73 protein-coding genes and 1 riboswitch (2 of these 74 running past the window's edge) are annotated in these 52,050 nt (G+C 71.6%); of the genes, 38 read left to right on the top strand and 35 right to left on the bottom strand.

What is annotated here, in order from left to right:
• Positions 1-261: the start of a peptide deformylase gene (gene def / locus G6W55_RS13540; RefSeq protein ID WP_175521067.1), read on the bottom strand. The gene continues 285 nt to the left of window position 1, outside the view; only the first 261 of its 546 coding nucleotides appear in the window; it begins with the start codon at positions 259-261; the stop codon falls past the left edge of the window.
• Positions 262-417: 156 nt separating this feature from the next.
• On the opposite strand from def, the gene G6W55_RS13535 reads away from it, so the two are divergent.
• The 5 genes from G6W55_RS13535 (at position 418) to G6W55_RS13515 (ending at position 4,926) form a co-directional block, all read left to right on the top strand.
• Complete coding sequence (locus G6W55_RS13535; protein WP_030786247.1) at positions 418-1,656, top strand: MurT ligase domain-containing protein; 1,239 nt, start codon at positions 418-420, stop codon at positions 1,654-1,656.
• Positions 1,657-1,676: 20 nt separating this feature from the next.
• The gene (locus G6W55_RS13530) at positions 1,677-2,405 is read left to right on the top strand and encodes a type 1 glutamine amidotransferase (protein WP_030786243.1); all 729 of its coding nucleotides are present in this window, start codon (positions 1,677-1,679) and stop codon (positions 2,403-2,405) included.
• Positions 2,406-2,609: 204 nt separating this feature from the next.
• Complete coding sequence (locus tag G6W55_RS13525; RefSeq protein ID WP_175521066.1) at positions 2,610-3,635, top strand: 6-phosphofructokinase; 1,026 nt, start codon at positions 2,610-2,612, stop codon at positions 3,633-3,635.
• Positions 3,636-3,742: 107 nt separating this feature from the next.
• The gene (locus tag G6W55_RS13520; protein WP_175521065.1) at positions 3,743-4,693 is read left to right on the top strand and encodes a cytochrome c oxidase assembly protein; all 951 of its coding nucleotides are present in this window, start codon (positions 3,743-3,745) and stop codon (positions 4,691-4,693) included.
• Between the two features lie 62 nt (positions 4,694-4,755).
• Positions 4,756-4,926, top strand: a complete 171-nt coding sequence (locus G6W55_RS13515; protein ID WP_175521064.1) for a hypothetical protein — start codon at positions 4,756-4,758, stop codon at positions 4,924-4,926.
• A gap of 13 nt (positions 4,927-4,939) precedes the next feature.
• Here the strand turns inward: G6W55_RS13515 and G6W55_RS13510 are convergent, their stop codons facing one another.
• From G6W55_RS13510 to G6W55_RS13490, 5 genes are all read right to left on the bottom strand, one after another.
• Positions 4,940-6,145, bottom strand: coding sequence for a sensor histidine kinase (locus G6W55_RS13510; RefSeq protein ID WP_078632722.1), 1,206 nt, complete (start codon positions 6,143-6,145; stop codon positions 4,940-4,942).
• The gene (locus G6W55_RS13505; protein ID WP_244367796.1) at positions 6,142-7,932 is read right to left on the bottom strand and encodes a cation acetate symporter; all 1,791 of its coding nucleotides are present in this window, start codon (positions 7,930-7,932) and stop codon (positions 6,142-6,144) included. Before G6W55_RS13505 ends, G6W55_RS13510 begins: the two co-directional genes overlap by 4 nt.
• Before the next feature lie 13 nt (positions 7,933-7,945).
• Positions 7,946-8,317, bottom strand: a complete 372-nt coding sequence (locus tag G6W55_RS13500) for a hypothetical protein (protein ID WP_030786225.1) — start codon at positions 8,315-8,317, stop codon at positions 7,946-7,948.
• A 2-nt stretch (positions 8,318-8,319) separates the two neighbouring features.
• Positions 8,320-9,069, bottom strand: coding sequence for a LytTR family DNA-binding domain-containing protein (locus G6W55_RS13495; RefSeq protein WP_030786223.1), 750 nt, complete (start codon positions 9,067-9,069; stop codon positions 8,320-8,322).
• 111 nt (positions 9,070-9,180) lie between these two features.
• Positions 9,181-10,377: an RNA-guided endonuclease TnpB family protein gene (locus G6W55_RS13490; protein ID WP_175521063.1), complete on the bottom strand. Its 1,197-nt coding sequence runs from the start codon at positions 10,375-10,377 to the stop codon at positions 9,181-9,183.
• A 44-nt stretch (positions 10,378-10,421) separates the two neighbouring features.
• Here G6W55_RS13490 and G6W55_RS13485 point away from each other — a divergent pair, with 44 nt between their 5' ends.
• From G6W55_RS13485 to G6W55_RS13460, 6 genes are all read left to right on the top strand, one after another.
• Entirely contained in the window at positions 10,422-10,913 is a 492-nt protein-coding gene (locus G6W55_RS13485) for an Lrp/AsnC family transcriptional regulator (RefSeq protein ID WP_175521062.1), read from the top strand.
• A 124-nt stretch (positions 10,914-11,037) separates the two neighbouring features.
• Entirely contained in the window at positions 11,038-11,850 is an 813-nt protein-coding gene (gene ddaH, locus G6W55_RS13480; protein ID WP_175521061.1) for a dimethylargininase, read from the top strand.
• Complete coding sequence (gene rocD / locus G6W55_RS13475; protein ID WP_175521060.1) at positions 11,847-13,064, top strand: ornithine--oxo-acid transaminase; 1,218 nt, start codon at positions 11,847-11,849, stop codon at positions 13,062-13,064. Before ddaH ends, rocD begins: the two co-directional genes overlap by 4 nt.
• 141 nt (positions 13,065-13,205) lie before the next feature.
• Complete coding sequence (locus G6W55_RS13470; RefSeq protein WP_309243704.1) at positions 13,206-16,328, top strand: SpoIIE family protein phosphatase; 3,123 nt, start codon at positions 13,206-13,208, stop codon at positions 16,326-16,328.
• A gap of 64 nt (positions 16,329-16,392) precedes the next feature.
• Positions 16,393-17,664, top strand: a complete 1,272-nt coding sequence (locus G6W55_RS13465) for a PP2C family protein-serine/threonine phosphatase (protein WP_175521059.1) — start codon at positions 16,393-16,395, stop codon at positions 17,662-17,664.
• A gap of 154 nt (positions 17,665-17,818) precedes the next feature.
• Positions 17,819-18,544 carry a 1-acyl-sn-glycerol-3-phosphate acyltransferase gene (locus G6W55_RS13460; protein ID WP_175521058.1) on the top strand — a complete coding sequence of 242 codons (726 nt, stop codon included), beginning with the start codon at positions 17,819-17,821 and terminating at the stop codon, positions 18,542-18,544.
• 70 nt (positions 18,545-18,614) lie between these two features.
• Here the strand turns inward: G6W55_RS13460 and G6W55_RS13455 are convergent, their stop codons facing one another.
• The 9 genes from G6W55_RS13455 to G6W55_RS13415 form a co-directional block, all read right to left on the bottom strand.
• A complete protein-coding gene (locus G6W55_RS13455) occupies positions 18,615-20,141 on the bottom strand; it encodes an alpha/beta hydrolase (protein WP_175521123.1) in 1,527 nt (508 codons plus the stop codon).
• 210 nt (positions 20,142-20,351) lie between these two features.
• Positions 20,352-21,104, bottom strand: a complete 753-nt coding sequence (locus G6W55_RS13450; protein WP_175521057.1) for an urease accessory protein UreD — start codon at positions 21,102-21,104, stop codon at positions 20,352-20,354.
• A gap of 1 nt (position 21,105) precedes the next feature.
• On the bottom strand, positions 21,106-21,789 hold the full coding sequence (ureG, locus tag G6W55_RS13445; protein ID WP_078632729.1) for an urease accessory protein UreG: 684 nt from the start codon (positions 21,787-21,789) through the stop codon (positions 21,106-21,108).
• A gap of 43 nt (positions 21,790-21,832) precedes the next feature.
• Positions 21,833-22,507: an urease accessory protein UreF gene (locus G6W55_RS13440; protein ID WP_175521056.1), complete on the bottom strand. Its 675-nt coding sequence runs from the start codon at positions 22,505-22,507 to the stop codon at positions 21,833-21,835.
• 36 nt (positions 22,508-22,543) lie between these two features.
• Complete coding sequence (locus G6W55_RS13435) at positions 22,544-24,265, bottom strand: urease subunit alpha (protein ID WP_175521055.1); 1,722 nt, start codon at positions 24,263-24,265, stop codon at positions 22,544-22,546.
• Positions 24,258-24,569 (bottom strand): urease subunit beta, encoded by a 312-nt coding sequence (locus G6W55_RS13430; RefSeq protein ID WP_078632732.1) that lies wholly within the window; start codon positions 24,567-24,569, stop codon positions 24,258-24,260. Before G6W55_RS13430 ends, G6W55_RS13435 begins: the two co-directional genes overlap by 8 nt.
• Positions 24,570-24,583: 14 nt before the next feature.
• Entirely contained in the window at positions 24,584-24,886 is a 303-nt protein-coding gene (locus G6W55_RS13425) for an urease subunit gamma (RefSeq protein WP_028808600.1), read from the bottom strand.
• 708 nt (positions 24,887-25,594) lie between these two features.
• Positions 25,595-25,873, bottom strand: a complete 279-nt coding sequence (locus tag G6W55_RS13420; RefSeq protein WP_175521054.1) for a type II toxin-antitoxin system Phd/YefM family antitoxin — start codon at positions 25,871-25,873, stop codon at positions 25,595-25,597.
• Positions 25,874-26,006: 133 nt separating this feature from the next.
• Positions 26,007-26,246, bottom strand: a complete 240-nt coding sequence (locus tag G6W55_RS13415) for a hypothetical protein (RefSeq protein ID WP_175521053.1) — start codon at positions 26,244-26,246, stop codon at positions 26,007-26,009.
• Positions 26,247-26,430: 184 nt separating this feature from the next.
• On the opposite strand from G6W55_RS13415, the gene G6W55_RS13410 reads away from it, so the two are divergent.
• The 13 genes from G6W55_RS13410 (at position 26,431) to G6W55_RS13350 (ending at position 32,654) form a co-directional block, all read left to right on the top strand.
• Positions 26,431-26,826 (top strand): hypothetical protein, encoded by a 396-nt coding sequence (locus G6W55_RS13410; protein WP_175521052.1) that lies wholly within the window; start codon positions 26,431-26,433, stop codon positions 26,824-26,826.
• Positions 26,823-27,419, top strand: coding sequence for a hypothetical protein (locus tag G6W55_RS13405; RefSeq protein WP_175521051.1), 597 nt, complete (start codon positions 26,823-26,825; stop codon positions 27,417-27,419). The genes G6W55_RS13410 and G6W55_RS13405 overlap by 4 nt, the downstream gene beginning before the upstream one ends.
• Positions 27,416-27,598 carry a hypothetical protein gene (locus G6W55_RS13400; RefSeq protein ID WP_175521050.1) on the top strand — a complete coding sequence of 61 codons (183 nt, stop codon included), beginning with the start codon at positions 27,416-27,418 and terminating at the stop codon, positions 27,596-27,598. The genes G6W55_RS13405 and G6W55_RS13400 overlap by 4 nt, the downstream gene beginning before the upstream one ends.
• Complete coding sequence (locus G6W55_RS13395) at positions 27,595-27,825, top strand: hypothetical protein (protein ID WP_175521049.1); 231 nt, start codon at positions 27,595-27,597, stop codon at positions 27,823-27,825. The genes G6W55_RS13400 and G6W55_RS13395 overlap by 4 nt, the downstream gene beginning before the upstream one ends.
• On the top strand, positions 27,822-27,980 hold the full coding sequence (locus G6W55_RS13390; protein WP_175520920.1) for a hypothetical protein: 159 nt from the start codon (positions 27,822-27,824) through the stop codon (positions 27,978-27,980). The genes G6W55_RS13395 and G6W55_RS13390 overlap by 4 nt, the downstream gene beginning before the upstream one ends.
• Positions 27,977-28,318, top strand: coding sequence for a hypothetical protein (locus G6W55_RS13385; RefSeq protein WP_175521048.1), 342 nt, complete (start codon positions 27,977-27,979; stop codon positions 28,316-28,318). The genes G6W55_RS13390 and G6W55_RS13385 overlap by 4 nt, the downstream gene beginning before the upstream one ends.
• Positions 28,315-28,695, top strand: a complete 381-nt coding sequence (locus tag G6W55_RS13380; protein WP_175521047.1) for a DUF6907 domain-containing protein — start codon at positions 28,315-28,317, stop codon at positions 28,693-28,695. Before G6W55_RS13385 ends, G6W55_RS13380 begins: the two co-directional genes overlap by 4 nt.
• Positions 28,692-28,883 carry a hypothetical protein gene (locus G6W55_RS13375; protein WP_175521046.1) on the top strand — a complete coding sequence of 64 codons (192 nt, stop codon included), beginning with the start codon at positions 28,692-28,694 and terminating at the stop codon, positions 28,881-28,883. Before G6W55_RS13380 ends, G6W55_RS13375 begins: the two co-directional genes overlap by 4 nt.
• Entirely contained in the window at positions 28,880-29,830 is a 951-nt protein-coding gene (locus G6W55_RS13370) for a DUF2637 domain-containing protein (protein WP_309243703.1), read from the top strand. The genes G6W55_RS13375 and G6W55_RS13370 overlap by 4 nt, the downstream gene beginning before the upstream one ends.
• On the top strand, positions 29,827-29,997 hold the full coding sequence (locus G6W55_RS13365) for a hypothetical protein (RefSeq protein WP_175521045.1): 171 nt from the start codon (positions 29,827-29,829) through the stop codon (positions 29,995-29,997). The genes G6W55_RS13370 and G6W55_RS13365 overlap by 4 nt, the downstream gene beginning before the upstream one ends.
• Positions 29,994-30,302, top strand: coding sequence for a hypothetical protein (locus tag G6W55_RS13360; protein ID WP_175521044.1), 309 nt, complete (start codon positions 29,994-29,996; stop codon positions 30,300-30,302). The genes G6W55_RS13365 and G6W55_RS13360 overlap by 4 nt, the downstream gene beginning before the upstream one ends.
• 2 nt (positions 30,303-30,304) lie before the next feature.
• The gene (locus G6W55_RS13355; protein WP_175521043.1) at positions 30,305-30,484 is read left to right on the top strand and encodes a hypothetical protein; all 180 of its coding nucleotides are present in this window, start codon (positions 30,305-30,307) and stop codon (positions 30,482-30,484) included.
• A 61-nt stretch (positions 30,485-30,545) separates the two neighbouring features.
• Complete coding sequence (locus G6W55_RS13350; protein ID WP_175521042.1) at positions 30,546-32,654, top strand: FtsK/SpoIIIE domain-containing protein; 2,109 nt, start codon at positions 30,546-30,548, stop codon at positions 32,652-32,654.
• 263 nt (positions 32,655-32,917) lie between these two features.
• Here the strand turns inward: G6W55_RS13350 and G6W55_RS13345 are convergent, their stop codons facing one another.
• The gene (locus tag G6W55_RS13345; RefSeq protein ID WP_175521041.1) at positions 32,918-33,199 is read right to left on the bottom strand and encodes a hypothetical protein; all 282 of its coding nucleotides are present in this window, start codon (positions 33,197-33,199) and stop codon (positions 32,918-32,920) included.
• A 228-nt stretch (positions 33,200-33,427) separates the two neighbouring features.
• Between G6W55_RS13345 and G6W55_RS13340 the strand changes: the two genes are divergently transcribed.
• The 5 genes from G6W55_RS13340 (at position 33,428) to G6W55_RS13320 (ending at position 35,964) form a co-directional block, all read left to right on the top strand.
• Entirely contained in the window at positions 33,428-33,631 is a 204-nt protein-coding gene (locus G6W55_RS13340; protein ID WP_175521040.1) for a hypothetical protein, read from the top strand.
• Between the two features lie 2 nt (positions 33,632-33,633).
• Positions 33,634-34,167: a DUF6879 family protein gene (locus tag G6W55_RS13335; RefSeq protein ID WP_175521039.1), complete on the top strand. Its 534-nt coding sequence runs from the start codon at positions 33,634-33,636 to the stop codon at positions 34,165-34,167.
• Positions 34,164-35,006, top strand: a complete 843-nt coding sequence (locus G6W55_RS13330; RefSeq protein ID WP_175521038.1) for a helix-turn-helix transcriptional regulator — start codon at positions 34,164-34,166, stop codon at positions 35,004-35,006. Before G6W55_RS13335 ends, G6W55_RS13330 begins: the two co-directional genes overlap by 4 nt.
• 98 nt (positions 35,007-35,104) lie before the next feature.
• On the top strand, positions 35,105-35,557 hold the full coding sequence (locus G6W55_RS13325; protein WP_254876230.1) for a hypothetical protein: 453 nt from the start codon (positions 35,105-35,107) through the stop codon (positions 35,555-35,557).
• Positions 35,554-35,964: a hypothetical protein gene (locus G6W55_RS13320; RefSeq protein ID WP_175521036.1), complete on the top strand. Its 411-nt coding sequence runs from the start codon at positions 35,554-35,556 to the stop codon at positions 35,962-35,964. The genes G6W55_RS13325 and G6W55_RS13320 overlap by 4 nt, the downstream gene beginning before the upstream one ends.
• A 126-nt stretch (positions 35,965-36,090) precedes the next feature.
• Here the strand turns inward: G6W55_RS13320 and G6W55_RS13315 are convergent, their stop codons facing one another.
• Positions 36,091-36,324 (bottom strand): helix-turn-helix transcriptional regulator, encoded by a 234-nt coding sequence (locus G6W55_RS13315; protein ID WP_175521035.1) that lies wholly within the window; start codon positions 36,322-36,324, stop codon positions 36,091-36,093.
• 303 nt (positions 36,325-36,627) lie between these two features.
• Between G6W55_RS13315 and G6W55_RS13310 the strand changes: the two genes are divergently transcribed.
• Together G6W55_RS13310 and G6W55_RS13305 are read left to right on the top strand one after the other, a co-directional pair.
• Complete coding sequence (locus G6W55_RS13310) at positions 36,628-36,939, top strand: helix-turn-helix transcriptional regulator (RefSeq protein ID WP_175521034.1); 312 nt, start codon at positions 36,628-36,630, stop codon at positions 36,937-36,939.
• 153 nt (positions 36,940-37,092) lie between these two features.
• A complete protein-coding gene (locus G6W55_RS13305; protein ID WP_175521033.1) occupies positions 37,093-37,353 on the top strand; it encodes a hypothetical protein in 261 nt (86 codons plus the stop codon).
• Between the two features lie 97 nt (positions 37,354-37,450).
• Here the strand turns inward: G6W55_RS13305 and G6W55_RS13300 are convergent, their stop codons facing one another.
• The 16 genes from G6W55_RS13300 to G6W55_RS13225 form a co-directional block, all read right to left on the bottom strand.
• A complete protein-coding gene (locus tag G6W55_RS13300; protein WP_254876229.1) occupies positions 37,451-38,461 on the bottom strand; it encodes a site-specific integrase in 1,011 nt (336 codons plus the stop codon).
• A gap of 113 nt (positions 38,462-38,574) precedes the next feature.
• A complete protein-coding gene (locus tag G6W55_RS13295) occupies positions 38,575-38,883 on the bottom strand; it encodes a hypothetical protein (protein WP_175521031.1) in 309 nt (102 codons plus the stop codon).
• Positions 38,884-39,020: 137 nt separating this feature from the next.
• Positions 39,021-39,269, bottom strand: coding sequence for a hypothetical protein (locus tag G6W55_RS13290; RefSeq protein WP_175521030.1), 249 nt, complete (start codon positions 39,267-39,269; stop codon positions 39,021-39,023).
• 11 nt (positions 39,270-39,280) lie between these two features.
• On the bottom strand, positions 39,281-39,802 hold the full coding sequence (locus tag G6W55_RS13285; RefSeq protein WP_175521029.1) for a hypothetical protein: 522 nt from the start codon (positions 39,800-39,802) through the stop codon (positions 39,281-39,283).
• 17 nt (positions 39,803-39,819) lie between these two features.
• Entirely contained in the window at positions 39,820-40,032 is a 213-nt protein-coding gene (locus G6W55_RS13280; RefSeq protein ID WP_175521028.1) for a hypothetical protein, read from the bottom strand.
• Positions 40,029-40,406 (bottom strand): hypothetical protein, encoded by a 378-nt coding sequence (locus tag G6W55_RS13275; RefSeq protein WP_175521027.1) that lies wholly within the window; start codon positions 40,404-40,406, stop codon positions 40,029-40,031. Before G6W55_RS13275 ends, G6W55_RS13280 begins: the two co-directional genes overlap by 4 nt.
• Entirely contained in the window at positions 40,403-40,723 is a 321-nt protein-coding gene (locus tag G6W55_RS13270; protein ID WP_175521026.1) for a hypothetical protein, read from the bottom strand. Before G6W55_RS13270 ends, G6W55_RS13275 begins: the two co-directional genes overlap by 4 nt.
• 197 nt (positions 40,724-40,920) lie before the next feature.
• Complete coding sequence (locus tag G6W55_RS13265) at positions 40,921-41,301, bottom strand: hypothetical protein (RefSeq protein WP_175521025.1); 381 nt, start codon at positions 41,299-41,301, stop codon at positions 40,921-40,923.
• A gap of 68 nt (positions 41,302-41,369) precedes the next feature.
• Positions 41,370-41,870 (bottom strand): hypothetical protein, encoded by a 501-nt coding sequence (locus G6W55_RS13260; RefSeq protein ID WP_175521024.1) that lies wholly within the window; start codon positions 41,868-41,870, stop codon positions 41,370-41,372.
• A gap of 314 nt (positions 41,871-42,184) precedes the next feature.
• Positions 42,185-43,450 carry an AAA family ATPase gene (locus G6W55_RS13255; RefSeq protein WP_175521023.1) on the bottom strand — a complete coding sequence of 422 codons (1,266 nt, stop codon included), beginning with the start codon at positions 43,448-43,450 and terminating at the stop codon, positions 42,185-42,187.
• Entirely contained in the window at positions 43,447-43,863 is a 417-nt protein-coding gene (locus G6W55_RS13250; protein WP_175521022.1) for a hypothetical protein, read from the bottom strand. The genes G6W55_RS13255 and G6W55_RS13250 overlap by 4 nt, the downstream gene beginning before the upstream one ends.
• Positions 43,860-44,093, bottom strand: a complete 234-nt coding sequence (locus G6W55_RS13245; RefSeq protein WP_175521021.1) for a hypothetical protein — start codon at positions 44,091-44,093, stop codon at positions 43,860-43,862. Before G6W55_RS13245 ends, G6W55_RS13250 begins: the two co-directional genes overlap by 4 nt.
• Before the next feature lie 158 nt (positions 44,094-44,251).
• Positions 44,252-44,578 (bottom strand): hypothetical protein, encoded by a 327-nt coding sequence (locus tag G6W55_RS13240; RefSeq protein ID WP_175521020.1) that lies wholly within the window; start codon positions 44,576-44,578, stop codon positions 44,252-44,254.
• Positions 44,575-44,823 (bottom strand): hypothetical protein, encoded by a 249-nt coding sequence (locus G6W55_RS13235; protein WP_175521019.1) that lies wholly within the window; start codon positions 44,821-44,823, stop codon positions 44,575-44,577. The genes G6W55_RS13240 and G6W55_RS13235 overlap by 4 nt, the downstream gene beginning before the upstream one ends.
• Before the next feature lie 137 nt (positions 44,824-44,960).
• Positions 44,961-45,164 (bottom strand): AlpA family transcriptional regulator, encoded by a 204-nt coding sequence (locus tag G6W55_RS13230; protein WP_175521018.1) that lies wholly within the window; start codon positions 45,162-45,164, stop codon positions 44,961-44,963.
• Positions 45,164-45,364 carry an excisionase family DNA-binding protein gene (locus G6W55_RS13225; RefSeq protein WP_175521017.1) on the bottom strand — a complete coding sequence of 67 codons (201 nt, stop codon included), beginning with the start codon at positions 45,362-45,364 and terminating at the stop codon, positions 45,164-45,166. The genes G6W55_RS13230 and G6W55_RS13225 overlap by 1 nt, the downstream gene beginning before the upstream one ends.
• A 152-nt stretch (positions 45,365-45,516) precedes the next feature.
• Here G6W55_RS13225 and G6W55_RS13220 point away from each other — a divergent pair, with 152 nt between their 5' ends.
• From G6W55_RS13220 to G6W55_RS13205, 4 genes are all read left to right on the top strand, one after another.
• Entirely contained in the window at positions 45,517-46,092 is a 576-nt protein-coding gene (locus G6W55_RS13220; protein ID WP_175521016.1) for a hypothetical protein, read from the top strand.
• Positions 46,093-46,109: 17 nt separating this feature from the next.
• Complete coding sequence (locus G6W55_RS13215; RefSeq protein ID WP_175521015.1) at positions 46,110-47,297, top strand: tyrosine-type recombinase/integrase; 1,188 nt, start codon at positions 46,110-46,112, stop codon at positions 47,295-47,297.
• 165 nt (positions 47,298-47,462) lie between these two features.
• Complete coding sequence (locus tag G6W55_RS13210) at positions 47,463-47,768, top strand: hypothetical protein (RefSeq protein WP_030795619.1); 306 nt, start codon at positions 47,463-47,465, stop codon at positions 47,766-47,768.
• A 339-nt stretch (positions 47,769-48,107) separates the two neighbouring features.
• Positions 48,108-48,319, top strand: a riboswitch (cyclic di-AMP (ydaO/yuaA leader).
• A 3-nt stretch (positions 48,320-48,322) separates the two neighbouring features.
• The gene (locus G6W55_RS13205; RefSeq protein ID WP_175521014.1) at positions 48,323-48,796 is read left to right on the top strand and encodes a C40 family peptidase; all 474 of its coding nucleotides are present in this window, start codon (positions 48,323-48,325) and stop codon (positions 48,794-48,796) included.
• Between the two features lie 34 nt (positions 48,797-48,830).
• On the opposite strand, the gene G6W55_RS13200 is transcribed toward G6W55_RS13205, so the two are convergent.
• Positions 48,831-49,313, bottom strand: coding sequence for an ATP-binding protein (locus G6W55_RS13200; RefSeq protein WP_051780934.1), 483 nt, complete (start codon positions 49,311-49,313; stop codon positions 48,831-48,833).
• Between the two features lie 213 nt (positions 49,314-49,526).
• On the opposite strand from G6W55_RS13200, the gene G6W55_RS13195 reads away from it, so the two are divergent.
• Both G6W55_RS13195 and G6W55_RS13190 read left to right on the top strand, forming a co-directional pair.
• The gene (locus G6W55_RS13195) at positions 49,527-50,390 is read left to right on the top strand and encodes a helix-turn-helix transcriptional regulator (RefSeq protein WP_175521013.1); all 864 of its coding nucleotides are present in this window, start codon (positions 49,527-49,529) and stop codon (positions 50,388-50,390) included.
• Positions 50,391-50,399: 9 nt separating this feature from the next.
• Positions 50,400-50,633, top strand: coding sequence for a DUF397 domain-containing protein (locus G6W55_RS13190; RefSeq protein ID WP_175521012.1), 234 nt, complete (start codon positions 50,400-50,402; stop codon positions 50,631-50,633).
• Between the two features lie 80 nt (positions 50,634-50,713).
• Here the strand turns inward: G6W55_RS13190 and G6W55_RS13185 are convergent, their stop codons facing one another.
• Positions 50,714-51,841 (bottom strand): 8-amino-7-oxononanoate synthase, encoded by a 1,128-nt coding sequence (locus tag G6W55_RS13185; RefSeq protein WP_175521011.1) that lies wholly within the window; start codon positions 51,839-51,841, stop codon positions 50,714-50,716.
• A gap of 186 nt (positions 51,842-52,027) precedes the next feature.
• Here G6W55_RS13185 and bioB point away from each other — a divergent pair, with 186 nt between their 5' ends.
• On the top strand, positions 52,028-52,050 hold the beginning of the coding sequence (gene bioB, locus G6W55_RS13180; protein WP_175521010.1) for a biotin synthase BioB. It continues 1,240 nt past the right edge of the window; only the first 23 of its 1,263 coding nucleotides appear in the window; it begins with the start codon at positions 52,028-52,030; its stop codon lies off the right edge, out of view.

Raw genomic sequence — 52,050 nt, 5'->3', positions numbered from 1 at the left:
GTTCACCACATGGCCGACATGGCGGACGTCCTCGTCGTCGGGACAGTCGTAGACGAACACGCTGAGCGGTTCACCCACCTGATTGGCGGCGAGGCCCACGCCCTGGGCCGCGTACATCGTGGCGAACATGTCCTCGACGAGTCGGGCGAGTTCCGGGCCGAAGTCGGTGACCTGTCGGCAGGGTTCCCGAAGGACGGGGTCACCGAGCAGAGTGAGAGGCCGGACATGCCCGTGGGCGCCCGGGATGGAGCCGTGTCGCATGGCGGCAAGGGTACGGTCCTTTCTGACACGCGCATGCCGCACGGGCGTGGGACGATGCCGCGATTCGGGAGTGTGAATGGATCTCGATAGGCTGACCACCCACCACGGTGCCGTACGGCGAAGGCGCGGCGCGTACGCAAGGAGGATCGAGAACTGATGGCAGGCAACTCGGACCCGCTCACGCCGCGGGCGAAGATCGCCGTGACCGCGGGCAAGGCGGTCGCTGCGGCATCCCGCGCGGCCGGACGCGGCAGCGGCTCGGTGATCGGTGGCCGGGTGGCCCTCAAACTCGACCCCGACCTGCTCGCCCGCCTCGCCCAGAACCTGGACGTCGTCCTGGTCTCGGCGACCAACGGCAAGACCACCACCACCCGGCTCATCGCCGAGGCCCTGCGGGCCGCCGGGCCGGTCGTGTCCAACGCGCTCGGCGCCAACATGCCGGCCGGCATCACCTCGGCCCTCGCCGGCGGCTCCGAGGCCAGATACGGGGTCATCGAGGTCGACGAGAAGTACCTCGCGGGCGTCGCCCGGGACACCGACCCCAAGTGCATCGCCCTGCTGAACCTCTCCCGCGACCAGCTCGACCGGGCCGCCGAGACCCGGATGCTCGCGGAGAACTGGCGCGAGGGGCTGGCCGGTTCCAAGGCCGTCGTGGTCGCCAACGCCGACGACCCGCTGGTGGTGTGGGCCGCGTCCTCCTCCCCCAACGTGGTCTGGGTGGCCGCCGGGCAGATGTGGAAGGACGACGCCTGGTCGTGCCCGTCCTGCGGCGGTGTCATGCAGCGGCCCGGCGACGACTGGTTCTGCGGCGAGTGCGGATTCCGCCGGCCGCAGCCGAGCTGGGCGCTGTCCGGGGACCACGTCCTCGACCCGCACGGCTCGGCCTGGCCGATCCGGCTCCAGCTCCCGGGGCGCGCCAACAAGGCCAACGCCGCCTCCTCGGCCGCCGTCGCCGCCGTGTTCGGGGTGCCGCCGCAGGTCGCGCTGGAGCGCATGTACCAGGTGCAGGCCGTGGCCGGCCGCTACGACGTCGTCCAGTTCATGGACCGCGACCTGCGGCTGCTGCTCGCCAAGAACCCCGCGGGCTGGCTGGAGACGTTCAGCCTGATCGATCCCGCACCCGCCCCGGTCATCCTCTCGGTGAACGCGCGCGGCGCGGACGGCACCGACACCTCCTGGCTGTGGGACGTCGACTACACCCGGCTGACCGGCCACCCGATCTTCGTCGTCGGTGACCGCAAGCTGGACCTCGCCGTCCGCCTCGAGGTGGCCAACCAGCACTTCCAGGTGTGCGAGAACGTCGACCAGGCCGTGCAGCTCTGCCCGCCGGGCCGGATCGAGGTCATCGCGAACTACACCGCGTTCCAGGACCTGCGCCGCCGCGTCGGCAACTGACCACGAAGGACGACCACTTCATGAGCGACAACCAGCTTCGGATCGTCTGGGTCTACCCGGACCTGCTCAGCACCTACGGCGACCAGGGCAACGTCCTGGTCGTGGAGCGCCGGGCGCGGCAGCGCGGCCTGGACGTGGCCCGGCTCGACGTGCGCAGCGACCAGCCGATCCCGACCTCCGGCGACATCTATCTGATCGGCGGCGGCGAGGACCGGCCGCAGCGGCTCGCGGCGGAGCGGCTGCGCCGGGACGCGCATCTGTACCAGGCGGTGCAGAACGGCGCGATCGTGTTCGCGGTCTGCGCCGGCTACCAGATCCTCGGCCACGAGTTCGTCAACGACCTCGGCCAGCGCGAGCCCGGCCTCGGTCTGCTCGACGTCACCACGACCCGCGGCGAGGGCGAGCGGTGCGTCGGCGACGTGCTCGCGGACATCGACCCGCGGCTCGGGCTCCCGCAGCTCACCGGCTTCGAGAACCACCAGGGCATCACCCATCTCGGCCCGACCGCCCGGCCGTTCGCCCGCGTCCAGATCGGCAAGGGCAACGGCACCGGCGACGGCACCGAGGGGGCGTACAACGACACGGTGTTCGGCACCTACATGCACGGCCCGGTGCTGGCCCGCAATCCGCTCATCGCGGACCTGCTGCTGAAGCTGGCGCTCGACGTGAACGCGCTCCCGCCGACCGACGACCGCTGGTACGACGCGCTCCGCAACGAGCGGATCGCGGCCGCCCAGCAGCCCGCCTAGGACACCGTGCCCACCTGTGTGTTCACCCGATGTTCGGGGTGCCGTCGGCAGCCCGTCTGACCGGGCATCCGCACAGGTGAGCGGGCACGTCCAGCAGGCGGACGCGTGCTTCGGCCCCGCCCCCCGATGCCGCTAGGGTGGCGGGGTCTCGAACCGGACGGCGTGGTCCGGTTCCGGCCCACGTGGAGAAGGTTGTTTCGGGCTATGCGCATTGGTGTCCTCACGTCCGGCGGCGACTGCCCCGGCCTGAACGCCGTCATCCGGTCCGTCGTGCACCGTGCCGTCGCCGACCACGGCGACGAGGTCATCGGCTTCCGGGACGGCTGGAAGGGCCTCCTGGAGTGCGACTACCTCAAGCTCGACCTCGACGCGGTGGGCGGCATCCTCGCCCGCGGCGGCACGATCCTCGGCTCCTCCCGCGTCCAGCCCTCGCATCTGCGCGACGGTGTGGAGCGGGCCAAGGGCCACGTCCGGGAACTCGGCCTCGACGCGATCATCCCGATCGGCGGTGAGGGCACCCTCAAGGCCGCCCGGCTGATGTCCGACAGCGGTCTGCCGATCGTCGGCGTGCCGAAGACCATCGACAACGACATCGCCGTCACCGACGTCACCTTCGGCTTCGACACCGCCGTCGGGGTGGCGACCGACGCCCTCGACCGGCTGAAGACCACCGCCGAGTCCCACCAGCGGGTCCTGGTCGTCGAGGTCATGGGGCGGCACACCGGCTGGATAGCGCTCCAGTCCGGCATGGCGGCGGGCGCCCACGCGATCGTCGTACCGGAACGCCCCTTCGACATCGAGGAGCTGGCCCGGCGGGTCGGCGAGCGGTTCGAGGCGGGCAAGCGGTTCGCGATCGTCGTCGCGGCGGAGGGCGCCAAGCCGCGGCCCGGCACCATGGACTTCGACGAGGGCGGCAAGGACGTCTACGGCCACGAGCGGTTCGCCGGCATCGCCCGGCAGCTCTCCGTCGAGCTGGAGACCCGGCTCGGCAAGGAGGCCCGGCCGGTCATCCTCGGGCACGTCCAGCGCGGCGGCACCCCGACCGCCTACGACCGGGTGCTCGCCACCCGCTTCGGCTGGCACGCGGTGGAGGCGGCGCACCGCGGGGACTTCGGGAGGATGACGGCGCTGCGGGGCACCGACATCGTGATGGTGCCGCTGGCCGAGGCCGTGGAGACCCTGAAGACCGTGCCCGCCGACCGCTACGCCGAGGCGCAGACCGTCCTCTAGCACGACCCGCGCCACGACCGCCCCCGGTGACAGCAGTCGCCGGGGGCGGTTCTAGTCTGGGGGCCGCAGGAAACGCACATCCCCCCACGAATCAGGAGCCGACGGAGATGGATCACGGCGGGCACGGCATGACCATGGATCTGCCGCCGTTCACGCTGGCGCGGGGTCTTCAGTGGTCACCGGACCCGTTCTTCCTCGTCGCCTGTCTGCTGGGGCTCGGGCTCTACGCGTGGGGCGTGGTCCGGCTGCGGCGCCGGGGCGACACCTGGCCGGTGGGGCGGACGGTGTCGTACGCCGTCGGGGTGCTGACCATCGCGCTGGTGATGTGCACCGGGCTCAACGACTACGGCATGGTCATGTTCAGCGTGCACATGGTGCAGCACATGGTGATCAGCATGCTGTCGCCGATCCTCGTCCTGCTGGGCGCGCCGGTCACGCTCGCGCTGCGCGCGCTGCCGGCGGCGGGCCGCGGCCGGAAGGGGCCGCGCGAACTGCTGCTGGCGCTGCTGCACAGCCGGTACATGCGGATCGTCACGCACCCGGCGTTCACGATCCCGATGTTCATCGCCTCGCTGTACGCCCTGTACTTCACGCCGCTCTTCGACACCCTGATGGGCTCCCAGGTGGGGCACATCGCGATGATGGTGCACTTCCTCGCGGTCGGCGTGGTCTTCTTCTGGCCGATCATCGGCGTGGACCCGGGCCCGCACCGGCCCGGCTATCTGATGCGGATGCTGGAGCTGTTCGCGGGCATGCCGTTCCACGCGTTCTTCGGCATCGCGCTGATGATGGCGTCCGAGCCGATGGTCCGGACGTTCGAGCACCCGCCGGCCTCGCTGGGCATCGACGCGCTGTCCGACCAGACCTGGGCGGGCGGCATCGCCTGGGCGTTCAGCGAGGTCCCCTCGGTGCTGGTGCTGATCGCGCTGCTCTTCCAGTGGTACGGCTCCGAACAGCGGCAGGCCAAGCGCAAGGACCGGGCCGCGGACCGGGACGGGGACCGGGAGCTGGAGGCGTACAACGCCTATCTTGCGTCACTGGACGCACGCGGACGCTGATCCCGGGGCACCATGGAGGTGGACCCGTCCTGCGGAGGGCGGGCCTACAGGAGGGTGTCACGATGGCCGGTTCCACGGACAGCTCCACGAAGACCATGGGGGCGCTCACGCTCGGCGGACTCGTCGTCGTGACCGCCTACACGGTGGCGCTCGGCAGCAACGGCTGGCTGTGGTTCGGCTGGGTCGTGCTCGGGCTGATCACCCTCGCGCTGATCGTGACCAAGACCAACTGATCGCCCAGGGGGGTCACCCCGGGGTGAGGCGGGCCGCCGAGTGGACGCCCGGCTGGTACTTCGGCAGCCGGGCGGTGATCTTCATGCCCGCGCCCACGGCCGTCTCGATGACCAGGCCGTAGTCGTCGCCGTACACCTGGCGGAGCCGGTCGTCCACGTTGGACAGGCCGATGCCGCCGGAGGGGCTGGCCTCGCCGGCCAGCAGGCCGCGCAGCAGGACCGGGTCCATGCCCGCGCCGTCGTCCTCGATGACGACCAGGGCCTCGGCGCCCGCGTCCTGCGCGGTGATCTGGATGTGGCAGGTGCCCGCCTTGCCCTCCAGACCGTGTTTGACGGCGTTCTCCACCAGCGGCTGGAGGCAGAGGAAGGGCAGCGCGACCGGGAGGACCTCCGGGGCGATCTGGAGGGTGACGGCGAGCCGGTCGCCGAAGCGGGCCCGCACCAGCGCCAGATAGTGGTCGATGGCGTGCAGTTCGTCGGCGAGGGTGGTGAAGTCGCCGTGCCGGCGGAACGAGTAGCGGGTGAAGTCGGCGAACTCCAGCAGCAGCTCGCGGGCGCGCTCGGGGTCGGTGCGCACGAAGGACGCGATCACCGCGAGCGAGTTGAAGATGAAGTGCGGGGAGATCTGGGCGCGCAGGGCCTTGATCTCGGCCTCGATCAGCCGGGTGCGGGACCGGTCGAGGTCGGCCAGCTCCAACTGGACGCTCACCCAGCGGGCCACCTCGCCCGCGGCCCGGACCAGGACGGCGGACTCACGGGGCGCACAGGCGACAAGGGCGCCGTGCACCCGGTCGTCGACGGTGAGCGGCGCGACCACCGCCCAGCGGGCCGGGCAGTCGGCGTGGTCGCAGTCGAGCGGGAACGCCTCACCGCGGCCGCTGTCCAGGGGCCCTGCCAGCCGTTCCATGATCTCGGCGCGGTGATGGGCCCCCACACCGTCCCAGACCAGCACCCGGGTGCGGTCGGTGAGACAGAGCGCGTCCGTGCCGAGCAGGGTGCGCAGCCGGCGCGCGGACCGCCGGGCCGTCTCCTCGGTCAGCCCGGCCCGCAACGGCGGCGCGGCGAGCGAGGCCGTGTGCAGGGTCTGAAAAGTGGCGTGCTCGACGGGCGTGCCGAGACCGCCCAGGCTCTCGGGCCGCGCGGTCCTGCGCCCCAGCCAGAATCCGAGGGCGAGCACGGGCAGGATCGCGATGCAGACACCGGCGAGGAAGCCGCTCATGGGGTGGCCTCCCGGGGGTGGGGTGCGGTGGCCGGGGTCTTCGACGTCATGGCCTCCGTCGTCTTCGCGCCCGCCGCCCGCAGTTCCTCGGGGCCCAGTTCCTCGGGGAGGTGGAAGCGGGCCAGGATCGCCGCCGTGCCGGGCGGGACGCGGCCGGGGGTGGCCAGGGAGACCAGGATCATGGTGAGAAAGGCCAGCGGGACCGTCCACAGGGCCGGCCAGGCGAGGAGGGCGTGCAGGGTTCCGGTGACCGGCAGGCCCGCCATCGTGGCGGCGACGGCCAGGAAGGCGGAGCCGCCGCCCACCAGCATTCCGGCGGCCGCGGCGGGCGGGGTGAGGCGGCGCCACCAGATGCCGAGGACGAGCAGCGGGCAGAAGGAGGACGCCGACACCGCGAAGGCCAGCCCCACCGCGTCGGCCACCGGCAGTCCGCCCACCAGCAGCCCGGCGGCGAGCGGCACGGCCGTCGCGAGGCCGGTGCCGAGGCGGAAGTGCCGTACGCCCCGGGTCGGCAGCACGTCCTGGGCGAGGACGCCGGCCACGGCCATGGTCAGCCCGGACGCCGTCGACAGGAACGCGGCGAACGCCCCGCCGGCGACCAGCGCGCCCAGCAGATCCCCGCCGAGCCCGCCGATCACCCGGTCCGGCAGCAGCAGGACGGCGGCGTCGGCGTCGCCGGTCAGGGCCAGTTCGGGGGCGTAGAGGCGGCCGAGGGCGCCGTAGACGGGCGGCAGCAGATAGAAGCCGCCGATCAGGGCGAGGACGGCGACGGTGGTGCGGCGGGCGGCGACGCCGTGCGGGCTGGTGTAGAAGCGGACGACGACGTGCGGCAGGCCCATCGTGCCGAGGAAAGTGGCGAGGATCAGCCCGTACGTCGCGTACAGGGGGCGTTCCTCGCGGCCCGCGGCGAGCGAGGTGGACATGCCGCCGTTGCTGCCGCGTTCGGCGGCGGGGACGGCCGCGCCCGCCGGGAAGGTGAGCCGGGTGCCCCGGTCGACGCGGTGGGTGCCGGCGGACAGCCGCAGCACGGCGCCGTGGTGCGGGCGGCCGTCGACGGTGCCGTCCACGGTGACGGTGAGGGGGCTCGCCAGCCGCAGGTCGAGGGTGTCGTCGACGCGTACGGTCCGCTGCTCGCGGAAGGCGGGCGGTTCGTCGAAGGGGCGCCGGGGCGCGCCGTCGCCCTGCCAGGCCAGGACCAGGAAGAGGGCGGGCACGAGGAGCGCGGTGAGCTTGAGCCAGTACTGGAACGCCTGTACGAAGGTGATGGAGCGCATGCCGCCCGCGGCGACGGTCGCGGTGACGACGACGGCGACGATCAGCCCGCCGAGGTGGGAGGGCGCGCCGGTGAGGACGGTCAGGGTCAGTCCGGCGCCCTGGAGCTGCGGCAGCAGATAGAGCCAGCCGACGCCGACGACGAAGGTGCCGGCGAGCCGCCGTACCGCCTGGGAGGCGAGGCGGGCCTCGGCGAAGTCGGGGAGCGTGTAGGCGCCGGAGCGGCGCAGCGGGGCGGCGACGAACAGCAGCAGGACGAGATAGCCGGCGGTGTAGCCGACCGGGTACCAGAGCATGTCGGGGCCCTGGACGAGGACCAGGCCGGCGATGCCGAGGAAGGAGGCGGCGGAGAGGTACTCGCCGCTGATGGCGGCCGCGTTGAGGCGGGGGCCGACGGTGCGGGAGGCGACGTAGAAGTCGGAGGTGGTGCGGGATATGCGCAGTCCGAAGGCGCCGACGAGGACGGTGGCCACCACGACCAGGGCGACGGCGGTGACGGTGTAGCCGGAGTTCATCGCGGTGCGGCCCTCACTTGTCCTCGACCAGCCGCACGAAGTCCCGTTCGTTGCGCTCGGCGCGGCGCACGTACCAGCGGGCGAGCAGGACGAGCGGCAGATAGAGGCCGAAGCCGAGGACGGCCCACTCCAGGCGGCGGGCGTCGGGCAGCGCGGCGAACAGCAGCGGCAGCGGGCCGACGAGCAGGGCGAGGACGGCGAACACGGTGAGGGCGGCGCGCAGTTGGGAGCGCATCAGGGAGCGGACGTAGGTGTGGCCGAGGGTGGTCTGCTCGTCGATCTCGGTGCGCGGCCGGTAGTAGCCGGAGGCGCGCAGGGTGCGGCGGGTGCGGCGGGGCGGTCCGGTGACGACGACGCGGCGCTCGGCGGGGTCCTGGCCGGGCACGGTCACGGCCTCCGCATCAGCAGGTCCCGCAGTTCGCGGGCGTGCCGTCGGCTGACCTGGAGTTCCTCGCCGCCGACCAGGACACTGACCGTGCCGGCGTCCAGGCGCAGTTCCCCTATGTGGCGCAGGGCGACGAGATGACGGCGGTGGATGCGGACGAAGCCGCGGGCGCGCCAGCGCTCCTCCAGGGTGGAGAGCGGGATGCGGACGAGGTGGCTGCCGCGGTCGGTGTGCAGCCGGGCGTAGTCGCCCTGGGCCTCGACATGGGTGATGTCGTCGACGGTGACGAACCGGGTCACGCCGCCGAGTTCGACGGCGAGATGGTCCGGGTCGGGTTCGTGGACCGGGATCCGGGGGGCGGTGCCGCGCAGTTCGGCGGCGCGCCGGACGGCCTCGGCGAGGCGTTCCTTGCGGACGGGTTTGAGGACGTAGTCGACGGCCTTGAGGTCGAACGCCTGGACGGCGAAGTCCTCGTGGGCGGTGACGAACACGACCAGCGGCGGCCGGGCGAACCCGCCGAGCAGCCGGGCGAGGTCGAGCCCGTCGAGTCCGGGCATCTGGATGTCGAGGAAGACGACGTCCACGGCGTCGGGCCCGTCCGGCCCCCCGGCCAGCGCCCGGTTGATCCGCCGCAGCGCCTCGGTCGCGTCCCCCGCGCCCTGCACACTCCCGATCCGCGGATCGGCACGCAGAAGGTACAGCAACTCCTCCAGCGAGGGGCGTTCGTCGTCGACGGCGAGGGCGCGCAGCATGAAGGTGGAGTGTAGGGGCGATCCGCGCGCCTGGACATGTCCCGGGTGTGGACGTACGCGCGCTGGATACAGTGCCCGCTTGACGCTCTCCTCCCTGGAAGGAGGAGCTTCTTACGGCTCGCGCCGTGAGACTTCCTGTTTCATCGCCGACTGCCCGCCCGGAGTACTCCGTTGAGGTCTTACACCGGCTCCGCAGGCCGAAACCGCCCGTCCGGCGGCCAGCAGGTTCTTCGCCGCGTTCACGTCCCGGTCGTGGGTCGTGCCACAGCTCTCGCACGTCCAGGTGCGGACGTACAACGGCATCTTCTCCTGCAAGGTGCCGCAGGTGGAGCACAGCCTGGACGAAGGGAAGAAGCGGTCCACCGCGATCACTTCCCGCCCGTACCAGGCGGCCTTGTACTCCAGCAGGTTCCGGAACTCGGCCCACGCCGCGTCCGAGATGGCGCGGGCCAGGCTCCGGTTCCTGACCATGTTGCGTACGGTCAGGTCCTCGATCACGATCGTTTGGTTCTCACGAACGAGACGAGTGGTCAGCTTGTGCAGGACGTCACGCCTGCGGTCGGCGATCCCGGCGTGGATCCTGGCGACCCTCTGCCGGGCCCTGGCCCGGTTCGCCGATCCCCTGGTCTTCTTCGCCATGCGGCGCTGGGCGAGCGCGAGGCGGGCACGGTCCTTGCGCTCGTGCCTCGGATTGGCGATCTTCTCCCCGGTCGAGAGGGTCAGCAGGTGGTCCAGGCCGACATCCACCCCGACCGCCGTGTCCTCGGCGGGGAGATGCCTCACGGATGCGTCCTCGCACAGCAGGGAGACGAACCAGCGTCCGGCCGCGTCCTGCGACACGGTCACCGTGGACGGCTTCGCGTCATCCGGCAGTGGTCGCGACCACACGATCTCCAGCGGCTCATGCATCTTCGCCAGCGTCAGCCGGCCGTCACGGAAGCGGAAACCGCTGGTGGTGTACTCGGCGGACCTGCGGGACTTCTTCCTCGACTTGAAACGCGGATACTTCGCCCGCCTGCCGAAGAAGTGCGTGAACGCCGTCTGCAAGTGCCGAAGGCACTGCTGGAGCGGAACGGACGAGACCTCGTTGAGGAACGCCAGTTCGCTGGTCTTCTTCCACGCCGTCAGCATCGCCGACATGGCGTTGTAGTTCACCCGCTCCTGCCTCGCCCATGCCTCGGTGCGGGCGGCGAGTGCCATGTTGTAGACCTTGCGGACGCACCCGAACGTGCGCGACAGCTCTGCCGCCTGCTCGTCCGTGGGGTAGAAGCGGTACTTGAACGCCCGCTTCACATGCGTCGTGGTCACGCTCACAAACTAGCGGGACGGCGGAGTATCCACGGAGGAACCTGATGAGCAGCGCGCCCGCCCCCTTCGACGGCCTAGACCGGAAGATCATCACCGCTCTGATGGCGAACGCCAGGACGAGTTTCGCCGAGATCGGTACGGCGATCGGGCTGTCGGCGACGGCCGTCAAGCGCCGGGTGGACCGGTTGCGGGAGACCGGGGTGATCACCGGGTTCACGGCGACCGTGCGGCCCTCGGCGCTGGGGTGGCGCACGGAGGCGTACGTGGAGGTGTACTGCGAGGGCGCCGCGCCCCCCAGACGGCTGGCGGAGGTGGTGCGCAACCATCCGGAGATCACCGCGGCGATGACGGTGACGGGCGGCGCGGACGCGCTGTTGCACGTGCGGGCGCGGGACGTGGAGCACTTCGAGGAGGTGCTGGAGCGGATCCGGGTGGAGCCGTTCATCCGCAAGACGATCAGTGTGATGGTGCTGTCCCATCTGCTGCCGGAGAGTCCGGAGGCGGGCGCCACCCAGCACGCACCGGACGTGCGCTGAGCAGGCCGAAGACGCAGCATTCCTGCGCGGACACGCAACCGTTGTCGCTTGTCGGGCGTGGCCGTCGCTTCTTACCGTGGTGTCATCCCCCAGTCGACACCGTTGGAAGCGGAGGAACACCTCTGTGTCCCTGACCCGTGTGCGGCGCCCCCGGCGCTTTCTCGTCTGCGAACCCAGACACTTCGCCGTGCGGTACGCGATCAACCCGTGGATGCGTCCCGACACCCCCGTGGACGTCGATCTCGCCCAGGAGCAGTGGCGGTCGCTGATCGACGCCTACCGGGCCCACGGGCATACGGTGGAGAGCGTGGAACCGGCTCCCGACCTGCCCGACATGGTCTTCGCCGCGAACTCGGCGGTCGTCGTCGGCGGCCGGGTCTTCGGCTCGCTCTTCCACGCCCCCGAGCGCCGCCCGGAGTCCGTGCACTACGACACCTGGTTCAAGACCGCCGGGTACGAGGTGTACCGGCCCGAGTCGGTCTGCGAGGGCGAGGGCGACCTCGTGTGGACCGGCCGCTATCTGCTGGCCGGCACCGGGTTCCGCACCACCCGGGAGGCGCATCACGAGGTGCAGGAGTTCTTCGGCCGTCCGGTGATCAGCCTGACGCTGGTGGACCCGCACTTCTACCACCTGGACACCGCCCTGTTCGTGCTCGACGACGACAACGTGGCGTACTACCCGGAGGCGTTCTCGCCGGGCAGCCGCGAGGTGCTCGCCGGGCTGTTCCCGGACGCGGTGCTCGCCACCCGGGAGGACGCGCTGGCGTTCGGGCTGAACTCCGTCTCCGACGGCCGGCACGTCTTCATCGCGCCGCAGGCCGAGGCGCTCGCCGCCCGCCTCGGCGACCACGGCTACCTTCCCGTCCCCGTCGACCTGTCCGAGCTGCACAAGGCCGGCGGCGGCATCAAGTGCTGCACCCAGGAGATCCGCTCATGACCGCGCCCGCACGCACCCGTACCTCCGGCGATCTGATCCGTGCCGAGGAGCCGGTCCTCGCGCACAACTACCACCCGCTGCCCGTGGTCGTCGCGCGCGCCGAGGGCGCGTGGGTGGAGGACGTCGAGGGCCGCCGCTACCTGGACATGCTGGCCGGCTACTCGGCCCTCAACTTCGGGCACCGGCACCCGCTGCTGACCGAGGCGGCGCACCGCCAGCTCGACCGGCTCACGCTCACCTCGCGCGCCTTCCACAACGACCGCCTCGCGGAGTTCGCGGAGCGGCTCGCCGCGCTGACCGGCCTGGACATGGTCCTGCCGATGAACACCGGCGCCGAGGCGGTGGAGAGCGCCATCAAGGTGGCCCGCAAGTGGGCGTACGACGTGAAGGGCGTCCCCGCCGACCGGGCGACGATCGTGGTGGCGGCGGAGAACTTCCACGGCCGTACGACGACGATCGTGAGCTTCTCCACGGACGAGACGGCACGGGCCGGCTTCGGCCCGTTCACACCGGGCTTCCGGATCGTGCCGTACAACGACCTGGCCGCGCTGGAGGCGGCCGTCGACGAGACGACGGCGGCGGTGCTGATCGAGCCGATCCAGGGCGAGGCCGGGGTCGTCATCCCCGACGACGGCTATCTGACCGGGGTGCGGGAGCTGACCCGGCGCGCGAACTGTCTCTTCATCGCCGACGAGATCCAGTCGGGGCTGGGGCGGACCGGGCGGACGCTGGCCGTGGAGCACGAGGGCGTCGTCCCGGACATGGTGCTGCTCGGCAAGGCGCTGGGCGGCGGGATCGTGCCGGTGTCGGCGGTGGTGGCGCGCCGCGAGGTGCTGTCGGTGCTGCGGCCGGGCGAGCACGGCTCGACGTTCGGCGGGAACCCGCTGGCGGCGGCGGTCGGCACGGCGGTGGTGGAGCTGCTGGAGACCGGTGAGTTCCAGCGGCGGGCGGCCGAGCTGGGCACGGTCCTGCGGGACGGACTGGCCGAGCTGGTCGGCCACGGCGTGGCGGGCTTCCGGGCGCGCGGGCTGTGGGCGGGCGTCGACGTCGACCCGGCGCTGGGCACGGGCCGTGAGGTCAGCGAGCGGCTGATGCGCGAGGGCGTCCTGGTCAAGGACACCCACGGCTCGACGATCCGGCTGGCGCCCCCGCTGACCATCACCGAGGAGGAACTGCGCTCGGCGCTGGGCTCGTTGCGGAAGGTCCTGGCCTAGGCCCTGTCGTCGCCTTCCCCTCGGGTCGCCCCCGGCCGGTGCGCGGTCGGGGGCTCCCGGGTGGCTCGGCCGCCGCCCTGCGGGCAGGGTGAGGAGTGGGTCAGGAGGTGGTGACCACTCTCATCGACAGAGAGGTCGGCCGTGGGCACACACGACGAGGGCGAGGTTTCCCGTCGGCGGTTCGACGTGGCGGACGCCGCGCCCCTGCTGCTGGACGCCCGGGGGGCGGTGACGAGCTGGACCCGGCGCGCCGAGGAACTGCTCGGCTACCGGGCCGCCGACGCGGTGGGCCGGGGCCTGGAGCGGCTGCTGACCGAGGCGGACGCGCTCAGGGCGCCGGAGGTCCTGGAGCGGGCCCGTCGGGAGGGCGGCTGGGCGGGACTGCTGTGGGCGCGCCGCGAGGACGGCGGGGCGCTGCCGGTGATGGCCCGGATCACGCCGGCCGCCGAGCCCGGCGGGGTGTCGCGCTGGCTGCTGCTGCTCAGCGAGGTGGGCGAGGACGCCCCCGGCTGGAACATGAGCCGTTCGATGCTGGAGCAGATGCTCGGCGGCTCCCCCATCGGTATCGCGATCGTGGACACGGATCTGCGGTTCGTGTGGTCGAACGCGGCGCTGGCCCGGTTCGGGGGCGGCCCGCCCCGCGACCGGCTGGGGCTGCGCCTCGCGGACGTCCAGCCGGGCCTGGACTCGGAGGCGATCGAGGCCCAGATGCGGCGGGTGCTGGCGACCGGTGAGACCGTCGTCGGGTACGAGCATCTGGGGCATCTGCGCAGCGCGCCGCACCGCGAGACGGCGCACATGATGTCGTTCACCCGGCTCGACGACGACCGGGGCCGTCCGACGGGGGTCTACTACACGGTCGTCGACATCACCGACCGGCACCGGGCCCGGCAGCGCCTCGCCCTGCTGGACCGGGCGGGGCGGCGGATCGGGCGCACCCTGGACATCGTGCGCACCGCCCAGGAGCTGGCCGATGTGACGGTGCCTGGCTTCGCGGACGCGGTGACGGTGGATCTGCTGGAGCCGGTGCTGCGGGGCGCGGAGCCGACGGCGGACGGCGGGCCCGCGGAGGGGGTGTCGTTGCGCCGGGCGGGGCTGCGGACGGCGCAGTGGTGGGGTGACGCGCCGGACGCCTCGCCGGTGGACGCGGGTGATCTGCTGGCCGTCTCGGCGGGCGGCGGGGGCCGGCTCACCGGGTCGCCCGCGGTGGCCTATCCGCTCGGCTCTCCCCCGGCGCGCTGTCTGGTCACCGGGCGGCCGTGGCGGGGCGAGCGGGCCGAGGGGGCCGGGGAGGCGTGGACGCGCGCGCTGCCGCCGGCGGGCGGGGCGGCGAGCGTGCTGATCGTGCCGGTGCGGGCGCGCGGGGCGGTGCTGGGGGTCACGACGTTTCTGCGGCGGCGCGGGCGGGAGCCGTTCGGCGAGGACGATCTGGCGCTGGCCGAGGATCTGGTGTCGCGGGCGGCGGTCTGTGTGGACAACGCCCGCCGCTACACGCGCGAGAGGGCGGCGGCACTCGTCCTCCAGCGCAATCTGCTGCCCCACCGGCTGCCCGAGCAGGACGCGGTGGAGGCGTCCGCCTGCTACCGGCCGGCCGACGAACTCACCGGACTGGGCGGCGACTGGTACGACCTCATCCCGCTGTCGGCGGCCCGGGTGGCGCTCGTCGTGGGCGAGGTGCCGGGGTTCGGCATCGACGCGGCGGCGGCGATGGGCCGGGTGCGGACCGCGGTGCGCACGCTGGCGGCGCTGGATCTGCCGCCGGAGGAGGTGCTGGCGCATCTGGACGACCTGGTGGCCCGCATGGCCGCCGAGGAGGACCCCGCGTCCGACGGTCCGGACGGCTCGCAGGCGGTGGGGGCCGGGTGCCTGTACGTCGTCTACGACCCGGTCGGCGGCCGCTGTGTGATGGCGGCCGCCGGTCACCCCGCCCCGGCCGTGGTCCTCCCGGACGGCAGCGTCACCTTCGTCGAACTCCCCCAGGGCCCCCCGCTGGGCGCGGGCGGCATGCCCTTCGAGGCAGCCGAGATGATCCTCCCGGAGGGCAGCGTCTTGGCCCTCCACACAGACGGCTTGCTGGCCAAGGGCGGGGAGGAGGCCGGGGGCACCTCGGTGGCCGGGGGCGTAGCTGGGGCCGCCTCGGTGGCCGGGACCGCCTCGGTGGCCGAGGGTGCCTGGGAGGCGGCGCACGCCGGGGAGGGCGGGGGCACCGGGAAGACCGGGAGGGTCGCGGACGCGGAGCAGGCCGGGGAGGCCACAGGGGCCGGGCGGGCTGCGGACGCCGGGGGCGCGGAGACGGCCACGGGCACCGGGGACGCCAGGGAGGCCGAGCACGCCGGGAAGGCCGGGGAAGCCGGGAAGGCCGAGATGCCCGGGGAAGCCAGGGAGGCCACAGAGGCCGAACAGACGGCGGACGCCGGGGGCGCAGAGACGGCCACGGACACCGGGAAGGCCGGAGTCGCCGGGGAGGCCAGCGAGGCCGGGCACGCCCGGGAGGCCACTGAGGTCGAGCAGGCTGCGGTCGTCGAGGGCGCAATGAACGCCACGGGCGCCGGGAAGGCCGGAGACGCTGGCGAGGCCGGGGAGCCCGGGCACGCCAGGAAGGCCCCAGAAGCCGAACAGGCTGCGGACGCCGGGGGCGCAGAGACGGCCACAGACGCCGGGGAGGCCGGAGACGCCGGAGAGGCCGGGCACGCCGAGAAGGCCGGGCGCGGCGGCCGTACGGCGTCCACGCCGCTCGGTGAGCGGGAGCGGTTGCGGCGGGCCTTGGAGCGTCGGGCGGCCAGCCTCGATCTGCGGTGTCAGGCCGTGATCGACGCGCTGGTGCCGGACCGTCCGTACGACGACGTGGCGCTGCTGATGGCCCGGACCCGTCGGCTGCCGCCCGACCGGGTGGCGGAGTGGGAGCTGCCGGCGGATCCCGCGGCGGTCGCCGAGGCGCGCAGGACGGCGAACCGGCGGCTCGCGGACTGGGGGCTCGAGGAGCTGTCGTTCACCACCGAGCTGGTCGTCAGCGAGCTGGTCACCAACGCCATCCGGTACGCGGCGGGCCCGATCCGGCTGCGGCTCATCCGGGAGCGCGCCCTGACCTGCGAGGTGTTCGACGGCGCGGCGACCGCGCCGCACCCCCGGCATCCGCGCGCCACGGACGAGGGCGGCCGCGGGCTGCTGCTGGTCTCCCAGCTCAGCAGGCGCTGGGGCACCCGGTTTCTGCCCGAGGGCAAGGTCATCTGGTCCGAGCAGCCGCTCACGGACCCCGGCGTGTGACGCACGGGCCGTCTGTCACATGCCATGGGAAAATGACCTAGGACCGGCGGATGGGGCACGAGCCATGAACGACGCGGCGATCGACTACGCGAGAGTCTTCCAGGCGTTGCCCGGCATGGTCGCGCTGCTGACGCCGGGCCTGGTGTTCGCCGACGCCAACGAGGAGTATCTGCGGGTCGCAGGCCGCACGCGCGAACAGGTGGTCGGACAGCATCTGTTCGAGGTCTTCCCGGACAACCCCAACGACCCGGACGCCAGTGGCATCCGCAATCTGGCGGCCTCGCTGCACCGGGTGGTCGCCACCGGAGAGCGGGACGCGATGGCCCTCCAGCGCTACGACGTCGAGAGCCCCGACGGCTCCGGCGAGTGGGAGGAGCGGTACTGGAGCCCGGTCAACGTGCCGGTGCTCGGGCCCGACGGGGCGGTCGTGCTGCTGGTGCACCGCGTCGAGGAGGTCACCGAGCTGATCCGGGCCCGCGGTGCGCGCGGAGCGACCGGCGGGGCCGGTGCCTCCGCCGGGGAGCGGCCGGGCCCCCGCGGCCGCATCCTGGAGGCCGAGCTGTACACGCGCGCCCGGGAACTCCAGGAGGTCAACGAGCGGCTGCGGCTGGCGCACGCGCGCGAGCGGGAGGTGGCGCTGGCGCTCCAGGAGGCGATGCTGCCCGCCCGCCGCGAGTTCCTGGGCGACCACCGGGTGGCCGTGCGCTACCGGCCGGCGGTGGGCGCGCTGAACGTGTGCGGGGACTGGTACGACCTGGTGAAGCTGGTCGGCGGCCACCGCCTCGGGGTGTCGGTCGGTGACGTCGTGGGGCACGGGCTGGGCGCGGCCGGGGTGATGGGCCAGTTGCGCAGCGCGCTCAGCGCCACCTCCCGGGTGGCGGAGGGTCCGGCCGAGGCGCTGAACGTCCTCGGCCGGTACGCGCATGTGGTGGACGGCGCCGAGTCGGCGACCGCGGTGACCACGTTCATCGACTTCGACCGCCGCACGATCACCTACAGCAGCGCCGGGCATCCCCCACCGGTGCTCGTGCACGCCGACGGCCGGGTGGAGTTCCTGGACCGGGCCACCGATCCGCCGCTCGACGCCCGCCCCGATCCGATGCCCCGCCCGCAGGCGTGCGTCCCCTTCACGGACGGCGCCACCCTCGCGCTCTACACGGACGGTCTGGTGGAGCGCCGGCACGAGGACATCGACACCGGCCTCAACCGGCTCGCCGACGCGCTCGCCCGGCACCGCGCCGACGACCCCGAGCCCCTCGCCGACGCCGTCCTGCTGGAACTGCTGCCGCCGGGCGGCGCGACGGACGACACGGCGCTGGTGGTGGTGCGGCTGTGACGGCCCGTCAGGTGAGGTGCGGCCCCCTCGGCCGCCGGTCCCGTACCGGTTCCGGGCGTCGCGGCCTGCGCCTACACTGGCAGCCCACATCACACCCGTTGACCTGCTGGAACACGGCGACGACAGCGGTCCGCCCGGCTGAGGAGCGATCCCCTTGTTCTACTACCTCCTGAAATACGTGGTGCTGGGGCCGCTGCTCAAACTGACCTTCCGTCCGCGGATATCCGGCCTGGAGCACATCCCGGAGTCGGGCGCGGCCATCGTGGCGGGCAATCATCTGTCGTTCGCGGACCACTTCCTGATGCCGGCGGTCCTCAAACGGCGCATCACCTTCCTGGCGAAGGCCGAGTACTTCACCGGACCCGGTCTCAAGGGGCGGCTGACGGCGGCCTTCTTCCGCAGTGCCGGGCAGATCCCGGTGGACCGCTCGGGCAAGGAGGCGGGGCAGGCCGCGATCCGCGAGGGCCTCGGCGTGCTGTCCAAGGGCGAACTGCTCGGCATCTACCCGGAGGGCACCCGCTCGCACGACGGCCGGCTGTACAAGGGCAAGGTCGGGGTGGCGGTGATGGCGCTGCGGGCCGGGGTGCCGGTGATCCCGTGCGCGATGATCGGCACCTTCGAGGCGCAGCCGCCCGGCAAGGTCCTGCCGACCCCGCACCCGGTGACCATCCGCTTCGGCGAGCCCCTCGACTTCTCCCGCTACGCGGGCATGGAGGGCGAGAAGGCGATCCTGCGAGCGATCACGGACGAGATCATGTACGCGATCCTGTCGCTGTCGGAGCAGGAGTACGTCGACCGGTACGCGGCGGTCGTGAAGGCGGAGGAGACGGCGGCGAAAGCGGAGCGGCAGCGCAAGTTCCCCCGACTGCCCCGCCGTTGACGGGACGTCAGACACGCAAGGGGCGGCCGGAGTTCGATCCGGCCGCCCCTCGTCGTACGGGTGGTGCGTGTTACGGCTTCGGCGTGGCGTGCGGGGCGCAGGTCACGTCCCGGGAGTCCAGCTTCCCGGTGAGGAGGTAGGCGTCGACCCGGTCGTTGACGCAGGGGTTGACCAGGCCGGTGACGCCGTGCGAACCGGCGTCCTTCTCGGTGATCAGACGCGAGCCCTTGAAGCGCTTGTGCAGGGCGACGGCACCCTCGTACGGGGTGGCCGCGTCGTTCTCGGACTGCACGATGAGCACACCGGGCAGGCCCTTCTTCGTCTTCACGTCCACCGGCGTCTGCTGCTTGACCGGCCAGGTGGCGCAGGGCAGGTTCATCCAGGCGTTGGCCCAGGTCATGAACGGGTGGTCCTTGTGGAGCCGGGTGTTGTCCCGGTTCCAGGTCCGCCAACTGGTGGGCCACTTGGCGTCGGTGCACTCGACGGCCGTGTAGACGGCGTTGCCGTTCTCGGCGGAGGCGTTGCCCGCGAGGTCGCTCATGTCGGGCGAGGCCGCGTCGATCAGCGCCTGGGTGTCGCCGGCGACGTACTTGCTGAACACCGTCGCGACCGGGATCCACGAGGAGTCGTAGTACGGGGCGCTCTGGAAGAAGGAGATCAGCTCGGCGGGGCCGACGACGCCGCCGAGAGGGCTCTTCTTGGCGGTGGCGCGCAGGTCCAGCCACTTGGCCTGGACGGCGGCGCGGGTGGTGCCGAGGTGGAAGGTCGCGTCATTGGCGGCGACCCAGTCCTGCCAGTCCTTCCAGCGGCCCTCGAAGGCGACGTCCTGGTCCAGGTTGGCCTGGTACCAGATCTTCTCGCGCGACGGGTTGACGACGCTGTCCACGACCATGCGGCGGACATGGCCCGGGAACAGGGTGCCGTAGACCGCGCCGAGGTAGGTGCCGTAGGAGACGCCCAGGTAGTTGAGCTTCTTCTCGCCGAGGGCGGCCCGGATGACGTCCAGGTCGCGCACGGTGTTCGGCGTGGTCATGTACGGCAGCATCTCGCCGCTGCGCTCGTAGCAGCCGTCGGCGTACTCGCGGGCCAGCTTGATCTGGGCGAGCTTGTCGGCCTCGGTGTCCGGCACCGGGTCGGCCTTGGGCGCCTTCACGAACTCCTGCGGGTCCTGGCAGGAGATGGGCGCGGAGTGGCCGACGCCGCGCGGGTCGAAGCCCACGAAGTCGTACGCCTTGGCGGTCTTGGCCCACAGCGGGGCCTTGGTGGTGACCCGGCGCGGGAAGCGCAGACCCGAGCCGCCGGGGCCGCCGGGGTTGTAGATGAGGGCGCCCTGGCGCTCCTTCTTGGTGCCGGTGCTGCCGATGCGGTCCACGGCGATCTTGATCTGCTTGCCGTGGGGCCGGGCGTAGTCGAGCGGCACGGTGACATAGCCGCACTGGATCGGCTTCTCGAGTCCCCAGTCGGCGGGACAGTCCTGCCAGTCGATGCCCGCCTCGGCGGCGCGTTCCGCGGCGATGGCGGCGCCGCGCATCTCACGGTCCTGGCCCGCACCGCCGCTGGTCGCGCTGGCGGTGGGTGCCACCACGGCACCGGCCATCAGGGTTGCGGCGACGAGTGCGCCTGCCGTCCCGAGCGCAGCGGTGCGCGCGTTCGGTCGTATGTCCCTCAAGTGGGATCTCCCCCTAGCTAGTGACGACACGTTAGGGGGATCCTTGCTGCTGTGAGGCGCCTGAGAACAGGTGTGGTTGACCTTCTTTGCCAATCCGATAACCGGATAGTGAAGTACCGCTCACCGAAGGTTGTCGGTTCAATCAAGGTCGGCGAGCGCCTCGTCGAGCGTCCGCCGCAGCAGCCGCCCGTCCGGGGCGACGGCGCTGACCAGGGCGGCGGGCCCCGCCAGCGGCATCACCGCGGCGTGCGCGCCGAGCATCCGCGCGGCCACCGGCCGCTCCCCGAACTCCGGCCGTACGACGAGCAGTTGGCCCACCGCGCGATGTCCCGCGAGTACGGCGGGGCCGTCCCAGCCGCCGGGCGCGCCGGGACCGCAGGACAGCTCCTGGTCCAGCACGACCTTGTCCCCGATGCGCAGGACCAGCCGGCTGCCGAGCCGCCCCGGCTCCTCCCCCGCCCTCCCGAGCACCTGCTCCTCGCGCAGCACCAGCCGGGCGCCGGGCGCGAGGTCGGCGCGGGTGGTGACGTACAGCTCGCTGCCCTTCGCGGAGATCAACGGCTCGGGCAGCCACCGCAGTTCACCGCCGTCGGCGACGCTGAGGCGGACCGCGTAGTGCGCCTCGTCCTTCGTCTGTCCCGGCAGGGCGATGGTGGCGGCGGCCGAGCCGACGTGCAGCCGGGCGCCGGACCCCACCTCGGCCTCGACGGCGAAGCGGTCCCCGCCGAGCGGTCCGCTCATCGCGCCGACGAGCACCACCCGCGCCTCGCCGGCCGCGCCCCGGGTGCGCCGCGGCGCCAGCGGTCCGTCGCCGTCGAGGACGGGCAGGGCGGTGCCGCCCCGGCCGTCCGCGCACGCCCGGATCCGTGCGGTGGCGTGCACCCCGCTCATCTCACGCCGTCCAGTCGGCGAGCCGCGCCCGCACCCAGGCGGCGACGTCGCGCACGCCGTCCTCGGCGCGCAACGACTGGAAGACGACGGGCAGTTCGGCGCGCTGGGCCTTGGCGTCGGCGGCCATCCGGGCGAGGTCGGAGCCGACGTACGGCGCCAGGTCGGTCTTGTTGACGACCAGCAGATCGGCGGTGGTGACACCGGGGCCGCCCTTGCGCGGGATGTCGTCGCCGCCCGCCACGTCGATCACGAAGATCTGCGCGTCCACGAGCCCTTTGGAGAAGGTGGCGGTGAGGTTGTCCCCGCCGGACTCCACGAGCACGAGGTCGAGCGGTCCGACGGCGTCCTCCAGGTCCTCCACGGCTTCGAGGTTGGCGGAGATGTCGTCGCGGATCGCGGTGTGCGGGCAGGCGCCGGTCTCCACGGCCGTGATCCGCTCGGGCGGCAGCACGGCCTCCCGCAGCAGGAACTCGGCGTCCTCGCGGGTGTAGATGTCGTTGGTGACGACGGCGAGGGAGAGTTCGTCCCGCAGGGTGCGGCAGAGCGCGGCGACGGTGGCGGTCTTGCCCGAGCCGACCGGGCCGCCGAGCCCGATCCGCAGCGCCCGCCGGGTGCCGTCGCCGCGATGCGCGTCGGCACCGACCGCGGCGGGGCCGTCGTGGGAGTGGGAGTGGTCGAGATGCATGGGGCGGCTCCTTGTAGGGGAAGTGAGCGGGGGTGCGGGCCCGTCAGGAGGCGAACAGGCGTACCGGCCAGGCCGCGTGGGCCTCGGCGCCGATCTCCAGCAGCGGGGCGGAGGCGGACGGCAGGACGTCGGTGCCGTCGGAGCAGGCGGCGTGTCCCGCCGCCACGGCCCGGTCGACGACCCGGTCCAGTTCGGGGGCCAGCCGGGCCAGGACGGCCGTCGCCTCGAACGGGTCGAGGCTCAGCAGCCGCACCACGGCCGTCGCCGGACCGCTCACGCTCTCGTAGACCGCGCAGTACGCCGCGTCCGCCGGACCCAGCCCGGCCGCCCGCGCCGTCAGGCCGAGCACCACCGGCTGGTGGGCGCCCTTGGGGAACGCCCGTGCCAGGGCGTCGAGTTCGGGGCTCGGCCAGGTCGCGCGGGCGGCCCGCGCCAGTTGCCGGCCCAGTTTCCGGGCGGCCAGCCGCAGCGCGGGGGACGGGGTGCGGGCGTCGGCCACCGCGTCCAGCTCCGCCGGGTCGGCCCCGGCGGCGGCCGCCGCGGCGAGCGCCGCCGCCACCAGCCCTGCCGTGTGCAGCCGGCCCCGGCAGAACGCCTCCAGGCCGGCCGCGCCGGTGATCCGGCCGGCCTTGACGGCCTCCTCGGCCCCGCCGGAGTGCGCGTGCCCTCCGGCAGGGAACCGGCCGTCGGCCAGGACCAGCAGGGCCGCCCTCGTCATACCGGTGTCCTTCCGGGTGTCGTCTTCCGGTTGCTCTCAGAACAGGAAGTAGCGCTGGGCCATGGGCAGTTCGGCGGCCGGAGTCGCCTCGACCAGTTCGCCGTCGATGCGTACGGCGAAGCTGTCGGGGTCGATCTCGACCCGCGGCCGGGCGTCGTTCTCCCGCATGTCCGCCTTGGTCACCGCGCGGGTCGACTCGATGGCCACGAACCGCTTGCCGAGCTGGAGGCGCTCGGGCAGCCCGTCCTCGACGGCGAGGGGCGCCACGAAGTTGACCGAGTTGGACGCGGGGGCCCGTCCGATCGCCCCGTACATCGGACGCGGCAGGATCGGCTGGGGGGTCGGGATGGACGCGTTGGCATCACCCATCTGGGCGTACGCGATCTGGCCGCCCTTGAGGACGAGATGCGGTTTGACGCCGAAGAAGGCCGGCTCCCACAGGACGAGGTCGGCGAGCTTGCCGCTCTCGACGGAGCCGATCTCGCGGGCCAGGCCCTGGGCCAGCGCCGGGTTGATCGTGTATTTGGCGACATAGCGACGGACACGGTGGTTGTCGGCGCGGCCGTCCCCCAGGAGCGGACCGCGCCGTCGCTTCATGACGTGCGCCGTCTGCCAGGTCCGCAGGATCACCTCGCCGACCCGGCCCATGGCCTGGGAGTCCGAGGAGATGATCGAGATGGCGCCGAGGTCGTGCAGGATGTCCTCGGCACCGATGGTGGAGGGCCGGATCCGGGACTCGGCGAAGGCCAGGTCCTCCGGGACCGCCGGGTTGAGGTGGTGGCACACCATCAGCATGTCGAGGTGTTCCTCGGCGGTGTTGACGGTGTACGGGCGGGTCGGATTGGTCGAGCTGGGCAGCACATGGGGCTGCGAGACGACGGTCATGATGTCCGGCGCGTGCCCGCCGCCCGCGCCCTCGGTGTGGTAGGCGTGGATGCCGCGTCCGGCGATCGCGGCGAGCGTGTCGCCCACGAAACCGGCCTCGTTCAGGGTGTCCGTGTGGATGGCGACCTGGATGCCGGTGCGGTCGGCGACCGTGAGGGAGGCGTCGATGACGGCCGGGGTCGAACCCCAGTCCTCGTGCAGCTTCAGACCGAGCGCGCCGCCCCTGATCTGGGACAGCATCGCCTCGTGGGAGACGGTGTTGCCCTTGCCGAGGAAGCCGATGTTGAGGGGATAGTGCTCCATCGCCTCCAGCATCCGGGCGAGATGCCAGGGGCCGGGGGTGACGGTGGTGGCCTTGGAACCCTCGGCGGGCCCGGTGCCGCCGCCGACCAGCGTGGTGACGCCGGAGGCGAGCGCCTCGTCGGCGATCTGCGGACAGATGAAGTGCACGTGCGCGTCGACCGCGCCGGCCGTCAGGATCCGTCCGTTGCCCGCGATGACCTCGGTCTCCGGGCCGAGGACCAGGTCCGGGTGGACGCCGTCCATGGTGTCGGGGTTGCCCGCCTTGCCGAGCGCGGTGATCCGCCCGTCGCGGATGCCGACGTCGGCCTTCACGATGCCCCAGTGGTCGATGACGACCGCGCCGGTGATGACGGTGTCGGGGGTGCCCTCCGCACGAGTGGCGCGGGCCTGGCCCATGGACTCCCGGATGACCTTGCCGCCGCCGAAGACGGCCTCGTCACCGGCGAGACCCGGACCGCCGGACCGGTCCTCCTCGATCTCGATCAGCAGATCGGTGTCGGCCAGCCGGATCCGGTCCCCGGTGGTCGGGCCGAACAGGTCGGCGTACGCGGCACGCGAGATCTCAGGCATCGAGGGCACCTCCGGTCTCCCCGCGCAGTCCGGGCACGACCCGAGCCCCGGCGAGCGGGACGAGTTCGACGTCGACGGGGATCCCGGGCTCGAAGCGGACGGCGGTGCCGGCGGCGACGTTCAGCCGTCTGCCGTGCGCGGCGGCGCGGTCGAACTCCAGTCCGGGGTTGGCCTCGGCGAAGTGGTAGTGGGAGCCGACCTGGACGGGCCGGTCGGCGGCGTTGAGGACGGTGAGCCGGGTGACCTCACGGCCCTCGTTGAAGACGATCGGGTCCTCGGCGAAGAGGAACTCTCCGGGAATCATCGCGGCCTCCCGGGTCAGACGATCGGGTCGTGGACGGTGACGAGTTTCGTCCCGTCGGGGAAGGTCGCCTCGACCTGGACGTCGTGGATCATCTCGGGGATGCCCTCCATGACGTCGTCACGGGTGAGCAGCTTGCGCCCGGACGACATCAGCTCGGCGACGGTACGGCCGTCCCGGGCGCCCTCCAGGATGTGCGAGGTGATGAGCGCGACGGCCTCGGGGTGGTTGAGCCGCAGCCCGCGCGCCCGGCGCTTCTCGGCGACGTCGGCCGCGACATGGATCAGCAGCCTCTCCTGCTCGTGCGGGGTCAGTTGCACGTCCCACCTCACATCCTCGCTCCGGACCGTGCGGGGCCCGGCGACCGCGGCCACGAGGAAAACCCCTGGTGGCGTGGATGGGCAGGCTAGTTGGACCGCATTTCGAGCACGTAAACCCCTCCGATCTCCCCGACTCCCCCGGCCCGGCACCCCCCGACGACACCGACGACCGGGCCCATCCGGCCCGGAACCGAGCCGGACAGCCGGCCCCCGGCAATTGCGCCGCCCGCCAGGATCCTCACCCCCATGGCGGACCGTATACGGCGCTGTGACGGCCACCGGACGGGACGCGAGCCACCGACAGCCCGACGGCTCCGCCGAGCTGGGACAGGTGCTCCTGCGGGGCGGCGCAGGGGGCGCGGCGCAGTGGGGCGCCCGACGGGTTCGGACGCCACGGCTCCGGCGAGCGGGGCGCCTGGTTCAGCAAGGCGCAGCGAGCCGCCAGGACGGCTTGCCGCCTGTCGACGGCACTGACCGCCTACGGGGTGTCAGCGGCGGTGACGGGGCCACCAGAGCCGCTCGTCGCGAACACGCCGTGACGGCGGCCGGGGGGGGGCGATCCCACGAGGCCGATGCTCGCGGACCGCGGAGACCACCTCGCGAAGGGCGGAGACGGCCTGATCACCCGCGCCTCGCCGAGCGCGTCCGGCCGCCGCGGATCGGCCGAGCCCCCGCCGACGGGGCCGACGCTCCTGCGGGGAGGCGCGCTTACGACGGGTTCGCGCGGTGGTGTTCGGCCGTGAGGCCGAAGCGGTGGTGGTCGCGGGATGCGGAGGCGACCTCGTGGGCGGCGGAGACTGCGGTGACCGCTCGCTCCTCCACGGGCGTGTCCAGCGCGTCGAGGCGTTCCAGGTCGGCCGCGGAGACCAGGGCGATCAGGGGCTTGCCGTGGCGGGTGACGACCACTCGTTCGCCGGCGTACACCACGCGGTTGATCAGGTCGGCGAGTTCAGCCCTGGCTTGTGTCACCGGAATCTCGTAGGCCATGAGCCCAGCTTACGGAACGTCCATGACGTCCATCAGGTCCATGGCGCACAGAGAAAGCCCAGTTCAGTGACGGTTCGGCCGTCGTCCCACACGCAGTCCGTGAGAAATGTGTGAGACGACGGCGTCCTGCCCGTCACGACTCGCCAGCCGTCTCCGCGTTCCCGGCAAGCACGATGCGGCGCACCTGCTGGCGCGTGTAGCCCGTTGCCTCGCAGATGTCCTTCTGAGCGAGCCCGTCGACGTCCGCCTGCCTGATGGCAGCGGCCAGCTCCTGTCGAAGGATCTCGGTTCGCTGCTCGGCTTCCCTGAACCGGCCGGCGATGTGCTCCAGTGATCGCTTATCCATGGCACACAGTGTTCCATCCACAGTCATGGAACCTGATGTTACGCAGACTCGTCGCATTGTCCAGCGTCAGAGTGCTTGACGACGGAACACGATGTTCCCTAGAGTGGCGGTGTCGGCAGGGAAACCAACCGACAACGCAAGCGGCCCTCGTCGGTGTTGGAGCACCGAACGAGGGCCTGACGGAATCACCTGATCGCAACAGGAGTCCGCTGTGACGAATGCTCTCACCCGCCGCGAGCACCGCGCATCGCGCCGTGCCCTTCGCGCCACCCTCCGCCGCCGGACGGCCGGAACCCGCCTCGCCGCCTCGTGCCGGCGCCGCCCCCGCTCCCTCGCGACCGTCGCCATCGCGGCCGGCGTCGCCAAGACCACCGCCGCCGGGATCGCCAACGGCCTCCGCACGGTCGCGAAGCGCCTCAGCCTCGCCCCCGCCCAGACCGCCCGGACCCGCCGCACCGTCGCCGGTGGCCGCGCCCACCAGACCCGCACGGTCACCCACTGGACCCTCGCCCAGGTCGCCCGCCTCGCCGCCGCCTACAAGCCGCGCAAGCCTGAATACGTCGCCGCCACCGCGCTGATCGCCGCGTTCGCCGGAGGTGCCGCATGAACACCACCACCGTCATCATGCAGTTCCCCACCCGCCACGGCGCCACCGTGAACGTCACCGCAGGCGGGCACGGAACCAGCCCCTACCGCTGGGAATGCACCACCGGCCACACCGGCAAGCCTGGGTACGCGAGCCTGCCGTTCGCCCGTGACGACGCCAAGGCACACGCCGAGACCTGCCAGGCCGACCCCCAACTGCCCGCCACCACCGACGAGCCCCGCATCACCGCCCTGGCCGCCGCCCGCTACGTCGCCAACACCACCGCCGCCGAGGCCCGCAAGACGCCGGACCCGGCCGCGACCATGGACGACATCTGCACCGCCTGGCCCGAGGTCGCCCCCCAGGTGCTGCGGGTCACGAAGTCGACGCCGGAGCAGGCCGAGGTCTTGACGGCCGCCGTCGCGAACTGGCTGCGGGCGCACACGGCCGTCGAGCACGCCCGCGCCGAGGCGGGCGACGGCTACGGCTTCGTCTTCGACCTGCTGGTGGAGGGGCTGGAGAAAGGCGCGGACCCGGACACCATCCGGACCACCGCCCTCGACATGCCCCGCCGGATCCGGAACCTCGCCGCACAGTCCGGGGGTACGCGATGAGCACCGCCCTCGACCTCAACCGCGTCATTCCCGCCACGCCCGCGGCTGTGCACCGCGCGCTGCGGACCGCCATGCCCGACGTGTACACGCCGGAGCTGGCCGACCGGATCGCCGCCGACATCGTGGCCCGCCTCGAACAGCTCCGGCCGTCCGCCGAGCAGTCCGGGGGTGTCCGGTGACCGCCACCCTCAGCACCGCCGCCAACCGGATCATCGCCCAGCTCCGCGCCGGCCAGGCCGCCGGCACCGCGGCCGGGCTCGGCAGCCCCAACTGGGACGCCTTCCACGACCTGCTCGTCGAGCTGATCGCCGAAGCCCCCGACCCGAAGGCCCGCGTCTGCGAGATCGCCGATCTCCTCACCAGCCACCGCGCCCGTCCCGGCCGCCCCGTCGGGGGTGCCCGGTGACGAACCAGCCCGAGACGGCCCGCCTCGTGCGGGCCGTCCCCGGCCGACGCCTTGTCGTCGCCGGGATCATCCGCCGCCACGACGGCCGCACCTTAACGGTGCGCGTCACCGCCGCCGGAGTCACCGGCACCCTCCGCAAGGAGGCCCGGCGATGACCGACACCTGCCCCATCCCCAGCCGCACCGCCATGCGGGACACCGCGGACGTCATCCCCGCCGACCTGCCTCAGCCCGTCCTCGACCTGTTCGCCGCCCTCGCCGAGTCCCTGAACGTGCCCCTGCCGTCCACCGACCCCGACGACGAGCGGGCCTACCAGCGCCTCATGGAGCACCGCGTGACGCACGTGCGGGTCCTCCTCGAATCGGTCCTCAACCACCCGCAGGTCGCGATCAACCGGGACGCGGCGGATGTGCGTGCCTACGCCGAGCAGACGCCGGTCACGTACCGGACGTTCGCCGAGCAGCAGGCCAAGGGGTCGGGTGAGGGTCGATGAGCCGCGAGCCGCGCACCGTCACGCTGGTCACCGAGGACCACGGTCGGATCACCCTCCCGGAACCGTCCTGGTGCGCCGGGCATGCCGGCCACCGGCCGGACAGCGCCCGGATCGACGTCATGCACGTCGGGTCGGCCGTCGACCTCACCTTCCTCGGCATCGAGGTGTTCACCGCCGAACTCGTCGCCTCGCCCTACGCGAGCACCACCACCCCGCGTCTCGGTGGCCGTACCCCCGGCGTCTCCGTCCACCCCCTGGGCATGACGCTCGACCCAGCAGACCTCTACAGCCTGGCCGGGGCCCTGGACAGCTACGCCGATCGGCTCCGCGCACTCGCCGACCAGCTCACCGCGATCCTCACGGAGGAGCACCGGTGAGCGAACTCGTACGCCGCCCGACCGAGCTGGCCGCCATCCGCGCGGCCAGCCGGTCGCCCCGGCCGACCCCTCCCGTTCCGGCGATCGTCGCCGACCTGATCACCGCCCATCGCATCGGCGACCGGCGCGGCGTGAACCTGTGCGCCCACCTCGTCGCCCGCGCCTCCCTGAAGGAAGTGGGAGAGTGAAGACCAACCCGACCCGAGCCCTGGCGATCGCCGCCGGCCTGGTCATCGTCGCGCTCACCGCAGCCGCGTTCTGGCTCTCGTACGCGCACCTCGCCGAGGTCGCCCTCGCCCACGGCATGCACGGCAAGGAAGTCCGCGCCTGGGCGTGGCCGGCCACCCTCGACCTGTTCATCGTCGCGGGCGAGCTGCTCATGCTCCGCGCCGCGGTCGGCGGCCGAGGAGTCGACTGGTGGGCCGTGGGCCTCACCGTCGCCGGATCCGGCGGGTCGATCGCGTTGAACGTGGCCGGGGTCGGCTCGCACGCCGAGCCCCTCGACTACGTGGTGGCCGCGGTCCCGCCCACGGCCGCGCTCCTCGCCTTCGGTGCGCTTATGCGGCAGATCCACCAGGCCCTCGCCGAGCGGGATGAGACTGCCAGGTTGGCAGTCTCATCCGCTCCCACCGGCATGGCCACCGAGGTGACGGTGGAACGCATCGACGACGATCAGCCGATCGCCGAGCTGGAGCCGCGTCCGCTGCCTGAGGTGGTTCCAGTCGGCGTCCGCGTGCTGCCGCTCGTCGCCCGTCCCGACACCGCCGACGTGACCAGCGGGCACCCCCTGCTACGGCACCAGTGGGACAAGACCGGCGAGCGGCAGGCGCTCACCGAGGTGGTCATCCCGTCCGTGCCCGCGCTGGAGTCGGGGACGTTCTGGAGCGCCACGAAGAGTTCGGACCTGAGCAGCAAGCTGACCGCTGCGGTACCCGCCGTGCAGCCCAGGCAGGTGGTAACCCAGGTCGTCACGCTCACGCCGTCCGAGCTGCGGCGAAAGGCCCGCAGTCTCAACCGGCAGGCGGTCACCTCGACGAGCCGGCCGGTGACCATCAAGGCGCTGCAGGACGAACTCGGCCTCTCGCGCCGTGAGGCGACCGAGCTGCGCCGGGAGATCGTGGAGGCCCGGTCATGAAGTCACTCGCCTCAGGCGCCGTGCTGGCCCTGCTCTGGCTGCTCCTCGGGCTGCCGCTCGCCGCCCCGGCCGCGGTCGTCTCCGCGGTCGTCCAGCCGGTCACCGTCGCGTTCACCGCCGGTCTGCTCGCCCGCCCCCACCTGACCGGCCGGAGGTGGACGCGATGACCGAGCCCAACCCCCTCGCCAAGGCCGAGGCCGCCGCGCTGGAGGCCGCGCAGAACACGGACATCGTCCGCATCGTCGCCGCCGTCCTCGCCGCCCAACAAGCACAGCAACAGACCATCGCCCCCGCGCCCGTGCCGGCCCGGCCGTTCGACGCCCGGAAGTGGCTGACGATCGGCGGCCTCGGGATCGCGGGCGGCCTCGTCGCCTCCCTGTTCGCCGTCGCCGTCGCGATCGGCGCCGTGTCGGTGGCGATCCTCGCCCTCGTCCTGCGCTCCCTGTGGCGCGACTTCCAGAAGGGGAAGTGACCATGCCCAAGGACGACATCACCTGGGACGACCTGAACGGTGCGGAGAAGCGGGCGATCCTGCGCGCGGACGCCCGCGGTGCCTGGCAGATCTTCCGCGGCGCGAGCAGCGCCCCCGGCGCCGACCGGCGCGTCGAGGCCGTCTACGAGCAGGCCCGCAAGCGCATCAACGGCGGCAAGTAGTCCCTGCCCCGGGGCGGCCGCCCCGGGCCCATCACCCCGTCAGGGAGACAGGACCCCCAGCATGTCGAACAACGTCGTCCCGCTCCACAAGGACGCCCCGCCTGCCGTCCGCGACGTCGAGGACACCCTCACCGAGACGATCGTCGACGTCGTCCAGGACGCGGCTCCCCGGCCCGTCGACCCGCCCGAGCCGAAGGCCCCCGACGGCACGTGGCTCGCGGAGCGGCAGGCGTATCTCGCCGAAGCCCCGCCGGTCGTCCCGACGTTCCTGCGCGACACCACCGAGTTCGCCGACGCCGCCCGCTGGACGCTCTCCTACGGCTGGCACGTGATGGCGTTCCACACCGTGCGGGCGCCCGTGTACCTGGTCCGGCTGCTGGCGCGCTCCCCGCGCGGCGCGGGCCGGCTGATCGTGCGGTGGGTGCGGTGGGTCGCCGACACCGAGGCGCGTCCCGTCGAGGCCAAGGCGGCCGCGGGCGCGGACGTCGAGGCGTGGCTCGCCCTGTCGCGGGAGCACTCCCGCCGGGTACGGCCGCGCCGTGTCGCCTCCCTCGCCGTCGCCACCGCCACCGGCATCACCACCCTCGTCAGCGGCTTCCTGGTCCCCGGCTGGACTGCGGCCGTTGCCGTCACCGGGGCCGCGCTGGTCGGCCTGGCCGGGAAGAAGCGCGACGGGAAGCCGCTGGTCACCCGCTACGTCGCCACCAACGTGCTGCGCCGCCTCGACTCCACCGAGGTGTTCGACGCGCTCGCCGCGATCGGCATCGAGGGCAAGAAGGGCAGGCGGGGGGTGGAGTTCGCCGCGGAGGTGATGCGGGACGGGCCCGGCTGGCGTGCCGAGGTCGACCTGCCCCCGGGCGTCGAGGCCACCGCGGTCCTGGAGAAGCGCGCCGCCCTGGCCGCCGCGATGCGACGGCCCATCTCCACCGTGTGGCCGGAGGCCGACCGCACCGCCCACCCTGGCCGACTGGTGCTGTGGGTGGCGCAGCGGGACCCGGCGAAGGCGGGCCGGAAGCTGTGGCCGCTCATGCGCGAGGGCCAGGCGGACGTGTACGAGCCGCTGCCGTATGGCTTCGACCCGCGCGGCAACCTCGTCACCATCACCCTGATGTACTCCAACCTGCTGGTAGGAGGCATCCCCGGCTCGGGCAAGACGTCCTGCGCGCTCGCCATCGTCCTGGGTGTCGCCCTCGACCCGACGGCCGAACTGTGGATCTACGAGCTCAAGGGGTCGGGTGACCTCGACTCGGTCAAGCCGATCTGCCACCGGTACGTGTCCGGTGACGAGGACGAAGACCTCGAGGCCGGCCTCGCCGGGATGCGGGCCGGGATCGCGGAGTACCAGCGGCGCGCCAAGTTCATCAAGGAGCTGCCCGCCAGCGAGGTCCCCGACGGCCGGCGCGTCACCCGCTCCCTCGCGGAGAAGTACCCCGAGCAGCAGCTCGGGCCCCGGGTCATCGTCATCGACGAGGTGCAGGAACTCTTCACCCACCCCGACTACAAGGAGGAGGCGGCCGCGCTTGCGACGCGGCTGATCAAGAAGGGCCGCGCGTACGGGATCATCCTCATCCTGCTCACGCAGAACCCGGACGCCCCCTCGCTGCCGTCGTCCGTCTCCTCCAGTGTCGGCACCCGGCTGTGCCTCGCAGTGATGGACTGGCGGGCGAACAATAATGTGCTCGGCACAGGGGCCTACGACCGCGGGCTGCGCGCCACCGACATCAGCATCGACGAACAGGGCACCGGCATCCTCGCCCGCGGCCGCGAAGGAACCACCGTGCGCGCCGCGTTCATCAAGCAAACCGAAGCCGAGGACATCGCCAAGCGTGCCCTCGCCCTGCGCACCGCGGCCGGCACCCTCTCCGGACAGTCGGTCGGCGCCGTTGTCGAGGAACAGGACGTCGAGACGATCGTCGACCACCTCCGCGCCATCTGGCCCGACGGAGTCGAGTCGGTGCACTCCCACCGGATCGTCGAGGCCCTCGCCGCCTACCGGGCCGACCTGTACCGGCCCTGGACCGAGATGGACGCGGCCGCCGCATCGACCGCGCTGTCCGCCGCGCTGAAGCCCTTCAAGATCTCCACCCGGCAGCTCACCATCCGGGAGTGCTGCGGCGGTGCGAAGGGCGTCCGCTACGCCGATCTCCCGGCCGCCGAGGACGGCGAGTAGGGCCCGCTGAGCCGGTTTCGGGTGGGGGTGGTGGTTTCACCTTGATCCGAAACCGGTTTCGCCCCTGATATCGGGGGTGAGCTGGGAAGTTTCGGGTTTCGGCCATCTTCCCGGCGCCTCGAAAATGGTCCCTGCGGAGGGTCTGCGGGTGTCCGGCGATCCGACACCGGGGCCCGTCTGCCAGCCCCTCCCGTTAGCGTGTGCAGCCCTGCCCCCTGCATGGTCACCACGACCACGTAGGGGGCGGTTGCATGCTCACACACCTACTCGGGCACCTCTCCGTTCCCCGGCACGTAGTCGGCCTGCCGTAGACGAGCAGCGACCTCTTCGAGAGCCTGGATGAACCCCTGCGCGTGCTCAGTGGTGCCGTACTCGGGTTGATCACCGACTGCCTTCGCCCATCGGGTAAGGACCACCGCGACGTCCAGGTGATTGCGATAGAGATCCCCGAACTCCCCGTCTCGCGCGGCTTGGACTCGGTCCTCTTGCCAGTCCATGTCACTGGTATCAAAGTCCCATCGCTCTTCGTCCGAGAATCCGGTCATCGCCAGCTCCTTCCGCCACGACGGTGCGTCCAAGGGCATCGGACTTTCAGGATCATCCGCGATGTCCAGGACCGCACCTGGACGGGCTACCGGGAGCTTGCTGGTGCCCGTCGACTTGCGTGCAACCGCCCTCGGGCGGCTCCTCGTACGCAATCTGCCGCAATCCTCAGGCAGCCCCGCGCCAACCCGCGCATGCTGTACCTCCAACCACCGTGGATGGAGGGCGACATGACGCTCAAGTTCATCGGCACCACATCCGAGCACGGCAACTGCCCCACCCTGTACGAGGTCGAGGAGACCGGCGACATCGTCGTCCAAGGCGACCGGCTGACCGACCCCGAGCACCTCGCCCAACTGCGTGACGTCGGCGAGCACGAGACGTTCGTCGTCATCCCGCGCGAGCTGCTCACCCGCTTCGCCCCCAAGGAGTGACCGTGCCGCTGATCCCCTTCGAGGAGATCACCCACCTGTTCGCGGAGTTCGAGCACACCGCGTTCCGGCTGGAGACCCGCCGCGGCTACGCCTCCGACCGCGAGGGGGCACGCTTCCAGGCGTTCATGCGTGGCGTCCTCCCCGCCCCGGAGCCCGAGCACCCCTGGAACGTCAACGTGCGCGCGAAGGCCGGGCGGGGTGCCCGCTTCTCCCGGGTGCGCATCATCGACGAACCGCCCACCGACGGACAGCGGTTCCTGATGGCGACTGCGGCCGGGAACGTGGCCGCCGGAGAGGACATCCGCGTCCTGCCCCGCTCCGAGGCCGTGCGGCTGGACCTGCCGGACTACGACCTGTGGCTGTTCGACTCCCACACCCTGGTCCGCATGCACATCGACGACACCGACACCACCACCGGTGTCGAGCTGGTCGACGACCCCACCAAGGTGCTCGCCGCCTGCCGGGCACGGGACGCTGCCTGGCGCGTCGCTGTCCCTACTGCTGAGGTGTGGGCGCAGGTACGTTCGTCCGTGTGAGCACGGACTTTCAGAGCGCCAGGGTCGCCCTTGGTGCGCGGCTACGAGAGCTGCGCACCGAGGCCGGCCTCAACGGCAAGGACATGGCCGAACGACTCGGCTGGCAGCGCTCGAAGGTCTCCCGGCTGGAGACCGGCAAGCAGACCGCGACAGCCGCCGACCTCGACGCGTGGGCGCACGCGGCCGGCACACCCGCCGAGGCCGCCGACCTCCACAGCCGCCTGCGCGGGTTGGAGACCCACCAGCGCTCTTGGCGCCGTCAACTCGCCTCCGGCCACCGGGCCGTGCAGGACCGGTACGTCGCCGAGTACCGCCAGACCGCCACCGTCCGCGGGTACGAGGCCACCGTGATCCCGGGCCTGTTCCAGACCCCGGACTACGCCCGTCATCTGCTGGTCCACAACACCGAACTCATGCAGTCACCGCGCGACACCGAGGCGGCCGTCAACGCCCGCATGCAGCGCCAGGAAGTTCTGTACCAGCCGGGCAAGGCCTTCAACGTTCTCATCTGGGAGGGCGCGCTCCACGCCATGGTGTGCCCCATCGAGGCGATGGCCGGACAGCTTGACCGGCTCGTCGGGCTGATCGGTATGAGCACCGTGCACCTCGGCATCGTCCCGTTCGGGGTGCAGTTGAAGCTCACCCCCAAGCACGGGTTCTGGATTTTCGACGGGGAGCGGGTCGTCGTCGAGACCATCAACACCGAGTTCACCCTCGAATCCGCCGAGGACGTCGCCCTGTACGGGCGGGTGTGGGACCGCCTCGACGAGAGTGCCGTCACCGGGCCGCAGGCTCACCGGCTCATCGCCCGCGCGCGGGCAGCTCTCGACCTCGCGTGAGCAATCCGCACCAACCCCTGTAGCAGGTTCGCAATCCGGCGCAATCGGCGCGCGGCCGCGCAACCGGTCTTCCTACGGTGCTGGTCATGCCCCCTCGGATGCGATTCGCCGAACTCTACGAGGCCGGGGACCAGTGGCTTGCCGACTGCTCACCCCGCCCCGATCTCGTCCGCACAGTGTGGGACGTCGAAGCCCTCGCCCCCATCGCCTGCGGCCCGCACTGGCTCGCCGCCGAGACCCACCTCGTCACCGGCATGCAGATGCTGAACCGCATCGGCGAGGAGCGTCGGGGCCCGGTCCTCGCCGACCCGTCCCTTGACCGCGCCTGGTGGCTCGTCCCGCCGGCCGCCGCCGAGGAACTGGCCGACGTCCGCTCCGTCCTCGTGCACCGGACCGGCCACGTCCTGCACTGCCCGCCGACGGGCTGGCACGCGTGCGGACGGTTCTGGCTGTCGCGCCCGGACGGTACGGGCCTGCTCACCGATCCGACCGTGCTCACCGCCGCGCTCCGCCTGGGCGGGTACCGACTCCCCACGGAGGCCACCCCGTGACAACAACCCACCTCGAGGCCCCTGCACCCTCCGACGACGACGCCGAACTCACCGCCCTCGGCGATCAACTCGTCCGCAACTCGAAGCGGCCCCGCGACCGCATCGCAGCGCAGGCCCTGGCCGACGAGCGGACCATCCTCGCCCTGCCCGCCTTCCAACGGGCCCTCGTCGTCGAGCACGAGGGCCGCCCGGTCGCCCAGTGGGAGCGGCTCATGGGGCAGCAATATGCGCTGCCTCTGGACGGCGAGCAGCGCTCGTTCCTGGGGCTCGTGCTCAGCATGCTGTCCATCGGGGCAACGCCGCTCGCCGCTGTCACCGACCTGAGTGCGGACCGGCTACGGATCATCACGCAGGCGATCCTCCGGATGGCAGGCGACGACAGCATCGCGATCGGTACCCGCCTCTGAGCCGGCGGCCGTCTCTGTACCCCCGTCGGGGACGGCCGCCTCTATCTCCCGCCCGCCCCGCACCCCAGGCGTCACGGGGGCGGGCGGGATCCTGGCCCCGGTCGGAGCACGTCCCGGCCGGGGCCCTCACATCTGCGGTTGCCCTGGCGTCGCTGCGCGGTCGTCGGCGAGGAGCACGTCGAGCCGGATCCCGAGGGCGTCGGCCACCGCGTCCGCGTAGCTGATGGATGGCTGGGTACGGCCCCGTTCCCAGCGGCACACGGTGGACTCCGACCGGCCGACCCGCTCGCCGAGTTCGGCGGCGCTCAGGCCGGCGAGGAGTCGTTGGTCGCGAAGGCGGGGGCCAGAGAACTGGCGCACGGTGGCTCCCTGGGCGCGGCAATGGTGGCGGCAGACCCGTGGGCACGGGCCCGAGCGGGCCCGCTCACATGCTTGGCGTCGCGCGTCTTGCGCCGGCCTCGCGGCTCCCCACCGGGCCGCTCCTTCACCACGCCCTGCTCCGCTGCCTCATGTCCTGTTGGCATCCCGCCTGGCGGCCATCCCGGCCGTGAACTCCGGCTGCGGTTGTGCTCGGTCGTCCTACTGGCAGGATACGCCAGCGGACCTACGATTCGAAGGGGGAGATGACCTTGAACCTTTGAATCGTCTCTTCGGAAGGTGGCAATGGATGTTCGGGAAAGGCGGACACCCCCGCCGGAGTTCGGCCCCATGCTGCGGGCCGCACGCGAGCGCACCGGCCTCGGCGTGCGGGAGACCGCGCGGCAGGCCGGACTGTCGGCCGGCTACCTGACCAACCTGGAGCACGGCAGCCGCAGCCCTTCGCGGTCGGTGGCGCAGAGCCTGGCCGACACTCTCGGCATGGACGAGGGCGAGCGGGCCAGGGTGCTTGCCGTGGCGGTGTCCGATGCGGGCCGCGATCATCCGTTGCGCCAGTCCTTCAAGCCCCGCCGGGCGGGCGCCTGTCGTGGGTCATGAGGCTCGCCGTCGACCGTGAGGGTCTTGGGAAACACCGCGAAGCGGACCGTCTCATTCGGGTGAGTTCCGGGGGATTCCGGGAGTCGTGACCGGTGCCGTGAGTACCGTCCCCGGCATTCGCGCAGGGTGCGCATGTGACTAGGGGGACGAACCATGGGCGTGCGGCTGTCGGGCGGGATCGGCCCGTTACGGGTGTCGGTACCGGTGTTCGGAGCGGCCGGCGGGTTCTTCCAGCTCTGCCTGTACTCGATCAAGCTGTTGGGTTGGGCGTTGTGGTGGGAACTCGTCCTCTGCTGGTGGCTGCTGCTCGGCTGTTACTGGCTGCTGCGCCTCGTCTACTGGGACGGGCCCCGCTGGGTGTGGAGCTGGTGGCAGCGACGCCGGTCAGCACCCGTTGTCAGTGCCGGCTCGTAGCCTGACTGCATCACCGTTCACCGCTGTCGCTGGCTGCGCACGCTGAACACACGGATGCCCCACCCCCGAGCAGCGTCGGCGGGTGGGGTATCGCTCGTCAGAGGCCTGTTCCGGCGACGGGGTTGTCCTCCCACCGGTCGGAGTCCTCCATGTACCCGAGCAGCGCGCGGGAGCCGTCCGCCCACCCTCCGTGCCGGCCGATCCGGACGAGGTCGTGCCCGGCCTTCCTGGCGGCGGTGGCGAACCCGCGGCGCAGAGAGTGACCGGACCACTGGCCATCGAGGCCCGCGGCGTCGGCGGTTCGCTCGACGACCTGGGCGGCGGCCTGAGCCGTGAGACGCCCGGACGTGTCCCCGATCGGTACGCCGCGGCGGTACATGGGGGGAGCGATACGGCCATGCCGGTCGACGCGCACGAACAGCGGGCCATCGGTGCGCCCCACCCCCGCCATGGCTTCCCGTAGGGCACGGACGGCCCGCACCGGGCAGGTAGCCGGGTTGCTGCCGAACGGGACGGCGGTGTCGCTGAATGACTTGATCTTCTTGCGGTACACCGACGCCTCGATGCCGTTCTCGCCCTCGGGGACGTCGGCCAGGTCGAGGGCGACGAGCTCGGAGACGCGGGCGGCCGACGCGAATCCGAGGAGCAGCAGGGCGGCGTCGCGCTTGCCGATGAGCGTGTCCCGGTCGAGCACGGCGAGCATCGCGCGCAGCGCCGAGGCCACGGCCGGCTGCGCCTTGCGGGCCTTGGCGGCGGGATCCTTGGCGCGGGCGAGCCGGTCGCGGTAGCCGCGCAGGACGATCCGGGCGCCCTTAGTCGACGGGGGCACGAGGTTCGCCGTAGTGTGCGCGGTTCGGATCGCGGCGACGGCCCGCTCGATGGAGCTGGGCGAGTACGGCCGGCCGGTCTTCGGGCGCGGGGTGGTCGTCAGCGCGGTGACGTACTCGACGATGCACTCGGGTGTGGCGGGCAGCGGCAGGTGTCCGGTCGAGGCGCACCAGTCGGTGAACGTCGCCCAGTCGGTGGAGTAGGCGCGGCGGGTGGAGTCGGCGGTGCCGGCGGCGAGCGCGTCACGGGCGGCACCGGAGAGCGGCTGACTCGCGTTCAACGCGCCTACGGGAAGGGCTTCGTCCGGGATCGCAACCTCGTAACTCTGGCTCATGAGAAGGAACATTATCGTGAGTCAGGGTGCTGAGGTGGCGATCCTCCGCCTTCGGTCGATCAGTCGACGGATGGAAGCACGTGACGGCGCACCCAAAGCTGCCAGTCTCCGTCGCTGCGCTTCTGCCAGCCATCCGGCTCTGGACCGTGCTCTTCGAACCGCTCGATGCGTTGAAGCGCCCACTCGGCGAAGCCAGCTCGGAACTCTGAAGCGAGGCCTGGGCGAATCACCAGCCGCACAGCAAGCCCTTCATCCCGCTGACTCAGCAGTGCGCAGCCGTCGATGTCCGGCTCGTCTTCGCGGCCGAAGTCCACCTCCTCGATCTCCAAACCACCGGCGATAAGTCGTTTCTCAGCGTCTGAGGTCATGGGCGAACGCTACGGCGGCACGTTGCGTGGCGCAGCAGATATGAAGGTGCCCGACCACTGTGAAGGCGACCGGGCACAATTCGGCGGGCGGTGAATTCAGGCGACGGACGGCCTGTCCTCGCCCCTGGGGTGGTGGGCTACGCGGCGTCAGGGCCGCTGTCGTGGCCGAGCCTGGCGAGCAGCTTGCGTTCCCACTCCTTCCGTGGCGCCGGCTTGCCCGCACGGGCCTCCCTCAGCGCCTGAACGCCCACGGAGCGGCCCGTGGCCCGGGCGGCCGCGATACGCGCCCACAGGGGCTGTTCCGGGCCCGTAGCGGCCGGTTCCGGCTCGGGGCCGTTCGTGATCCGTGCGGCCATCAGGCGCGCCCAGCGAGATGCGTTGGCCATAGCGGCCCCCTTCAGTCGAGGTCTTCGGGGACGAACGAGCGGGCGTCGTTCAGGTACGAGCGGGCCATCGCGAGCTTGTGCCGGACCGGCGCCTCGTTCGCCCGCCGGGTGTCGGTGCGGACCACCGGCTTCCCCGGGGTCACGGAGTGGAACAGGGCAGCGGCCTGCCCGGCCTCGGCCAGGCCATCGGCGGCCTGCTGGAGGGCCGTGTTGACGCGGTCGATGGCCTGGTTGAACGCGGCCTGCGCCGAGTCGCGGATCGCCGTACTGCTGGCCGCGTTGAGAGCGGCGAACTCCTGCATGGCCTGCCCGGCCGCCTGCCGCGCCGTCTCGGCCTTCGCGTTCGCCGCGTGCCATGCCTCGCCGCGGACGCCAGCCAGTTCCTTCTCCGCCTCGGCAGCGGCTGCGTGGGCATGGGCGAGCGTCTCGAGGGACCGGCGGACGTCCGCGGGCAGGTGGCTGGGGGCGAGGTTGACGTTCAGGGGCGGGCTGCCCGGGCGAATGATGCCGACGTTCAGGGTGGTCGCGGCCATGTGGTTCTCCTCGGTGTTCAGGCGCCGGATGCGGCGCAGGATTGGTTGTCGGGGTTGACGGGTGGGGCCAGGTCGAGGCCGAGTTGGGCGAGCCGGGCGAGCTTGGCCGCGTGCCGGGCAGCGAGCCCCGCGCGGCGGGCTTCGGCGAGTTCGGCACGGCGCTTCTTCTCCTGCGCCGCCCGCCACTTGGCGGCGGCGATCCTCTCGGCGATGACGTCGTCGACGTTCATGACTCCGCCTCCCGCACCGCCCGCAGCCCGGCAGCGATCGCCCGCGCGGTGAGCCGCTCCCTCTGTCGCGCCGACGTCCCAGCCGGGACACTCACGCGCACCCGGAAGGTGCCGCCCGCCACCACCTTCGGAGCAGGCGGCGACAGCCGCTCCTTCGCCGCCTGGAGTCGCTCCACGATCGCCCGGCCGTCCTGCGGACGCTCCTGGTACAGGGCTTTCACTGCGGCGAGTTCGGCGGCGAACGTCGGCTGACGCTTCCACGCCGCGACGGTTCCCGCCGTCACACCCGCGGCCTCAGCGGCTTCCCGGTTGGACTTGCCGCCGGCGAGCCACAGAAGGGCGTCGACCTTGCGGTTTGCGGGGGTTGTGGTCACAGGTTTCCTCCTCGGTGGAGCGGTCCTCCGGGGCCGTCGAGAGTGGGCAGGTAGGGGCGGCCGCGGGGGCAGGCGCGGGTTCCGCGTTGGGGTGGGATCGGTCCGGGCGGGCGGCCGTACCGCTCGGGGAGGGTGAGGTCGAGCGCGAACCAGAATCTCCGCCAGGCGGTCGTGGGGCTCAAGCCGAGGGCGGCACCGGCTTCGCGGAAGGTGCGGCCTTCGCCGAGGACGAGTTGGACGACGTCGAGCCCCTGCGTGACTTTGATGCCGAGGTCGAGGCGGAGGTGGGGGTACGGTCCGCCGCGCCGCTTGATCACTTTCGTTTCACCTTCTCCGGGGGGTTGGTGGTCGGGTGTTGTCCATGGGGTCGGCCGGTGTGGTTCCGGTGGATGGGGTTCGGTGGGGGTGGGGGCTGAAGGGGTTGTCCATGGGTCCGCGAATTCCGAGGGCTTCCATGGGTCGTTGCATGGGGTCATGGCCCGGCCGCCGCGTGGACGGCCGGGCGGGGTGGGTGTCAGCGGTTGTCGTCACGCAGTCGGACCGCTGCGGCTTCCAGTTCGGCTGCTGTCGCCGAGAGGGCCGTGTCGCGTTCGGCGTCGGTGAGCGGTCGGCCGTTGCTGTGGGTCCACTGGTCCGGGCTGCCGTGGGCGTCGAGGCCGGCGAGCAGGGTGACGACCTCGGGGCGGACGGATTCGTTGGCGTCGATCGTGTTGGCCATGGTGGTGAGGGCGGTTGCGATACGGCGGGCCTCGGACGGGGTGAGGAGGTGTGCGGTGTTGGTGTCGATGCCGAACTCGCTGGTCGTGATCACGAGCTGGATGCCGGTGCCGTCGTCGTGGGCTCGGGTTTCGGCGATCTCGAAGGTGTCGCCGTTGTCGGTCTGGATGCGGGCCATGGGTTGCTCCTCGTGGTGTGCTGGGGGTGGCCGGCCCGAGTCCCGCGGGCCGGCCGTTTGCGTGCGGGTCAGTGGTTGTGGCACTCCGGCTTGTCGCCCTTGGTGGTGGCGGCCGGTCGACGGATCGTTTTCACCCCGATCGGCTGCTCCGGGTCCGTGGCGTTCTTCAGCCGGTCCAGCACCCATCGGATGCTGCGGTCGTCCTCAGCGGCTGGCAGGCTCTCGATCCGCTCCAGCTCCGCCTTCAGTGCTTCCAACTCGTTGAAGCCGCCGCCGTGGAGGCAGTACTCGCAGCTACACGTGTGCTCCGCGTACTCGGCTGCCGACTGGGTGAGTTCTTCCAGGCCGCGGGCCTTCGGGTCCCACCCCTTGGCAATCCACTGGGCGGACTCTTGCTCTCGGGTGACCTGCGCCCGGACTTCCGCGGCGACCCTCTCCACTTCGTTGAGGAAGACGGAGATGGCGTCGGGGTGGGTCTTCAGGTAGCCGCGGATCCGGGTGTCGGCGTAGTCCGAGGCGATCGCGTTGCAGGCTGTGAGGAAGCGGCCCATCAGGTAGTCGATGCTCATGCTGAGATTCCCTTCGTGGAGTTGGCCGGCCGCCGGGTAACGGCCGGAAGTCTGGGGTCAGGGTTCGGGGTGGGGTGCCGGTCGCCCTGTACGTAAAGGGGAATGAGTGACATACATGGCAAACATGGGGATGACCTGCGGTTTTGAGGTGACATTTATGGGTGACACGCGGTGACTCGAATGGCATGAATGGGCGTCCATGCGTGTCACCATGTGTGCCATGTGTGTCACCTGACCCGTATGGCATCGCCGCAGGTCACGGCCATGTCTGTCATTCGTGCCATGTGTGCCATGGGGGTTATTGGGGCGGGCGTTCACGACTCGCCTCCGTCCTCGGCGACAGCCTCCGGCAGGCTCCACGTGGAGCGCCGTTCCTTGCCGAATCCGGACTGATGCATCGACACCCCGAGCTTCCGGCGAGCGCGCTGGAGACTGGACTCGCTGATGCCGTCCTTCTTGGCCGCGGTCTTCACGTCGGCGGCGAGGTCGGAGCCTCCCTGATCCGTGAGGTAGGCGCGCAGCCATACGACGGTTTCGTTGGTCTCACCGCGGTTGGTGTCGGGCGCGGACTCCTCGCGCATGACCTCACGCACGCTGGTCGTCGCTTCACCGCCGAGGACGAACCGGGAGACGTAGGACGGGCCCTCGTCGGTGCTGATGGTGATGGGCTGAATCGCGTACTCATACGACGGGAGCCCGAGCCGGCCGAGGTTGTTCTTCTCCAGCGACATGACAAACCGGTCCGGCTCATCCTGCTCGCCCTCTTCTTTGGCGAACGCGATCAGGCTGCGGATCAACTGGCCGAACGCACCGGATCCGGCGACGCGAGCGAGCGGGTCGGCCGCGCCGGACTTGGTGAAGTGGGCCAGCCCGAGGATCGTGAACCGATGCCGGTCGGCCGCCTCTACGAGGGGCTCCAGCGCCTGCCGGACCTCGGCGGCCCGGTAGTCGTTGACCCCCTTGTCGAGGTACGACAGCAGCGGATCCATGACCAGGAGAGCCACGCTGTACCGCTCGGCTTCCTTCGCCAACAGAGACGTGTCGATCGGTAGCGTGAGCCGCGCGTAGGGCCGTTCGTCGTCTCGTACCGAGACGTGGAACACCATGTCCATGTTCGCGCCGGCGGCCAGGAGCCGGGGGGCGATCGTGAAGGCCCAGGAGTCCTCGGCGGCGGCGTAAATGACCGGGCGCGGCTTCCCGTACAGCTCTCCGGGGAGTTCGCCGAGGGTGATCCGGGCGGTCATCCACACGGCGAACTGCGACTTCCCGAGCCCCGGCCCGCCGGCCGCGATGGCGAGGGAGTGCTGGGGAATCCATGCGCGACTGGTCGGTGCCTCACCCTCGGGGGTGTTGTCCCAGAGCCAGCGCACGGGCCGGACCCTGATGCCGGAGGCCGGCCGCAGCAGCAGGGACCGCGGCTGTCCCTCGCCCTCCGGGTGTGCCGGGTGGTCTTCCACAGGTGTGGGTACAGCGCGCGGCTGGCACTGCACGTGCTGACACGGCAGGGACTGGCCGTGCTGCTCACACACGCCGGGCTCGGCCCCCATCAGGTTCGCGGCCAGGGCGAAAGTATCGGTCACGCGGCCGCCTCCCCGTGGAAGCGGTCGGTCTGCTTGCCGTCGACGAGGTGCCGGTACCAGCCGGGCCGGCCCGGGACGCGGACGGGCGGCCAGCCGGGCGCGGCCTGTACCGGAATCGCGGGTCGCGATCGTGCCATGGCGTCCAGCTCGGCGAGGGTGCGCCTTCTGGCCAGGGAAGTGTGATTGCGCGTGGCGTCGCGGAGCCAGTCCATCAGCTCTTGCTCGTCTCCGTACTTGCGCCACATCTCGGCGGCCGTGATCATCGCGGCGGCCTTGCGCGGGTCGTTGTTGGGCAGTCGTCGCCACTCAGGGCCGCCGTAACGCGGCGGGTCGCCATGGCCGTCGAGGAGTTCACTGACCCTGGCTGACGCCCAGAGGCTTACGGGGTCTTCGGCGTAGGAGACCTGCGTCATCGCTTCGCCCCCCGCACGTTGATGACCGTGTCTGCGGTCATCTGGACCTCGGTAGAGATGCGGCGGGCGGTGGTGCGTACAAGGTGGTCCGTGGGCTGCTCGTCGAGAATCTGCCGCAAGGCTTCACGGAGTTGCTGCCATGGCGCGCGGGCTGCGGCGAGGGCGGCACTGGGGCTTTCGATACCCACGGGGGTGCCGTCGGCGGCGGCCTTCGGCTGGTAGATCGTCACGTGCGTGGTCCTGTCGCGAACAGCGGAGCCGGCCAGTGCGGGTTGGGTTGGGGATGTGGGGCGGCTTCGCAATGACGGATACGGAGTGCGGGTTGGGTGTCCGGCCGCCGTGCCTCGCCCGTGCACGAGCTGGGGGGCGACGACGACCGGACGGGCAATCACTGGCGGGCGTCCACGTGCTCGGCGATCCAGTCGGCGATCTGCCGGAAGTCGTGGACCGGCTCGCCGGTGCCCATGGCGACGATGGCGCGGAAGTTGACCTCGAACTCGGCCGCGCCCGCGGCGGCGACCGCCGGGTCCGTGCCTCGGCTGACGAGGTAGAGCTCGGCCGCGTGCGGGTCGGTGTCGGCCCATGGGGCTGGCGTGCTCGCCGCCATGTCCACGAACAGGTCGTAGGTGGCGGCCATGATCTCGTCGCCCTCGCCGAGGTCCTTCACCGCGGCGAGGAACAGGGCGCGTTCGGTGTACGACATAGCCGTGGTCACTCGCCCGCCTCGGTGATCTGGAGGCCGCGGGTGTCGACGACGATCTCGTCCTCGTCCCGGCCGGTGTTGACCGCGAGCATGTGCGGGGACGGCACCGAGCACACCCAGAGACGGCCCTCGCCGCGACCGCGAAGCCCGGCCGCGAACCGCTCGGCCGTAGTGAGTTGGTCGGCGGCGAGGAGTTCCTCGTAGGCCTGGTCGGCGAGCGTCTCGCCCGCCTGCGGCTGATGTGGCATCGTGTTCACGAAGCTCCTTTCAGGACGGCGGCGCAACGGGTGTACGGCCCGCGCCGCCGTTCGGCTGTCAGAGGTCAGATGGGGTTTCTCAGGCCCTCTGCGTGGCCGTCGGTGCGGCTAACACCGGCGCCCAACAGAGGGCCGTCTCATGCGCCTTCGAGGAGGCGGATGAGCGAATTCGTCACGATCCGATGGCGGGAGCCGAAGGTGAGGACCGTGAGCGGCGCCTCACCCCTGCGGACCATGTCGTACAGGTGGGACTTCGATACGCCGATGGCGCGCGCGGCCTCCGGCACGCCGACCGTGGCGGGCCAGGCGCGCACTTCGTCGAGCGTGGGCGCGGCGCTCATCAGGCACCCGCATTGGACTGGTCGGCACGGAGTCGTTCGACGTAGGCCCTCAGGGCATCCAGAGGGATGCGGCGAGAACGGCCGATGAGTACCGACTCCAGCTCGCCCGCGGCCATCAGCTCGAAGATCTTCGACCGCCCCAGGTCCATCCGGTCCGCAGCGCGTTCCGGAGACAGAAGGATCTGAGTGTCTTCAGGCATGGGTACTTCCCCTTGATCCGAAGAACCGCGAAACTTACGCGGCTTCCAGGGGAGCTAATCACGGAGAAACCTATCCGCACAAGTCTGGTTGGGTTATGCGGTGGACCGTGGTGGACTTGTGCGGACACCTGCCTATCTCTACGGTGGGCCGCATGTACGTCCAAGAAACCGGAGCCCCAGGTTGGTTCGAGGTCGCCTTTCCCGACGTTGTACCGCGCATCCTGATCAAGGCCGTCGAGAAGGATGGACGCTGGGTGGTGGGGAACCTCATCCTGGTCAGCGAGGCTCTGGACTCGGCCGCGTTGAAGTCGATTCCCATCGCTCGCATCGAGTCCCTACTGAATACGCGCACGGTGACGGCCGCCCTGTTCGCGCGCCAGTCGGGCGCGACGCAAGGGCCGCCCGAGGGGGTGACGCCGTTTCGGGCGGAATCCGAGCAGTTGGACACAGCGCTTTCGACGTACCTCGATCGTTCGCCTCGACCGAGTTTTCCCCCGCCTGAGGCCGCGCCGCAGCGTGAACCGCTGGCGCGTCCAGATGGGACAGACCCGGACGCCTTCTACCGCAGGGTTGCTGAGGTCTACAACGACGCCGTCCGAGAGACCGCGGCGCCGGCAAAGGTGCTCGCGGAGGAAGCCGGCGTACCAACGACAACAGTCCACCGCTGGATCTTCGAGGCCCGACGTAGGGGCTTTCTGCCGCCGGCCCGAAAGGGGCGGGCGGGCTAGTCAGAGGAAGGGGAGGAGTGGCCGAGATCAAGAAGGTCATCCTGCAGAACGGCAAAACCCGGTATCGGTTCGTGGTCGACGCGGGGCGCGACGAGAACGGCAAACGCAAGCAGCTCACCGTCACGAAGGACACGAGGAAAGAGGCGCAGGAGGAGTACGCCCGTATCGTCAGCCAGAAGGCCACCGGGTCCTTCGTCGCGCCGAACAAGATGACGGTGGCCGAGCTGCTCGACGCGTGGCTCGACAAGAAGGCTCGGGACCTGGAAGCGAGCACGATGTACGGGTACCGCAACGCGCTGGTCCACGTGCGCGAGTACCTGGGACACATCCGTGTCCAGGAGCTGACCGACGACGACGTCGAGTCGATGGTGGCGTGGCTGCTGGTGGGCGCGCGCCGCCGTGGCGGGAAGCCGGGGACGGGGATCCGGCCGAGCACCGCTCAGGGGGTTCTCGCTCGCCTGCGGGAGGCGCTCGGCTGGGCGGTGGTCCGGAAGTACGTGCACGCGAACGTCGCGCTGTACGTGCAGATCCCGCGCCGGGCCTGGAAGGAGGACCGTCGCGCCAACAGGCGGGTGCAGCCGTGGAACGTGGTGGAGGTCAAGGACTTCCTGATCGGCATCCGTGAGGACCGGCTGTTCGCCCCGCTCATGCTCTGCCTGATGGGCCTGCGTCCCGCCGAGGTGGCCGGCCTGCGGTGGTCGCTCATCAACCTGGACGCGGGCACGCTCGCCATCGACAACACCCGCACGATGATCGGCAACGCCGAGGTGCTGGAAAAGGACACGAAGACGGAGGCCGGCGAGCGGGTGCTGCCGCTGCCAGAGCCGGTGCGGCAGGCGCTGCTCGCCTTCAAGGCGCTCCAAGAGATCGAGGAGATGTCCATGGGCTCGTACTACGCCTCCTCGGGCTACGTGTTCGTCGACCACATCGGCCAGGCCCTGACGACCCGCCACCTCCGCGAGCGCGCCTACGCGCTGATGGAGCGGCTGGAGCTTCGCCGGGTGCGCCTCTACGACGCCCGGCACTCCTGCCTGACGTTCCTGGCCGTCAACGGCGTCCCAGACGTCATCCTGGCCGCCTGGGCGGGCCATGTCTCGGCAGCCTTCACCAAACGGGTGTACGTCCATCCCAGCCCAGACGACCTCCGCACCGCATCGGATCATCTGACGGTGCTGCTGGGGTTCGGGGACGAAGTGGCCGCATGACGGCCATGTGAGATCCCGTGAGAGAACAACCCTCACGCACAACCAAATAGCGCCTCTGAACTGGCACTTCTTAGTGATCACTAGAATGTGAGCCCAGTCTAACGCGACGTACGTCCTGTACATTTTTTACGGACGCACCGTCACCGATGGAGGGGGGACGCCGGGATGGTTCCCGAGCTGCCGCCGCTGCCCGCGCTGACCCGGGCCGAGGCCGAGCTGATCGACCGTTATCTGGACGTCGTCGACCAGCTCGGCCGGATCAATCCCGCGCACCACGGAGACACGTACCGCGGCCTGCGGGCCGCACAGGCGCTGGTGGCCCGCGCGGCCGAGCTGCGGGACGCGCTGACGCTGATGCACCAGCGCGGCGAGAGCGAGCTGCACGCGCCGACGCTCGCGCGGGCGCTGCGCGTCCTGGACGGCGAGCGCCGTACCGCGCGGGTCACGCTGCCGCCGCGCTCGGACAGTTGACGGGGGACCGTACGGACCGCCTCGTCCGCACCCCGGACGCGACGCGCGGGCGGGACACGAAACGCACCAGACGGGTTACCCCCGTCCGGCGTATTCGCACCTCCGGTCGAGAGCCCGTCGCACTTGCGCACGCGCCCCTCCCCGAGGGCGGAAGTGAGGGTTCCGGCGCAGGTCCGGGGCCCTTTGGCACCCTTGACACCTGATACGGCATCAGGGTGTCCACCCGAACGGGTGAGTGGTGAGTAACCCCACAAATCCCCGATTCCATTGGGATTTTCGGACATCCGTGAGTCAAGATCCCTGTCTGACGACAAGCCCCCGCCACAAGCGGCGGGGCGGTCCGGGCGGACGCCGAGTCCTGCCGCCGCCCGGATGACCGGTCGACAGGAGTGCATCGGCAGGAGTGGAGGACCCAAGCACGACGGGTCGCCGGGACGGTCACGCCATGACCGGGCCGAGCAGCCCTTGGGGTGAAGCCGCAACCGCGGCCGGGCAACTTCGCCAGCCCGAATCCGACAGGTCATCCTTCACAGGCGGCTGACGAAGGGTTGCGCATGACTGCGCTGAATCGTGTCCCGTCGCTCATGGCCCGGGCCGGCACGGCCTCGGCTTTCGCCATCGCCGCCGTCGGCGGTTCGATCGTGGTGCCGGGTGTCGCATCGGACGCCGCGGCCGCCACCCCGGCGACGAAGGCGCTCCAGATCGCCGCGTCGAAGAAGGGTGCTCCCTACAGGTACGGCGCCACCGGGCCGAAGCGGTTCGACTGCTCCGGGCTGACGCAGTATTCGTACAAGAAGGCGGGCAAGAAGCTGCCGCGTACGGCCGCCCAGCAGTACAACAAGACGCGCCACATCTCGGCGTCCAGCCGCAAGGCCGGTGACCTCGTGTTCTTCCACTCGGGGTCGAGCGTCTACCACGTGGGCATCTACGCGGGTAAGGGCAAGATCTGGCACTCCCCCAAGACGGGGGACGTGGTGAAGCTCCAGAAGATCTGGACCAAGAGCGTCTGGTACGGGCGGGTGCGCTGAGTCGCGGGGTGGTGCCGGCGTCCCTGAGGCGCCGTCACCGCCCCGGGCTCTCGCCCTCCAGGGGGGCGGCCACCGCCACGCCCGCGACCGGCTCCGGCCGGATCTGCCACGGGAGGTGGACGGTGACCGTCTTGCCGCCCTCGCGCGTGGGGCGCACCCCCAGCTTTCCGCCGCACTCGGCGGTCAGCCAGCGAATGATCACCATGCCTCGGCCGTTGTCCTGCTGGACGGCGGCCGGCAGTCGTCTGGGGAAGCGCGGATGGCTGTCGGTGACACCGATGCGCAGTTCCTCGTCACGCCCGAGCGCCAGGTCCACCGTGAAGGTGGGTGACTGGCCGAACGTGTGCTGTACGGCGTTGGTGGCGAGTTCGGAGACGATGAGCCGGATGGTGTCGGCGGCCTCCGAGTCGGCCGGCAGGCCCCATTCCCCGAGGGTGTCGGCCACGAAGCCGCGGGCCGTGGAGACCGAGGCGGGATCGCTCGGCAGAGTGACGGATGCTTCCAGATGGTCTGCCATGGCGACGTCGTCCCTTTCCCACGGGACCGGGGACCCGACACGGTGCGGATGGTTCGAGTACGGTCCCGGACTGGTGCTTCGTCGCCAGACTGCCACCAGCGGACCGGTCACGGGGGCGATCCACCAAGATATGCATATATCTGTCGCCCGATGCGGTGAACTCTGCCGGGGCGGACCGTGCGGGGGCGTCCCGTGCGGAGTAAGGAGGAGCCCATGCAGCACGGTCCCGCGGTGCGCCGCCGGAAACTGGGCGCCGAACTGCGCACCCTGCGCACCCGGGCGGGCCTCACCAGCGGCGAGGCGGCCCGGCTCGTGGGCTGGCACCAGTCGAAGGTGAGCCGGATCGAGACGGGCACCAGCGGTGCGAAACCGGCCGATGTGCGGTTACTGCTCGACGCCTACGGCGTGACCGATCCCCGGCTGCGGGAACTGATGCTCGCCCTGGCCGGCGCGGACGGCGGCGAGGGGGAGCGCGACCACTGGTGGCACGCCTACCGCGGCATCCTGCCGCCCGCCTACCGGGACTTCATCAGCCTGGAGTCGCAGGCCACCGCGATGCGCACCCTGGAGACGACGGTGGTGCCGGGCCTCCTCCAGACCCCCGGGTACGCGCGCGCGGTGACCCGCGCCGCCGTGGAGGGCGTCGACGAGGCCCAGCTCGACCGGCTGGTGGAGGTACGGCTGGCCCGGCAGGACGTGCTGCACGGGAGCCCGCCGATGGAGCTGAGCGCGGTGCTGGACGAGGCGGTGCTGCGGCGTCAGGTGGGCGGCCGCGAGGTGATGGCGGAGCAGCTCCACCGGCTGGTGGAGGCGGCGCGCCTGCCCCATGTGCGGCTCCAGGTACTGCCGTTCGCCGCCGGAGCGCACATCGGCGTCACCGGGCCTTTCGTCATCTTCTCGTTTTCGAGCGCTTCCGATCTGGATGTGGTTGTTCTCGACCACTTGACGAGTAGCCTCTATCTCGAACGGAAAGAAGACCTCGAGGCGTACACGGAAGCCTTCAACGCCCTCCGGGCGCACGCGCTTTCGCCCGAGGACACCCTCCAACACCTCTCCGCGCTGGCCCACGGCGCGTAAGGAGGCACCATGACGGCACTGCCCCGGAACGTCCCCCGTCACACCGACCCCGGCCGTCTGCCCGGGGTGACCTGGCTCCGCAGCAGCTACAGCACCGGAGCCAACAACTGCGTCGAGACCGCCCGGCCGGCCGCGGGGCCATGGGCCGGACTGCTCGCCGTACGCGACTCCAAGGACCCGGCCGGGCCCGCCCTGCTCTTCTCCCCCGAGAGCTGGTCGGGTTTCACCGCCGCGTTCCGCTGACCGACCCGCCACCGACCGCCCTGGTGACCGACCAGCACCACCGGTCCGTCACCGGCGACGCACGGCCGTGTCACGCCGACTCATGGCCGCGTCTCGTCGATCACCCGTACAGCGCGTTCCAGCTCGGCCCCGGAGAGGTCCGCACGGGCCGTCAGCCTGAGGCGTGAGACGCCGTCGGGCACGGAGGGCGGACGGAAGCAGCCCACGGCCAGTCCGGCCGCACGGCAGTCCGCCGCCCACCGTACGGCCTTCTCCGGGGACGGGGCGCGCACGGAGACCACCGCGGCGTCCGGCCGTACCGCCTCCAGGCCCGCCGCCGTCAGCCGGGCGTACAGCTCGTCCGCCACCGCACGCGCGCGTGCCGCCCGCTCCGGCTCGCGGCGCAGCAGCCGCAGCGCGGCGAGGGCCGCGCCGGCCGCCGCCGGGGCGAGACCGGTGTCGAAGATGAACGTCCGGGCCGCGTTGACCAGATGGTCGATCACGCGCGCGGGCCCGAGCACGGCGCCGCCCTGGCTGCCCAGCGACTTGGAGAGCGTGACCGTGACGACCACGTCCTCGGCGCCCGCCAGCCCCGCCGCGTACGGGGCGCCCCGGCCGCCGTCGCCGAGGACGCCGAGGCCGTGCGCGTCGTCGACGACCAGTCCGGCCCCGTGCGCCCGGCAGGCGGCCGCGAGGGCGGCCAGCGGGGCGGCGTCGCCGTCGACCGAGAAGACCGTGTCGGAGACCGCCACGGCAGGGCCGTCGTGGGTGCCGAGCGCCTTGCGCACGGCGTCGGGGTCGGCGTGCGCCACCACCTGGGTGGTGCCCCGGGCCAGCCGGCAGCCGTCGATGAGGGAGGCGTGGTTGCCCGCGTCGGAGACGATCAGCGAGCCGTGCGGGGCGAGCGCGGTGACCGCGGCGAGGTTGGCCGCGTACCCGGAGGAGAAGACGAGCGCGGCCTCGACACCGCAGAAGTCCGCGAGTTCCCGCTCCAGTTCGCCGTGGAGTTCGGTGGTGCCGGTGACCAGGCGCGAGCCGGTCGCACCGCCGCCCCAGGTGCGGGCGGCGGCCGCGGCGCCCTCGGTGACCTCCGGGTGCCGGGCGAGGCCGAGGTAGTCGTTGCTGGCCAGATCGAGCAGCGGCGACTCGGCGGGGCGCGGCCGCAGGGTCCGTACGAGGCCCGCGCGGCGGCGCAGCTCCGCCTGCTCGTCGATCCAGCCGAACGCCATGGCTCCTCCGGGGCTTTCGTCGATCCGGGGCTCATACGGATCGATCCAGGGCTTTTGTAGATAGCGGACAGACACTAGTCGCAGCGACCGCTACCCACGGTGTGGCAATACCCACACCTCGAACGGGGTGTGTTGTGTGATCCCTACCTTGGCCCGAGGCGGGTCCGTAGGACAGGATCGGCTCTCATGGACCTGCTGAACACGCTGGT

It is taken from the genome of Streptomyces sp. CAI-85 (assembly GCF_013363615.1).
GTDB classification, from domain to species: domain Bacteria; phylum Actinomycetota; class Actinomycetes; order Streptomycetales; family Streptomycetaceae; genus Streptomyces; species Streptomyces antibioticus_B.
Note: the sequence above shows the minus strand (reverse complement) of the source record. Positions and strands in the feature narration are given on the sequence as shown.

Coding starts and splice junctions, on each gene's coding strand:
- G6W55_RS13535 (WP_030786247.1), top strand. CDS start 418: ATGGCAGGCAACTCGGACCCGCTCACGCCGCGGGCGAAGATCGCCGTG.
- G6W55_RS13530 (WP_030786243.1), top strand. CDS start 1,677: ATGAGCGACAACCAGCTTCGGATCGTCTGGGTCTACCCGGACCTGCTC.
- G6W55_RS13525 (WP_175521066.1), top strand. CDS start 2,610: ATGCGCATTGGTGTCCTCACGTCCGGCGGCGACTGCCCCGGCCTGAAC.
- G6W55_RS13520 (WP_175521065.1), top strand. CDS start 3,743: ATGGATCACGGCGGGCACGGCATGACCATGGATCTGCCGCCGTTCACG.
- G6W55_RS13515 (WP_175521064.1), top strand. CDS start 4,756: ATGGCCGGTTCCACGGACAGCTCCACGAAGACCATGGGGGCGCTCACG.
- G6W55_RS13510 (WP_078632722.1), bottom strand. CDS start 6,145: ATGAGCGGCTTCCTCGCCGGTGTCTGCATCGCGATCCTGCCCGTGCTC.
- G6W55_RS13505 (WP_244367796.1), bottom strand. CDS start 7,932: ATGAACTCCGGCTACACCGTCACCGCCGTCGCCCTGGTCGTGGTGGCC.
- G6W55_RS13495 (WP_030786223.1), bottom strand. CDS start 9,069: ATGCTGCGCGCCCTCGCCGTCGACGACGAACGCCCCTCGCTGGAGGAG.
- G6W55_RS13485 (WP_175521062.1), top strand. CDS start 10,422: ATGAGCAGCGCGCCCGCCCCCTTCGACGGCCTAGACCGGAAGATCATC.
- rocD (WP_175521060.1), top strand. CDS start 11,847: ATGACCGCGCCCGCACGCACCCGTACCTCCGGCGATCTGATCCGTGCC.
- G6W55_RS13465 (WP_175521059.1), top strand. CDS start 16,393: ATGAACGACGCGGCGATCGACTACGCGAGAGTCTTCCAGGCGTTGCCC.
- G6W55_RS13455 (WP_175521123.1), bottom strand. CDS start 20,141: ATGGCCGGTGCCGTGGTGGCACCCACCGCCAGCGCGACCAGCGGCGGT.
- G6W55_RS13450 (WP_175521057.1), bottom strand. CDS start 21,104: ATGAGCGGGGTGCACGCCACCGCACGGATCCGGGCGTGCGCGGACGGC.
- ureG (WP_078632729.1), bottom strand. CDS start 21,789: ATGCATCTCGACCACTCCCACTCCCACGACGGCCCCGCCGCGGTCGGT.
- G6W55_RS13440 (WP_175521056.1), bottom strand. CDS start 22,507: ATGACGAGGGCGGCCCTGCTGGTCCTGGCCGACGGCCGGTTCCCTGCC.
- G6W55_RS13435 (WP_175521055.1), bottom strand. CDS start 24,265: ATGCCTGAGATCTCGCGTGCCGCGTACGCCGACCTGTTCGGCCCGACC.
- G6W55_RS13430 (WP_078632732.1), bottom strand. CDS start 24,569: ATGATTCCCGGAGAGTTCCTCTTCGCCGAGGACCCGATCGTCTTCAAC.
- G6W55_RS13420 (WP_175521054.1), bottom strand. CDS start 25,873: ATGGCCTACGAGATTCCGGTGACACAAGCCAGGGCTGAACTCGCCGAC.
- G6W55_RS13415 (WP_175521053.1), bottom strand. CDS start 26,246: ATGACTGTGGATGGAACACTGTGTGCCATGGATAAGCGATCACTGGAG.
- G6W55_RS13405 (WP_175521051.1), top strand. CDS start 26,823: ATGAACACCACCACCGTCATCATGCAGTTCCCCACCCGCCACGGCGCC.
- G6W55_RS13400 (WP_175521050.1), top strand. CDS start 27,416: ATGAGCACCGCCCTCGACCTCAACCGCGTCATTCCCGCCACGCCCGCG.
- G6W55_RS13385 (WP_175521048.1), top strand. CDS start 27,977: ATGACCGACACCTGCCCCATCCCCAGCCGCACCGCCATGCGGGACACC.
- G6W55_RS13380 (WP_175521047.1), top strand. CDS start 28,315: ATGAGCCGCGAGCCGCGCACCGTCACGCTGGTCACCGAGGACCACGGT.
- G6W55_RS13365 (WP_175521045.1), top strand. CDS start 29,827: ATGAAGTCACTCGCCTCAGGCGCCGTGCTGGCCCTGCTCTGGCTGCTC.
- G6W55_RS13360 (WP_175521044.1), top strand. CDS start 29,994: ATGACCGAGCCCAACCCCCTCGCCAAGGCCGAGGCCGCCGCGCTGGAG.
- G6W55_RS13355 (WP_175521043.1), top strand. CDS start 30,305: ATGCCCAAGGACGACATCACCTGGGACGACCTGAACGGTGCGGAGAAG.
- G6W55_RS13350 (WP_175521042.1), top strand. CDS start 30,546: ATGTCGAACAACGTCGTCCCGCTCCACAAGGACGCCCCGCCTGCCGTC.
- G6W55_RS13345 (WP_175521041.1), bottom strand. CDS start 33,199: ATGACCGGATTCTCGGACGAAGAGCGATGGGACTTTGATACCAGTGAC.
- G6W55_RS13340 (WP_175521040.1), top strand. CDS start 33,428: ATGACGCTCAAGTTCATCGGCACCACATCCGAGCACGGCAACTGCCCC.
- G6W55_RS13325 (WP_254876230.1), top strand. CDS start 35,105: ATGCGATTCGCCGAACTCTACGAGGCCGGGGACCAGTGGCTTGCCGAC.
- G6W55_RS13310 (WP_175521034.1), top strand. CDS start 36,628: ATGGATGTTCGGGAAAGGCGGACACCCCCGCCGGAGTTCGGCCCCATG.
- G6W55_RS13305 (WP_175521033.1), top strand. CDS start 37,093: ATGGGCGTGCGGCTGTCGGGCGGGATCGGCCCGTTACGGGTGTCGGTA.
- G6W55_RS13295 (WP_175521031.1), bottom strand. CDS start 38,883: ATGACCTCAGACGCTGAGAAACGACTTATCGCCGGTGGTTTGGAGATC.
- G6W55_RS13290 (WP_175521030.1), bottom strand. CDS start 39,269: ATGGCCAACGCATCTCGCTGGGCGCGCCTGATGGCCGCACGGATCACG.
- G6W55_RS13285 (WP_175521029.1), bottom strand. CDS start 39,802: ATGGCCGCGACCACCCTGAACGTCGGCATCATTCGCCCGGGCAGCCCG.
- G6W55_RS13280 (WP_175521028.1), bottom strand. CDS start 40,032: ATGAACGTCGACGACGTCATCGCCGAGAGGATCGCCGCCGCCAAGTGG.
- G6W55_RS13265 (WP_175521025.1), bottom strand. CDS start 41,301: ATGGCCCGCATCCAGACCGACAACGGCGACACCTTCGAGATCGCCGAA.
- G6W55_RS13260 (WP_175521024.1), bottom strand. CDS start 41,870: ATGAGCATCGACTACCTGATGGGCCGCTTCCTCACAGCCTGCAACGCG.
- G6W55_RS13250 (WP_175521022.1), bottom strand. CDS start 43,863: ATGACGCAGGTCTCCTACGCCGAAGACCCCGTAAGCCTCTGGGCGTCA.
- G6W55_RS13230 (WP_175521018.1), bottom strand. CDS start 45,164: ATGAGCGCCGCGCCCACGCTCGACGAAGTGCGCGCCTGGCCCGCCACG.
- G6W55_RS13225 (WP_175521017.1), bottom strand. CDS start 45,364: ATGCCTGAAGACACTCAGATCCTTCTGTCTCCGGAACGCGCTGCGGAC.
- G6W55_RS13220 (WP_175521016.1), top strand. CDS start 45,517: ATGTACGTCCAAGAAACCGGAGCCCCAGGTTGGTTCGAGGTCGCCTTT.
- G6W55_RS13210 (WP_030795619.1), top strand. CDS start 47,463: ATGGTTCCCGAGCTGCCGCCGCTGCCCGCGCTGACCCGGGCCGAGGCC.
- G6W55_RS13205 (WP_175521014.1), top strand. CDS start 48,323: ATGACTGCGCTGAATCGTGTCCCGTCGCTCATGGCCCGGGCCGGCACG.
- G6W55_RS13200 (WP_051780934.1), bottom strand. CDS start 49,313: ATGGCAGACCATCTGGAAGCATCCGTCACTCTGCCGAGCGATCCCGCC.
- G6W55_RS13195 (WP_175521013.1), top strand. CDS start 49,527: ATGCAGCACGGTCCCGCGGTGCGCCGCCGGAAACTGGGCGCCGAACTG.
- G6W55_RS13190 (WP_175521012.1), top strand. CDS start 50,400: ATGACGGCACTGCCCCGGAACGTCCCCCGTCACACCGACCCCGGCCGT.
- G6W55_RS13185 (WP_175521011.1), bottom strand. CDS start 51,841: ATGGCGTTCGGCTGGATCGACGAGCAGGCGGAGCTGCGCCGCCGCGCG.